Consider the following 57,671-nt stretch of genomic DNA (forward strand, 5'->3'; position numbering starts at 1 on the left):
ATCCGGAACACGGCGAGTGGCGTACCTTGAACGACAACACCTTTCACATCATTGTCGGAAACATCTGACGTTGCGGCGACCGCAGTCCAGCCACCATCCAAATCATTGCTCATTTTCACTGTCCCTCTAAAATTGCCTGACGATCTTATTGTCGATGAATTTTAAGGCGGCAGTCAACAGGTCTGTGAGTATGAACCCGGGCGCGAGGGCATTGACCGTGATGGGTGGGTTGAACACTGGGCGCATGCGTTCCTGATTTTTTGACCATACGGGCTGCGGCTGTCTGCGCTGGGTTTAGCGGTGGCTGCGAACCGCTCGGTGGACTGGATCTCGGTGCTGAAGGGCACCAGTTTAGAGGTGGTACATTAAGGATTGTGAGAATAACCGTTTGGATAATTTAGAGCTTCGATTTAGGTGGGTGGCATGCCGACCGCAAAAAACCCGACAAGACCGAAGTCTGTCGGGTAAAAGTCACCCTTATTTAGAGGTTGAGGAGAAAACGCCCTTTTAAAAGGATGGGGAGATAAAAATTATTTGGATCGCTCTAAACTTATGATTTTTTTATTTCGTACCGAGTGGTATATTTTTTTTTACCGTTGTCGTATTATTTGAACTCTATGGAAAAGATAGCGTCCACTCATCGGCGGGGGCGCCCGATCACCCGCAACCGATCCCACGTCCTGGAAACGGCGACGAACGCCTATTGGCAAGCCGATGGAGCTGCCATCTCTGTCAACGCAATCTGTTTATTAGCCGGAGTTTCGAAGCCCTCGCTGTATCGGGATTTTAGCAGTGAAGACGGCCTTACTGCAGCTGTGTTGGATCGTTACGCCGAGACCGTTACGAGGGGGTTAGAAACGCTGCTAACTAGTAAGATGAACTTTGCGTCCAAGATAGAGAGTTTGATCCAATTCGGCAGTGAAGCCCCAGAGGCTGGTTGCCTGTTCGTCAAGATGCGCGCCAATCGCTCACGATTTGGCGAACAGACTCAGACTGGGATTGCCGTTACAGAGGCTCACTTCCTTGAGTGTTATACCCTATTTTTCAAGGAAAGTGCCGCGAACGGCGAGTGGAGAGGCGGCATTGCAGCGGAATTGGCTGCAGCTTATTTACATGAACAATTGGGGCTGGCAATCAGTCAGCGTGCGGCAGGTAAGAGTAAAGAGTCGGTCCGGGAGCTGCTGGACTTGGCGATGTCGATACTGCGCTAGATTAGGATCCAAGGCATGCCGACGCCTTAATATTCGTGTGGCATGTCTGATTTATCAATTAACCAGTCACCCGCTGTTGCGCAAAAAAATCTGCAGTAACCTTTTTAGCCCTAATTTATCAAGCAACAAACCAATGTGGCTAATGGGCATCAACAAATAAATAATGGAGTGAATCCATCTTCCCCCCAGTTCGCGCTGAAATTGCTCGAATGAAATCAGGGTGTTCAGTGTCACCGCCCCATTGATGTTTTGGTATAAAATAGTCCTCCGAATTAAATTTTCTCTCGAGGCCTCTTAATGAAACGCATCTTTCTTTTTCTTCTTACCAACCTAGCCATTATGTTGGTATTGGGCGTGGTAATCAGCGTCTTTGGCCTTGGCCAGGTGCTGGATGAGCAAGGTGTTGATCTCGATCTCCAGGCATTACTGGTGTTGTCAGCGGTCGTCGGTATGACAGGTTCGTTTATTTCGCTGGCCATGTCTAAATTTATGGCTAAGCGAATGACCAATGCCAATGTCATCGAATCTCCACGTACCGAGCAGGAGCAGTGGCTTGTCCGAACGGTGCAACAGCAGGCTCAGGCCGCTGATATTAGAATGCCTGACGTTGCGATTTATGACGCGCCAGATCTAAATGCCTTTGCAACGGGCATGTTTCGCGACAGCGCGCTGGTAGCTGTCAGCACGGGCCTGCTGCAAGGCATGAATCGCGATGAGGTGGAAGCGGTATTAGCCCACGAAGTAAGTCATGTTGCTAACGGTGACATGATTACCCTGGCGCTCATCCAAGGTGTGGTCAACACCTTTGTCTTCTTCTTGTCACGTGTCATTGGTCATGTGGTCGATCGGGTAGTCTTTAAGACCGCACGCGGTCACGGACCCGCCTACTGGATCACAGCCATCATCGCGCAGGTAATTCTTGGCATTTTGGCCAGTGCAATCGTGATGTGGTTTAGCCGGCAGCGGGAATTCCGAGCCGATTCAGGCGGGGCAAATCTTGCAGGCCGTCAGAAGATGGTGGCCGCTTTAAAGCGTCTACAGCAGTCGGTGAATCAACCTCACCTCCCTGAACGGCTAGAGGCCTTCGGAATCTCTGGCGGTATGGGCGCAGGCATGAAACGACTCTTCATGAGTCACCCCCCCCTAGAAGAGCGCATCGAGGTACTCCAACGATCTGCTTAGCCATGGCCTCAAGTACAAGGCTTAGCCAATCTCTGGTGCCGCAAAACAATATGAATCGCTAAAAACCAGCGCTGTATAAGCTAATTTCTTCGCTCATAGATTAAAAAAACTTATGAAAAAAGTTTACGTTCGAACTTTTGGATGCCAAATGAATGAATATGACTCAGACAAAATGGTTGACGTACTGCGCGCGCATGACGGTTACGAAAAAACCGAAGATGTTAAAGAGGCGGATTTAATTCTGTTTAACACGTGTTCCGTACGAGAAAAAGCCCAAGAAAAAGTGTTCAGTGACTTAGGTCGCATTCGACACCTAAAGGAGGCAAACCCCAATTTGATGATTGGTGTTGGTGGCTGCGTCGCCTCTCAGGAGGGGAAAGTCATCCTGTCCAGGGCGCCTTATGTTGACGTCGTCTTTGGACCTCAAACGATACATCGTCTGCCGTTACTTTTAGAAAAGCGTCAGAAGGTGGGTAAAGCTCAAGTGGATATCTCATTTCCCGAGGTTGAAAAGTTCGACAACCTACCTACGCCTATAACAACCGGTCAATCGGCAATGGTTTCTATTATGGAAGGATGTAGCAAGTACTGCACGTTCTGCGTAGTCCCGTACACTCGGGGTGATGAGATTTCTAGGCCTTTTGAGGACGTTTTAGTAGAAGTGGCGACGCTGGCAGCACAGGGCGTTAAAGAAATCACTTTGCTAGGACAAAATGTCAACGCTTACCGCTATGAGCAAGACGCAGAAGTCATAGAATTTGCAACCCTTCTAGACTATGTATCAGACATACCGGGATTAGAGCGCATCAGATTCTCAACGTCACATCCCAAAGAATTTTCAGATGCGTTGATCGCCAGCTACCGTACGCTGCCAAAATTAGTGGATCATGTGCACCTTCCTGTTCAGTCCGGCTCGAACAAAATCCTAGAGGCAATGAAACGGGGCTATACCCGGGAACAATATTTAAGAATCATCAAAGACCTAAAAGCGGCACGCGGTACGGTCTCTATCACTTCTGATTTTATCGTCGGCTTCCCTGGAGAAACGGACGCCGACTTTGAGGACACCATGAGTCTCGTGGATGAGGTGGACTTTGACGGCAGCTTTAGCTTTATGTACAGCCCAAGACCAGGGACCCCAGCTGCAGGGCTACCTGAGCACGTGCCTTTAGACATCAAAAAAGAACGATTAAGCCTATTGCAAACCAAATTAAGCCAGAACGCGATTCGCCACAGCCAACTCATGGTTGGTGGTGAATTTGACGTGCTCGTTGAGGGCGCCTCTAAAAAAGACTCATCAAAACTTTCCGGTAGGACAAATAACAATAAAGTTGTGAATTTCGAAGGCCAAGAGCACCTTATTGGCCATACCATCAAGATTCAGGTGACCGAAGCGCTCCCTAATTCGCTTCGCGGCATTGTTATCAACAGAGTATAGCGGTCTTCAGATATACTAGGGAGACAGCTTAATATAGGGTTTAGATTGAACACTACCGAAACAGCATTTGTACCGGTTGATAACGTCAGGCTTGCAAACATGTGTGGCGCGCTTGACATCAACCTTAAGGAAATTGGTCAAGAACTCAGCATAAAAATCATCCGACGTGGTGAAACATTTACGCTAAGTGGGGATAGCACCAATATTAAAATTGGTTCGGACACGCTGGCGTTACTGTACAAATCGTCCCGACGTCCCCTTGATACGGAAGACGTGCAACTTGGGATCGTTGAAATAACAAGACACGCTAATTCGGAAACCCAAAATACCATCAGCTTGCGGACAAAGCGTCATGACCTGCGCGGCAGAACGCCACGCCAAACTCAATATTTAAGTCAAATTCAGTCGCATGACATCACCTTTGGAATTGGCCCAGCTGGCACGGGGAAAACCTACCTAGCGGTTGCTGCGGCTGTTGATGCATTTGAACGCGGAAACGTCAAACGGATCGTTCTAGTCAGACCCGCAGTAGAAGCAGGTGAGCGGCTCGGCTTTCTCCCTGGAGATCTGGCACAAAAAGTTGACCCTTACCTTCGCCCGCTGTACGACTCCCTGTATGATTTGATGGGATATGAGAAAGTAGGGAAACTATTCGAATGTAGTTCAATTGAAATTGCCCCCCTTGCTTATATGCGAGGCAGAACTTTAAATGATGCATTCATCATTCTCGATGAAGCCCAAAATACAACCCCAGAGCAAATGAAAATGTTTTTGACGAGAATAGGGTTTGGTAGCCGCGCTGTTGTAACTGGGGATAGCACGCAAATTGATTTACCCAAAGGACAAAAAAGCGGATTAGACGAAGCTGCAAAAATTCTTAATAAAGTTAAGGGCATTACCTTCACACACTTCGAATCAGAAGACGTTGTCAGACATCCTTTAGTACAAAGGATCGTTAACGCATACGCGGCAGCTAGATCTGATGATTAAGATCCCGCATGGGTAAGGCAAATCTAGTGTTAACTGTTCAAAAATCCGAGCCTTGGCAAGGACTTCCAACCAAAAATGACATCCATCGATGGATTAACGCGTCGCTGCTAGAGGACGCTCAGGTGACCGTGCGACTGATCAATGAAGATGAAGGAGTGGAGCTGAATCGTTACTTCCGTAATCGAAATCATGCAACAAACGTGCTCACCTTTCCTTATCCAGATACATCCCCTTTATCGGCAGATATAGCGCTATGCGTCCCCGTTATAGAGGGGGAAGCAAAAAATCAACACAAATCTCTGCGCAACCATTTCGCGCATCTTTGTGTCCATGCAACGCTTCATTTCCAAGATTTTGACCATCAAAACAAAGTTGATAGAGAACTCATGGAAAACTTAGAGATCGACATCCTTGAGCAGATGGGAATTCCAAACCCTTACGAGCAAATAATTACTTAGCATCTAATATGAATACATTGATTAAAAAATCGATTTGGTTAAAAAAACTTGCGCACATATTACGAAGAGAGCCCGAGGATAAGGAGGAACTCATCGATCTATTGCATGAGTCCTTCGAAAAGAATCTTCTTGATTCTGATGCACTTTCAATGCTTGAGGGCGTATTGCAGGTCGCTGAAATGGCCGCTCGAGACATCATGATTCCCCGATCACAATGCTACATGGTAGATATTACAGATCCCATGGAAGAAATCATTTCTATTGCAGTTGACACCAACCATTCACGTTTTCCGGTTTTCAAAAGCAGTAAAGATGAAGTGCTAGGTATTTTGTTGGCGAAAGATCTCCTACAATACTACAAAGGCCCAGATTCGTTTGACCTACAAGACATGTTAAGACCTGCTGTCTTCATACCAGAGTCAAAGCCGCTAAATGTTCTTCTCAAAGACTTTCGAAGTAATAGAAATCATATGGCGATTGTCGTCGACGAATATAGCGGCGTAGCAGGGCTGATCACCATCGAAGATGTTATAGAACAAATTGTGGGTGAAATCGAAGACGAATACGACTTTGACGAATCGGACGCAAATATCCTAGAAGACACATCGGGTCGGTTTAGAATTAAGGCCTTAACTGAAATTTTGGACATCAATGAACATTTTGGAACAAATTTTCCGAATACAGAATTCCACACATTCGGCGGTTTAGTCTTAGCCCACGCGGGAAAATTACCCGAAATTGGAGAAAAATTTAAGATTGGGGAGCTCAATATCACAGTGACTCGATCCGATAGACGAAGAATTCATGCACTCTTAGTAGAAAAAATTGAGATTGAGCGAAGCCCCTAAAAGTTTTCTTCTCCTAGGACAGAAATTACATCACAAATCTGTGCTTTGGGCGTTCATCTTCGGGGCAGCAACGGTTCTGGGCTTTGCTCCATTCTCGCTCTTTTTTGTTCCAATCATCACCTGCGCATTACTGTTCTACATTTTGCAGGCACAAACTGCAAAAAAAGTATTCTTAACCTCATTTGTGTTCTCCTTTGGTCTGCTAATAGCCGGCACAAGTTGGATATACGTCAGCCTGCACGACTTTGGGGAAATGCATCCGGCTCTAGCTGTGCTAGCTACAGTTATTCTTAGCGCAACCTTTGCGCTACCTCCTGCAATCATTCAAGCCGTGCTCGCCAGACTTATTCATTCAAAGAAGCTTCGCCTATTAGTCGCATTCCCAGTTGGACTCGCCTTATCCGACTGGTGTCGCGGATGGTTTTTGACTGGATTTCCTTGGTTATCCATCGGATACTCACAAATACCGCTGAGCCCTTTTTCCAACTACGCATCAGTGCTAGGCATTTACGGGGTTACGCTCGCGTGCACATTTTGTTCAGGTGGCTTGGGTTTTATTTTTGAAAAATTATGTGCAACTCAACCAAAATTATCTCTAAAAACTACGTTAAAACAAGCCACGATGCTACCCGCCGTAGTCATCTTGCTATCAATCGTCCTAGGTATACCCAAATGGACTCAACAAATTAGCCACGAAACCACGTCCGTCTCATTACTTCAAGGGAACATTGCTCAAGATATTAAGTGGAGTCCTGAGTGGATTGAAGAAACAATGATGACATACCTGGATATGATCATTCAGGAAAAAAGTGAACTTATCCTTCTGCCCGAAACTGCCATTCCGTTACTGGAAAAGAACGTTCCGGATTGGTATTGGGAAGCCTTAGAAAATCATGCAAAAACTAATAATCTGCATATCCTATTGGGTATTCCCGAAAATTCAGAGGACGGGCAGTTTTATAACAGCGTCATTCAGGTAGGCGGGGGAAATGTGCAACGCTATCGGAAACACCATCTCGTGCCGTTTGGCGATTATTTTCCAATCCGGTCTATCACCGCAGGCTTACTTAATTACCTGAAAATCCCAATGTCAAACTTCTCTCCTGGGCCAAGCGACCAAGCGCCTTTTATTTTGGAGCGACAAGTTCTCGGCGTCGATATTTGTTACGAAGATGTTTTTGGTGAGGAACTCATTCGTCAGTTACCGGACGCAACGGTTCTGGCCAATTTTACAAATGATGCCTGGTGGGGCGAATCTCTGGGACCAAAACAGCATCTACAAATTGCCCAAGCCAGATCAATTGAGACGGGCAGGGAGCTATTGAGAGTAACCAATACAGGCGTGACTGCCGTCATCGATCACCGAGGTTATATCGTTACTCAAGCCCCCCAATTTTCAAAAACTGTATTACGGGCTGAAATTCATGGCCGGAAAGGCTCAACTCCATACAGTCTCTGGGGGAATCTTCCATTTGTCATTCTGTGCCTCATTATCTTAGCGTTATGCGTTAAATCAACATCAGCTCGGCTAAAAACTTGTAAAAGGTAAAATGTAGGGACATTATTTGTTGTCGCCCACATTCTAAGGTTTATAGATGAACTACTTTCAAGATATGATTTTAGAGCTTCAGAAATATTGGAGTTCGAATGGTTGTGCCCTACTACAACCTTATGATCTAGAAGTGGGGGCTGGGACTTTTCATACAGCCACATTTCTTAGGGCTATTGGTCCAGAACCGTGGAAAGCGGCTTATGTTCAACCGTCTCGCAGACCGAAAGATGGTCGATACGGCGCAAATCCCAATCGTCTGCAACACTACTACCAATTTCAAGTTGTTCTAAAACCTTCTCCTTCCGACATTCTCGACCTATATTTGGGCTCACTTAAGATAATTGGGATCAATCCTTCCGAGCACGATATTAGATTTGTTGAAGACGACTGGGAATCACCAACGCTTGGCGCTTGGGGATTGGGATGGGAGGTCTGGCTCAACGGCATGGAAATTACACAATTCACCTATTTTCAGGAAGTTGGGGGCATCAGTTGTAAACCTGTAATGGGAGAGATCACCTACGGGCTTGAAAGACTGGCTATGTATCTTCAAGCAAAAGATAGCGTCTTCGATCTTGATTGGGCGCCAGGAATCACCTATCGAGATGTGTACCACCAAAATGAAGTAGAGCAATCGACTTATAACTTTGAAAAAGCAAACATCGACTTACTATTTGCCAATTTCTCAGCGTTCGAAAAAGAAGCTACGGCTATGTTCAACGCTAAATTACCGCTACCGGGCTATGAGCTCGTCATGAAGTGTTCGCATGCGTTCAATCTCCTTGATGCTCGAGGTGCAATATCAGTTACCGAACGAGCAAACTATATTGGACGTGTGCGCAAACTAGCGAGAATGGCAGCCCAAGCGTATCGAACGTCACGCAAAGTTCTTGGGTTTGAACGGGCCTCAGATGACATGATCAAAGCATTTGTGCCCCAAGATGAGGTGAGCGAGGTTCTCGATATTCGCAAAAGCAATTCTACCAGGGCCTAACAAGACATATGGCGACCTTACTCGTAGAATTATTGACTGAGGAGTTACCTCCTAAAGCTTTAAAGAAACTAGGAATCTCTTTTGGGGCGACTATCTTTGATGACCTGTCAAAGCAAAATCTGGTCTCAGAAAATGCGTCCTATAAGACATTTGCTACGCCGCGCAGATTAGCGATCCTAGTTAATGATGTGCGCGACATATCGCCGGTAGAGCTTGTACGTTTAAAACTGATGCCAAAACATGTGGGCATCAAAGAAGATGGCACGCCTTCAGCTGCATTATTAAAAAAACTTGAGTCCCTTGGGCTCGATGCTGGCCACGCAAAAAAGATAGACATACAATTAGACGGAAACATGGAATTTATTTACCTTCATCAAAAAAAAGATGGCATAACACTTTCGGCAGGACTTCAAAGGGCTATCGATCTGTCTATTACGAGACTACCGATACCGAAAGTCATGAGCTACCAACCACAAGACACGCTACAAAGTGTGAACTTTGTGCGCCCTGCTCATCGCTTGGTAGCCATGCATGGCGCCGATGTAGTTCCGATTCAAGCATTAGGACTAACTAGCGGAAATAAAACGCTCGGGCATCGATTTCACTCGAATGGGGATGTCACAGTCCCAAATGCAAAATTATACGAATCAACTCTTGAAGAGTTAGGCTTGATCATTCCAGACTACGAAAAACGCAAATCGAATATTCGGGAGCAACTGCATAGTAAAGCGACAGAACTTAAGCTAACACTCCAAGAGGACGAAGAGCTATTGGACGAGGTAACTTCACTTGTGGAATTACCTATAGTTTATCCAGCACAATTTGATAAAGAATTTCTCTCTATTCCGACAGAATGTCTGGTGCTGACGATGAAAACCAATCAAAAATACTTCCCTCTATTCGACCGAAATGGAGGCTTAGCGGAAAAGTTTTTATTAGTTAGTAATATGAAACTCGAAGATCCCAGCAACATTGTCCAAGGCAACGAAAAAGTGGTTCGCCCAAGACTGGCAGATGCCCAATTCTTCTACCAAGGGGACATTAATACCCCACTGGAAAATTTAACCAAAAAATTAAAAAATGTTGTCTATCATAACCAGTTGGGTTCACAGCTCGATCGAGTGAAACGACTGGTCAAATTGTCTCGCACAATTTCAGAAAAAATTAATGCCGATTGCGCTAAGGTAGCTCGAGCAGCGGAACTTTGTAAAGCAGACTTACTTACTGGTATGGTGGGAGAATTCCCAGAGCTTCAAGGCACGATGGGCCGCTACTACGCGCTTGCTCAAGGAGAATCACCTGATGTGGCTGATGCGCTAGAACAATATTATCGACCAAGGTTCTCCAACGACAGCATTCCAAACAGTCCAATCTCTAGCACTCTCGCGCTAGCGGAAAAAATGGACACTCTCGTGGGAATCTTCGGAATTGGTCTCATACCCTCAGGAGAAAAAGATCCCTACGCGCTCAGACGACAAGCCATCGGAATCATTCGAATCTTAACAGAACATCCGATTGAGTTAGATCTTAGCGAACTCATTAGCTGGGCGACAAAAAATTTTAGGCAAGGCCTGAAATTAATAATTGATGAATCAATTATTAAAAACTTCATTATTGATCGATTCAGAGGGCACCTTAAAGACAAAGGTTTCTCTATAGATAAAGTTGAAGCCATACTTGCCACTGACTCAGAGAGGCTTCATCTGGCACTTCCTCGGCTACGCGCAATCGATGCATTTCTCCAAACAGATGATTCAATAGCGTTAGCAACTGCGAATAAACGTATAAAAAATATTCTTAAAAAGAATAAACCGAAGGATGATATTGGGGTGGATACAAATTTATTCACCACCGATGAAGAATTATCCCTTCACAAAAAAATTCAATCCTTATTACCTGTAGTGAAAAAAGCTATTGATAGTGGCGGTTATTCTGATGCACTCCAGGCTTTATCTTCAGCAAGAACTACTTTAGACCAATTTTTTGAAAAAGTGATGGTGATGTCGGATGACCCTAATGAGCGACACAACAGGCTGGCCCTTTTAAATCAACTCTCAGGCCTGCTTAACTGCGTTGGTGATTTATCCGAACTATCAATTTAACCAACAATATTAAATATGAAACTCGTAATAATGGACAGAGATGGGGTCATAAACTATGACAGCGACCAGTATATCAAGACCCCTGCAGAGTGGAAACCAATACCACAGAGTCTAGAAGCTATCGCCCGCTTGAATCATGCTGGCTATCGAGTCGTGGTGGCCACTAATCAATCTGGAGTTGGCAGAGGCATTTTCAATATGTCAACACTCAATGCTATCCATGACAAAATGTATCGCGCGTTAGCTAATGTCGGTGGCCGAATTGATGCCTTGTTTTTTTGTCCTCACACAAATGAGAATAACTGCGACTGTCGCAAACCCAAACCCGGGATGCTTTTAGATATCTCGAAACGTTTCAACGTCGACTTGAAAAACGTGCCCTTCGTAGGAGATTCACTTAAAGACCTTCAGGCAGCACAGGCTGTTGACGCTAAACCTATTTTAGTTCGAACTGGAAAGGGAGAAAAAACAAATGCAGCCAAAGGGCTGCCTAAAGGTACGAAACAGTTTGTCGATCTAAACGACGCTGTCAAACATATCATTACTGAGTGATCGTGATTAATATAGCTCGGTCCATAATTTTCGAATTATTAAGATTCTCCCTCACGGTTATCTTTTCAGCTGTCGCCCTTTTCACATTTCCTCTTTCTCCGATACGAAGATACCAGATCATCACTTTATGGTCGCACTGCATCACTTTTCTTGCTAAATACATTTGCGGTATTAGGTATCATGTCCAAGGGTTGGAAAACATTCCAGACAATCCCTGCGTAATCCTCTCCAAACATCAATCTGCTTGGGAAACTTTTGCATTTCAAACTATTTTCCCTCCTCAGGTTTGGGTTCTTAAGAAAAGTCTATTGTTCGTACCGTTTTTCGGTTGGGGACTGGCGATGATGAATCCCATCGCAATAGACCGATCAAGCGGCCCTAGAGCATTGAAACAAATGCTGACGCAAGGAAAAAACAGAATCAAGAGCGGCTGGTATATCATTGTCTTTCCGGAAGGAACTAGAATAGCTCCAGGAAAACGCGGGAGCTATCAAATTGGGGGGGCATGGCTTTCAGCTCAGCTTCAATCAGATATTGTGCCGGTCGCTCATAATGCAGGTGACTACTGGCCAAAAAATACGTTACTTAAAAAACCAGGGACAATAATTGTAGCCATCGGCAAACCTATAAAAACAGCCAACCAATCACCTGCCGACCTGATACAACAGGTAGAGAATTGGATTGAAACCACAATGTCTAATTTAACGCAATAAATACAATGATCCGATTACAAAAACTAGCTATAACGATATTTTATTTATCCCTTGTCTCAAGTTGCGGACAAACCGGGTCACTTTACCTCCCTGAATCATCTAACTCAAAAGACGCAGATGTCGCACAGAGCGTCGATCAAGATCCACAAATCGAGAAAAATAATGGCAATTAACCGACAATCGGGTCATCTCTTTATCGAAAACAAATCAGCAGCCGAGGTTGTAAAGGAATTCGGGACACCTTGTTATGTTTATTCGAAGCATTCAATCGAAACCAATTTCAATCGTTTCAATGATGCCTTCGCTCAGCGCAAACACCTTATTTGCTACGCGGTCAAATCTAACTCAAATATCGCGATTATTAATATTTTGTCGCGACTCGGAAGTGGATTTGATATTGTGTCTGGAGGAGAACTAAGCCGAGTTCTGGCAGCTGGCGGAGATCCCGGTAAAGTAGTTTTTTCTGGTGTAGGGAAAACTCGGGAAGAAATCCATTACGCATTAAAACAAAAGATCAAATGTTTCAATATTGAATCTGAGTCTGAGTTATATCGCATTGCTGCTGTTGCAAAGGAATTAAATCAAGACACAAATATCAGTTTCAGAGTTAACCCTGATGTGGATGCAAAGACCCATCCCTACATTTCTACTGGATTAAAAGAAAATAAATTTGGGGTTGATGTCAATGATGCCCGTAGGCTCTATAAAATAGCAGCCGAATTACCACATATAAAACCCACTGGGATCGATTGCCATATTGGGTCTCAATTAACTGATATTGCGCCAATGCGAGATGCTGCGGTGATAATGGTCGAGTTAACCGATGCGCTTAGTACTGCAAATATTCCCATCAGACACATCGATTTTGGAGGAGGGCTCGGGATTAAGTACCAAAATGAGACTCCGATTGATCAGGAAAAATTCGTGTCGATGTTGCTCGAAGTCATGGGCGAGCGCGAGCAAGAGATTCTTGTGGAACCAGGTCGGTCTATCGTTGGAGACTCTGGGGTCCTACTCACCACAATTGAATACCTTAAACATGGATCAAATAAGAATTTTATTGTCGTCGACGCAGCGATGAATGATTTAGCACGGCCATCACTATACGGGGCTTATCATCAAATCGACAACATCGCTAATAAGAATCCATCTCCTGGAAAAGTATACGATATCGTTGGGCCTATATGTGAGACAGGAGACTTTCTTGGAAAAGATCGTAACCTTTCAGCGCATGAAGGGGATGTGCTGGCCATTCACTCCGTTGGGGCATACGGAATGACTATGAGCTCTAATTATAACTCTCGACCAAGAGCACCTGAAATACTTATTGATAATGATCGTGCATATGTGATTCGCGAGCGTGAAACGGTGGAGGATCTTTTCTCAAAGGAACAAACTGCTCCTGAGGGGAACTAAACTAGAGTCTCTATCCTTTGATTTCATTTTTTTAGTATTAAGTGAATACGGTAGAATAGAGTTTAATATGAATATATCTCGATTCACTTAGGTTCCAATAATGATTGTTTACGATTTAGCCTGCGACCAAGAACATAAGTTTGAGGGCTGGTTCTCCTCTCAAGAAGATTTTGATAAGCAAGTATCAAACGGGCAGTTATCATGTCCAGTCTGTGGCTCAACAACTATTTCTAAACAGCTCTCAGCGCCTTATCTCAACATATTGCCCGACGAGAACGCTTCTTCGAGAACCAAACAAAAGGAAATGGCCCTTGCAGGGGTAAGCCTCCAGCAGCTTCATGATCAATTTATCGAATACATAGCGAAAAATATTGAAGATGTTGGCACGCAATTTCCAGACGAAGCAAGAAAAATTTTTTATGGAGAATCTGATAATCGCTCAATTCGCGGTGAAGCTACAGTTAAAGTCATGCAAGAATTGAAGGACGAGGGCATTGAAGTGTACGCATTACCACCTAGGCCAATTCCGCCAGGTAAATTGAATTAATTGGCCAGGAAGATTATAAAAGACAGAATCCTTCAGAGCTCCCTTCCACTTGTATTTGCTGTTTTAGTAATCTCCACAGCAGCAATACTTATTCGTGGCGCTCAGACCGAAGGAGCATCTTCAAACACCATTGCATTCCTGCGACTAGCTATCGCATCAATATGTCTTGGTCTACTTTCCTTTAGATCAATCATTGAAGAAATTCGGCGTTGTGATGCTCGAACAATGGTAAGAAGTGCGCTGTCAGGCATTTTTTTAGCTGCACACTTTATGACCTGGATCATATCTCTCGAACATATATCGGTCGCAAGAAGTACGATTCTTGTAACAACGAGCCCGATTTGGGTCGCTTTACTAAGTTTCATTATTCTCAAGGAAACAATCAACAAAAAACAGCTTTTTGGAGTACTCATTGCAACGGGAAGCGCCTTCTTTCTTTTTTATCTGACCGAAGAAATGTTGCTTAATCAAGAACAAAGATCCATTAAAGGCGAGCTGCTAGCGACGTTGGGTGCAATCTCCGTCGCAGCTTACCTCATCATTGGCCGCACGCTTCGGCAGGTCATTGAATTAAAAGTCTACGTTTTTCTGACATATAGCTTTGCCACAATAGCCTTAATTTTATATAACCTGTCCAGCATCAGACAGTTAGCTCCCAACATGTCTGGGGCAGCTTGGATATATATCTTTTGTTTGGCCCTAGGCCCGCAACTCATTGGGCACACAATCCTTAATTGGGGGGTTCGCCGATTCCCTGCAACACTTGTTTCAACAATGGTGCTCGCAGAACCAATCGCGGCATCCGCACTGGCCTGGGTTATCCTTGATGAGGCTATAGGGCTTAGTAGTTTGCTAGGATTTTCAGGAATACTTTTGGGAATTTTTTTAATTGTTCGACACAATAAGCGGTAAAACCTAATTAAGTTCCAGCGCGATTAACGTCTACCGTTAGACAATTGCAGGAACAATCTATATCCCAATAACACAAAGAGTACTGCTGCAAACATTAACGGCTCCCACACATCACGTTTTACCAAAATAAAGAAGTGTGTCACGCCTAAAATTGCAATCAGGTAAATACTCTTATGTAATCGCCTCCAACGTAGAGATCCAAGAACTACTTTGGCACGATTGGTTGATGTCAGCGCTAATATAAAAAGTCCAGCAAAAGCAACGAAGCCAATGTAAATAAAAGGACGTTTGGATAGATCTAATGCAATCTCCGTCCAGTCAAAAAATTGATCTAAAACCAACCAAGTTAAAAAATGGATTGTCGCATAAACAAAGGTAATGAGCCCGAATGTTCTGCGTAAAGGAAATACGACAGGTAAACTAAAAAGATATCTAATAGGCGTCACACACAAGGTCAGTAACAAAGAGAAAAGTGTCCACCAACCTGTAAATTGCGAAATAAATTCAATTGGATTAGCTGTTAACTCACCCATTATGGCCCGCCCACACAGCGTAAGTAGCGGAATTGTACTAATTAACCAAATGAACCGAGTGTCTATACCCACTTTTAAACGTGATGGTCGCAACTCCCGGGCTTGATGCATAGCAGGACCGTAGCGTCAGTAGTGCTTGCTTAGATCTAAATCACGATATAAACCCGCAACCCACTTAGAATATCCGTTAAACATTTCTGTATCTCGTTTGAGAAATTCTCCAATCCTTCGCTCCTTACGTTGGCTCCACCTAGGATGTGAAACATGGGGGTTTACATTGGAATAAAATCCATACTCTCGAGGGTTGGCAAGATTCCAAGAAGTAGCCGGTTTTTTTTCAGTCAATTTTATGGTGACGATGGATTTCGCACTTTTAAACCCATATTTCCACGGCACTACTATTCTCACTGGGGCTCCATTTTGGTTCGGCAAGACTTCTCCGTATAAACCCAGCGTCAAAAGCGTGAGCGGATTCATGGCCTCATCCAACCGCAATCCCTCCTTATATGGCCAATCAAGCGATGCACCCCTTTGCCCTGGCATCTGTTCCGGATCATGTAAAGAGATAAACTCTACATAACGAGCATTTCCGGTAGGACGAACTGCATCCAATAATTTAGACAGTGGAAATCCGATCCAAGGAATCACCATGGACCAGGCCTCAACACACCGCAATCGATAAATTCGTTCTTGAAGCGGCGCAAGGCGTAAGAGTTGATCAATATCGAGCCTTTGTGGTCGATGAACTTCACCGATGATTTGTATGGTCCACCCATCGGTTTTCAATCTATGAGCTTGCTCAAAAGGATCTTCTTTCCCCGTACCAAACTCGTAGAAATTGTTATACCGAGTCACATCCGAGTATGTTGTTAGTTCCTCACCAGTCGAAAATTCACTTTTTTTTGATTCGAATTTAACCGGGAAATTTCTTTCATCACGCGGCTTAGCACTTGCAGGAGAGATAGCCATCGCCGCCAATGAGGCAACGCCACCTTGCATCCATCGTCGCCTAGACTCGAATAGCGTTCTTGATGTGATTTCTGAAGAGGGTATGTTTGATTTAAAGGAATTTTTCATCAACGAATAATAAATTATTTAAGGAATACCGCTAGACTAATAATTTTTATAAAAATTCAAAAAAACACTACATAGGTGTTAACGCCACAAACGGCTTGGCTTGACACTGAACTTTGCCGCCCTTTAATTTAGCCTTGAAAAGCTCTACCGTCCCAGATTGAGTCCAATTAAAGCCGTAGTAAGCCAAACCTGTGGGCGATTGTAAATCTTCAAACTCAATGTAGTCACACGTGGCGCCATCACCTACCAAAGAAATCTCATAGTAAAAAGGAGTCTTACCCGGGAAAGAGGCCTTCCCAGCATCCGTAAATGTCCATTTTTTTCCCTTTCCATCAAGATACTTACCACTCAAAACGATTTTATTAATAATAGGACCTAGCTCTTTCCCGACACGCTCGTATGAGGCCCACTTAGCGGCCATAACAAGAGGCTCCTTAATCTCCAGATTTAGAAATTGGCCATCTGAAGATTTTTTACCTCTAAACCACACGTAGACCACATCTTCCGCAGAAGTCGGCGCATTTTTCTCACCCAAGACCAATCGATACGTATTTGGCTCTTGCCCAGGCTCTACATCAAATACGATCATCAGCCGTGCCTTAACCATATCTGTCGCAAAGTAGGGATAGGCACGCCCTTCTTTTTTTATTGCAATCAACACGGGCTTGGCTTTTTTTTCTGCTTTGTGCGGCTGTTTAGTCTGTCTTAACGCTTTTAGATAGGTTTGCTCTAACCAAATGCCCTGAAGATCATCAATGAAGACTCGATCATTAGCGCTTGAGTTAGACATTGAGGCCATCAAAACACCCGTCAGCAAAATCTTTATCAGCTTCGACTTCCGATGTGTGGAATTAAAAATCACGATTTAAACCTCCAAATTTGGTCTTAAATTTTAGGACGAGCTTTCCAAAATTCACTCAACTGCTCAAAAGCATGCCCGAATTGCAACACACCAAAATCATCTCGAAAACGGCCAACAATCTGAAGCCCAACCGGTAATCCAGATGACGAAAATCCAGCGGGCACTGAGAGCGCAGGATGGCCAGTGGCACTGATACGAAAACAAGATTTCATCCAGTCAAGATAGGTTGACAGGATATTTCCATTAATTTCACTGACGTACGGAAGATCGACATCAAATGGTAAGACCTGTGTCACAGGGCAAATTATAAACTCATATGTATTCATAAATTGCCTAAGTCTCTCATACATTGCGCTTCTTAACCGCTCCGCTCGAGCCACCTCAGGACCTGTAAGTGTCCTTCCCTGCTCAATATTCCACACCAGCGTATCTTTAAACTGGTCTGGGTGTGCCGCTAAAAGTTCACCAAGCACCGACTCCATATGCCACGCTCTTAATACGTGAAAGACCTCATCCGCTTCAGTCAAATCTGGGTCGACCTCATCAACAATACACCCTGTATCTTCAATACGATGAACCGCTGTTTCAATGACTTTAAGTACCTCATCATCCACAGGCAAACCACCCAGCGTTCTGCTCCAAGCGACTCTCACACCACTGAAGTCTCTTTCTAAGCCTTGTTGAAAAATATTCGGGCTCTCTGTGATCGACAAAGGACAACGCGGATCTGGACCCGCGATCGCAGACAGCATCAACGAAACATCAGCAACCGTTCTAGCCATTGGGCCTAGAACGGAGAGTGGAAACCAAGCTGAAGGGTTTGGCCAAATTGGAACAAGCCCCGTCGAAGGCCTAAACCCAACGACATTACAAAAACTAGCCGGATTCCTTAGCGACCCTCCTAAATCCGATCCATCAGCAATGGGTACGAGGCCAGACGCAAGCGCAGCAGCAGCTCCGCCACTAGAGCCACCGCAAGTTTTATTTAAGTCATATGGATTTCGAGTGGCGCCAAAAACTTTATTAAAAGTTTGACTACCGGCGCCAAACTCTGGCGTATTGGTCTTACCTACTGTGATGGCACCCGACTGCCGCAGCCTCTCAACGATCAAGGCGTCGTGGTCGGGAATAAAGTCCTCGTACAAAGGGGATCCGAAAGTCGTCCTGATTCCCTTGGTTAAAGTTAAATCTTTATGCGCAACGGGTAGCCCTTCCAATAACCCTAATGGAACCTGGCTCATGATGCGTTGATCGATATTGCTGGCAGTAACTCTTGCTCGCTCCTCGTCCAACGTGACAATGGCATTAATTTGCGGATTAACTTTTACAATTTGTTCTAAATGACAATCAAGCAACTCTGTAGCAGAAATCTTTCGCTGCCGCACCAAGTCGAGCATAGTGTGGGCCGGAAGAAAACAGACATCTACTTTATTCATACGTTTATCAAAAGACCAATTAAATTTAATTATGGAGCCCTGAGGGATTCATAATTTGACCGGATAAACCAGTTTGCGAATTCTCATCAAATACAGGATTGTTTCCCAGAAATTGTATGCCAATCGCTTTAAATGTAGCCGCATAATTAGGAAATTTTTCATCTATGATTTCTTTATTTTTTCGACGGACAAACAGATCATCATTTAATAGTGAATCAAGGTCAGCTAATAATTGATCGCCAGAGATACTCCGCGTCTCATCATAACAGCAACTATGATATTTCCTCAGCACATCCATTAAAGTAACCCCTCCTTGAGACCTGCTCCTCAACTCCACATCGATACCAAAAAAGTATGCTGCTCCACCCCAGTACACATGAAGGTACGTCCCTCTCTTGGAAAGACGACCCATGGACTCTGCAACCGTAAACCCTTGGCCCGCTTTAGCTCCCAAAACAAAACCTCGGTACAACCTCGACCATGACTCTGCCGAGCTAATAGCGCCACTTTCAACCATCGCAAGATGCTGCAGATAGGTCGGCAATCCCTCGATAATCCAGTAATCACTAGAATTAATATGCGGGAACAAAAAATGTGACATCTCATGAGGAAGACTCCAATCCCATACGAGCTGCTCTAAGTTGGCGTCTCGCTTAACAAACAAATGAATGCCGGCACCTCCACCACGCGTCACATACGCCCAGGGCACAACAGAACTACTTCGGTCACTGGGGCTAACGATCACCTGCACTTGGGGCCTAGGAAAAAAGCCCATGAGCTCGGAGACCCCCTGAGCTGATCGCTTAATCCAACGAACCAAGTCTTCTCTATTGATACGCTCAAAATCACCCAAAATACTGACTTCAAAAATACTTCCACTAACATCAATAACATTGGGTTCTCGGTTTGTCAGCGCCACGATACCCTCCCACGATACAGGCGTATTCAAACCGACAAAACGTGTTTTTCCTATTCGCTGCCATGGGGTTGAAACAAAAATGTCCTCAGGCGCCCGAAAATCGATCTCAAATGTCTCGTATTGGGCATCCGGCTCAGGCCTCATTAACCAATCGCCAATTGAGGTGAGCATATTTCTGTCCTCTACTACCCTCGTTTCGGCGCCACCGCGCTGCTCGCCCTGAAGCCTTGGTTCGAGTAAAACATCGTAGAAAATACATCGGGCGGTGTTATCTCGGGGGACAGCAATTAAGTCAACATTCAACTCAAGCAAGTCGCCTGTATCAAGCCTTACATTTCTCACAAATGATCCAGAGGCGTCATTCGCATATAAAAACGAAGGGATACTGCCACTAAAACAAGCCGACACCTCGAATGATCGGAGATCATTTCCAATAATTACTTGATAACTAAGAGGCGGCTCTTCAGTTTCTGCAAACGAAATTAACGGAAGAAAAAGCGCAAAATAAAATATTTTTTTCATTCTTTAAAAGCGTGACTGCCCATTTCTAACGGATACGAAATCTAAGTTACAACATTGGTACGTTAGCTTTTACCAGAAGATTAAAGAGAAATAAAATACGCAGAAGATTCGCTGCAATTTAACCCCATTAGCCTTTATGGTTTCGAAATAAGCATAATTTGATCTCGAAGAGACCGCTGGTCAACCTCATCCGATAACGTCACATCACCGTCGCTTACAACCAACCCAAGCAATTGGAACGCATCAGCCAAATCAGGGAACTCGTTAGTACCCACATAACGATTCATAAGCGGTACGAAAAGGGGATATCCATATAAGTCGTCAAAAATTGAAAGTACCTCGAACGCAGTCCAAGCTCGCGTTCTATCCATACAACACAGATTAAACTCTCGAATAACTCGGTCAAGTGACCACGCCCCGCTTGATTCCTTTCGCAACTGGACATCCGCGATCAACATCATCGCCGCACCCCCCCAATAAACCTGCATGAAAGGTTCTCCTTGGTACATCTTCTGAGTCGCTTCGAGCAAGGTCAGACCCCTTGCCTCCGCTTCGCGGCTCCCTCTGCGAAAGCCATAGATAAGATTCGACCACGCCTTCTGTGGACTGAGTAGTCCTTTACGCGCCCGGACAACGTATTGATAGTAACTAGCAAACCCTTCATAAAACCAAGCGTCACCTGGCGATACAAAAGGAAGGAATAAATGCGATAACTCATGCGTAACAGTCCAATCATCATAAAACTCTTGCATGTGTCTCCGCTGATTAATCATCAAATGCAGTGTTGGGCTCCCGCCACGCGTCACATAGGCAACCGGTACGGGCTCTCTTGCCCTGGCATTAGGAATTATGAACACTTGAACATTTGGAAACGGAATCTCGCCAAGCGCGGATTGTATATAAGCCGCTTCCTGGTCAATCCATCCTGCTAATTCCTCAGCATCGGGTTTTGGCGAGCCATCTAAAATAGAGATATCGAATCGAGTTCCATTAAGGATCAATTCTTTTTTAAAAAAACGTCCAAGGACAATCCATGACGGCCAATCAAAAGGCGTTGCAGGCACCTCTAACACGCCTTCGCTTCCCGTGAGATTCCAAGGAGTCGAAAGAGAATAACCAAAGGGTAATTTAAACTCTACGAAGACCTGTCGGTCGTTCGCAATAATTTCAGGACGCCAAAACCAAAGTCCATTAGATACAGCAGTTGCGTCTATTGATTTATACAACTTAGGACCCGTCATGTCATGTCGCTGCACACCTCTGGAGATATCCACTTGATAATGAATGCAAGTCCCTTCAGACAGGCCAGCTGTAGGGATAAATCCAGATAAAGTTATCGGCTCACCAGACTCATACCAAGCCCCAATTAAGGCAACAGATGCGTCTAGAGACTCAGCAACCAGCTTTTCTGGAGGCTGACCCTTAAAACAAAGGTCGACAGTCAATTTTTTCAAATCAAGCTCCGCTGAAACCCGATAGTGGTAGTCAGCTTGAGCATCAACGGCACACATTAACCCAAGCCAGATAAAACAAAATTTAACACCTTGGGATTTTTTTAATGTAGCTCTAAGCACAGAAGCTCCGCAATTATGATTGCCGCATGATTAAATACAAACAAACATAGGAGAAATAGTTAATTGAAAAGTTCCTAAACGGACGTGGCATACCCTGCCAAAAAATTATCACTTCGGCTAATTCCTGATGATAAACCTACGGTCTTACCGAGATTTTTTTCAAATACGGCAACACATCTGGCGCAAATGCTTCATGTTGACAAAGCGTACGGAAATGATTCATGGCGAGCGGATAACGCTCATCGATAACAGGGCCAGTAATAGGCTCCAACCCAAGGGTGCGCAGCGTCTCGTCATCACTAGCCCCGCGAAAAAACAAGGCCAGCTCCGAGACTACGCAAATATCAGCAATACTTAGAGAGTCACCCACCAAATATGAACGACTTGGTGATAAGGCACGATCAAGCCCACCCAAATAGGCATGGAGCGCCGTGTCCGCAGATTCATAGATATCCCTATTAAGGTTTCCGTCACGCAACGCTAACAAATATATTTGCGCATCGCGCGCAAATACTAAACTGGCGTCGAGAAAACTATCTATTCGAGAAGCAGAATATGCATCCTCCCCATATAGGGGGCAAGTTGCCGCACCCAGCCTCGCAACTGCGCGCATAATACTGTTGGACTCAAATATACCAACAGAACCATCGGGACTAAAAGCTGTCGGCACAGCCCCAAAAGGATTAGCAACAAGGAAGCTGTCGGTTTTATAAAGCTGCTTACCCCCAAAACCCATACGTGATTGCCGAACAAATGCAGCAATACCCGAGTACTCATCATCAGCAATCTGATGTGCGTCAAAATCCCAGAGCCATTTGGACAGATCATTTGGGTTGGTCCCACGAACATCAATCGTTATCCCACACAATCGTGCTGTAATGGTTGCTTTCCAAATTCTCGGGTTCGGAAGATAAGAAAAAATACGTAGATCCATTTCAGATATTGAGCCTCAGATATCGCCTCGGATTTGAACAGGAAACAGTAAAACGTCTAAGACGAAACACCCTTATTGGGATTAATTAGGTACTTTGCCCCAGTGGATTTTTTACTATAACCCTTGATCGCTTCCAATTGCAGCGCACCAGATAGAGAGATCTCATGAGAGTAGGCACTGGCGAATGTGGTCTTTAATTCCCTCGCAATACGCTGACGTAATCTCTCCTCCTCAATTGAACCAATCTTTGCCAAAAAATTAAAGAGTAACCACCCTCCCATTCCCCAAGAAAATCCGAAATTACGAACTATCTCAGTTCGAGAAGTATCCAAGGAACCGTAGATATAAACCTGCTTATGAGTCGTCGATCCATAACGGCTATATTCTTTAGGCTCTCGATTTAATGCTACCTCCATACAGGTTAAAATTTGACCAGCCAACTTACCACCGCCAATGGGATCAAAGGCGATGGTTGCGTTGGTAGCCGCAATCGCGTCTGCCAGCTCCACCAGAAAATCTAAAGATTCAGTATTACAAACAAACTTCGCGCCTTGCGCTTTCAGCAAATTAACTTGATCCTGTTTTCGCACGATGTTAACTAAAGGGATCCCATCTTTAATGCAGATGCGGTTCAGCATTAATCCTAAGTTAGATGCGGCAGCGGCGTGCACTATTGCCTTGTGGCCCTCACGGTGCATCGTTTCAACCATGCCCAACGCCGTCATGGGATTCACGAAGGAACTCGCACCTTCTGCAGACGTAACATCATCTGGCAGCTGCAAGCAACGCTCAACATTGATACAGCGATATTGTGCATACATAGCACCGCCAAGCATGGCAACTTTTTTACCCAAGAGGTTTTGAGCCGAGGCCGAACTGCCCGCCTTAACAACCACTCCCGCACCCTCATTGCCAACGGGCATCGGTTGACCCAACCTCCCGGCCATGGCCTTTATAGCTTTTTCCGGAACCTGTGCGCGGACAACCTGACTCTCAGCACTGCCTGATGCAACCACAGTAGACATATCAGCAGCGCCAAAGAGTAAGCCCAAGTCAGAGGGGTTAATAGGCGCAGCCTCAATACGCACCAGCACCTCGTCCGCAGCAGGTTCAGGAACCTCGACATGAACTAATGATATTTCGAGTTCACCAATGTCACAAATTAACGATTGTAATTGCAATGCGGTAGATGGAATTAGAGCGGCCATAATATTCCTAACAAATTAATTGAAGAAAATAAAATTTACCTTAAACTAAAAGATAATCAGGTGAAAGTCTATCATCACTGCCAAGCCCGGAATCGCAGGGCTAAAACAACAAACACACCATAAAAGATCATGGCACCAGCAATCAACCATAAAACATCACTTGGTGTCGCAAAGAATCCAAAACCAAACCACAGCAAACCACTCGCTACAATCAGCATCCGTAATAAGGCACCCACTACAGGCCCCACCAGGGTATCCAACCCTTGGCTAGCAAAATACAGGCCCAAACCAGCAGCAAAAAATCCATAAAAAGGCCCTAGAACCTGTAACGTCGCACTGCAATGCGCAACGACTTCCTCGGCACTGCCAAGACCACCACACCACCAATTAGCATTCAATGAGATAGTGAGACCGATCGCGCCAACAATTACAATATTGGCAAGGCTTCCTCGCCATGCTATTTCGATAGCTCTCGTTCTCTGCCCTGCCCCAGCGTGTGCGCCTACAATAGCTATTAAAGCGCTGCCAATACCAAAAATGATGGGCACCATCACCAACTCCAAACGCACAGCCAAACCATAACCAGCAAGCCATTCGACCCCAAACCGCGCGAAAAGTCCGGTTGCGATAAGTGAGTAGACAATAGTTGACGTTGACGCCGTACCTGCGAGCAAGCCGGAGCGCAACAAAGCACCAACGATAGACCAGTCAATTCCATATCCAATGAAACGAATCGGCTGGCCAGGCCAAAGAATTAAAATCAACACCGTCACGATACCAATGCCGTATGCAATTAAGAAGGTATACGCCACCGCACTCATCGTGTCATTTACACCTGCAAATGCCCCCTCACCTGGAATCAGCCAAACGCCCAAAAACGAAAAAACAAAAACAACTGAAGCCGCCGCTAGCGCGGCTCGATTCATCGCTCCAGCACCGCGCAACACCGAGCACAACATGTTGAACAACCAGACTAGCGGCATCCCGAAAAAAACAATTCGCGCATACTCATTAGCCGCCATGAGCACGTCGTCACGAGCTCCTACCCAATAAAAGAATATGGGGCCAAAAGCGGTAACGAGCGCCCCCATCACTGCCCCCCAACTAAGCCAATAAAAATGGCGCTACGTAGAATTGAATGGGCACGCATTAAATCATTTGCGCCTAACGCACGCGCTACCGCACCACTAGTAGCCCCACCAATAGCTCCGGACGAGAGCATCTGCGCCAACATAATCAAAGGGCAAACCGTTGCTGCGGCCGCGAGGGCCACAGTTCCCGCTCGACTAAGAAATATAGCCTCTACAACGATCAATGCCATTTTAAGCATCTGGCCAATAATTCCTGGAACGGCCAAACGCGTCAAAGTCGGCAGTAGAGGCGCACCTACCAATGGAGAACCCACTAATGCCTCATTCTTTCGGTCTTCTTCCATGGTCACAAGTTGCCGTAACGCTTCATATTTACTTTTGCTTAATATTAAGTTTTAATACTGATCGCGAATGATACGATCCAATCAAATACAAATTTAGCATAAAATGATACCGTCCGGTACGAAACGAAAAATCATAGGTTTCGAGCAAACTAATGGTGTTCGCCACAAAACGGGGCAAACCCTAAAAAAACTGCGCTACTTTAGCTGAATAACAATATTTATTTGCGCTCAATAGCTAATAAAAAAAACTAAATGGAAATTATTCATGGCCTCCCTTCTTGACCCTATTCAATTCAAACATGGGCCTAAAATTAAAAATCGTTTTTTTCTTGCGCCGCTCACGAATCAACAAAGTCTTGAAGATGGAACCCTAAGCGACGACGAATATAAGTGGCTCACCATGCGAGCTCAAGGCGGTTTCGGTATGACCATGACCTGCGCATCCCATGTTCAGGAAATTGGAAAAGGATTTCCAGGCCAACTTGGCATATGGTCGGACAGTCACATTGAAGGACTCACTCGTCTTGCTGATGGGATTAAACAAGCAGATAGCATTGCTATCTTACAACTGCATCATGCTGGATTGCGCACATCAAAGGAGATTGTTGGCGACACACCGGTAACCGCCTTCGATCACGCAGAAAGCGGAGCTCGCGGACTCACGACCTCAGAGGTAAAAAAACTTATTGAAGATTTTATAGCAGGTGCCAAGCGAGCTGAAAAAGCTGGTTTTGATGGTGTAGAACTCCACGGTGCACATAGTTATATTTTGTGTAACTTTTTAAGTGCTGCAATTAACCAGCGCGAAGACGAATATGGTGGCTCTTTCGAAAATCGTGGAAGGATTCTATCTGAAATCATTGACGGCATTAAAAGTGCGTGCCACCACGACTTCATACTGGGAGTAAGGCTTAGCGCGGAAAAATTTGGTATGCGAACAGAAGACTCAGTTGGAACCGCTCGAAAATTAATGAATGAGGACGTGATTGATTTCTTAGATATGTCACTTTGGGACATTTTTAAAGAAGCTGAAGACGAGGAGTTTAAAGGACAATCACTGATCAGACTTTTTACGAACCTGGAGCGAAAAAATGTTCAACTCGGAGTTGCGGGCAAAATTCGAACACCACAGGATGCAGAGGCAGCAATGAACGCCGGAGTTGACTGGATCATGTTGGGTCGAGCGGCAATGCTCGAGTACGACTTCCCCAATAAATACGTTACCGACCCCAATTTCAAACCAGTCGAAATGCCCGTGCCAAGTAGTCATTTAACGGCACAAGGCCTATCTAACAAGTTCCAAATTTATGTTCGAGGAAGATGGCCAGAGTTTTTTGCCGACTGAAGAGTCGAGCTAAGAAGCCCTCTATTGCGACCATTTTTAATGCACCAAAAATTGCGTGGTGCCTATTTTTATCCAAAAATAATTAACCACCCGCCTTGTGTAATTCCTCGATACGCTGCTCCAAGGTGCGCAACCTATCTTGTGCTCGCCTTAAAACCTCAACCTGAGCATCAAACTCTTCTCTTGTAACTAAGTTGTGACTTGCGAACCACCCGGAGAGGACGGCGCGTACATTTCTTTGCACATCTTGAATTGGACTATTTTTTACTAAATCATTGATTTTATTTATCAATTCATCTAGTACTTTCTTGTCTATCATCTGGATAACCCTCAATTTAGCTCTAGATCAGTTACTTGATGAAGACAATTGTAAATCCTACGCGGCCATACGTCTTTAAATAACTCCTTGTATTCTCACCTCGGGGAACCCTGCCTAACACCTACTTAAACAACGCACCACAACAGTCAGAATAGCAAAAATATGCACCATATTGGTACTTCTATCCAGACCTTCTCAGCTTCTACCAAAAAAAAATCATATATATCAACATTATATATAATCTGGCACGAAAAATGCTTAAGTTAGTGGGTAAGGGCTGCTTTCCAATGGTTAAAGTGTTGGTTAGCAGTATTTTTAGTCGTCCTTTATGGGCATTTTATTACATGGAGCTACCATGAAATTAATAAGCGCAATCATCAAGCCCTTCAAGCTTGACGACGTCCGCGAAGCACTCTCAGCAATTGGGGTACAAGGGATTACAGTCACGGAAGTTAAGGGTTTCGGCAGGCAAAAAGGGCATACCGAACTTTATCGTGGAGCAGAATATGTCGTTGATTTTCTACCCAAAATTAAGGTCGAAACCGCGATCAGTGATGACATTCTAGACCAAGTCTTAGAAGCCATTGAGAAGTCAGCCAATACCGGAAAAATCGGGGATGGAAAAATCTTCGTATTTGATCTTGAACAAGTAATACGCATACGAACTGGTGAAACCGGTACGGAAGCAATTTAAGCCTAAGAAAGGAAACCACAATGCTTAAGAAACTATTATTTTGGATCGCAGGCTTAGGGCTCACTGCGACTACAGGGCCAAGTTTTGCAGAAGACGCCCTCAGTGCTGGCGACACAAGTTGGATGATTGTGGCAACAGTACTGGTCATCATGATGTCAATACCTGGACTTGCTCTATTTTACGGGGGACTCGTTAGAACTAAAAACATGCTTTCGGTATTGATGCAGGTTTTTGCAATTGTCGCTCTGATGTCAATTTTATGGGCCATCGCAGGCTATAGCCTAGCATTCACAGAAGGTCCGCTTAATAGCATTATTGGCGGTTTCGACAAAGCGTTTTTAGCAGGAATCACGCCTGACACGCTCAGAGGGAGCATTCCAGAATACGTTTTTGTTACCTTCCAACTTACGTTTGCCTGCATCACACCGGCACTGATTGTTGGCGCGTTTGCAGAGCGAATTAAGTTTTCCGCCGTTCTTTGGTTTTCCGCCCTTTGGCTCTTTGTCAGCTACGTCCCCATTTGCCATATAGTATGGGGTGGTGGATACCTCGGATCTAAAGGGGCTCTTGATTTTGCTGGTGGTACCGTCGTTCACATTAACGCTGCCATTGCTGGCTTGGTTATTTGCTTGGTGCTTGGTAAGCGTTTAGGGTACGGGAAAGAGGCTATGCCTCCACATAATCTACCTTTCACCATGATCGGAGCCGCGCTGCTATGGGTTGGTTGGTTTGGATTCAATGTTGGTAGTGAATTAGCTGCAGACGGCACAGCAGGCTTGGTTCTCCTTAACACACAACTATGTGCATCGGCATCAGTACTAGGATGGCTGTTCATTGAATGGATCACCAGAGGTAAGCCGACCATGTTGGGTGGGGCTTCAGGCGCGGTTGCTGGGCTCGTTGCAATTACGCCAGCGTGCGCATTCGTTGGGCCAATGGGGGCAATTGTACTAGGACTCATCACCGGCTTCGTTTGTTTCTTTGCTTGCACTAAGATCAAGTCTGCATTCGGTTATGACGATTCACTAGACGTCTTCGGCGTGCATGGTATTGGCGGCATCATTGGCGCTATTGGCACAGGAATCTTATGCGCACCCGGTTTTGGCGGAGTCGGCTACGGGGAAGGAGTCACCATGGCCTCTCAGGTAGCTGTTCAAGTCGAAGGTGTCGCAATCACAATCCTTTGGAGTGGTATTGCCAGCTTTGTCCTCATTAAGATCGTCGACGTTATCGTCGGCATCCGACCTACCGAGGAAGAAGAGCGCAACGGTTTAGATGCAAGCTCGCACGGGGAAGCCGCTTATCACAATTAAATTCGTATAAAGTTTCACTCCCCTTTATGGGCGCCTTCATGGCGCCCTTTTTTATGTAAACCATAAAGTATATGTCTCGAACGGTCTGTTAGAATCTAATTCGATGAACGTGATAACACTATACAAATAATCATTTCAAATGAAAGCCTTAGACATCCAGTGAATTTACTTTTCGTACTTGATCCATTAGGGACGCTCAAAATTGCGAAAGACACCTCTTACGTAATGATGAGGGAGGCTCAGTATCGTGGACATCAAATATGGGTGACAACGCAACACGGTATTCAGAACGCGGCAGGAAGGATAATAGTCCGAGCGCAGCAGTTACTACTGACTGAAACACGTGATGCTTGGTATGAAGTCGTTACGTCACAAGATCTATTAGCCTCTAATATTGATGCCGTCCTCATGCGAAAGGATCCGCCATTCGACATGGAGTACATTTACTCTACATATTTGCTCGAGAGTCTTGAACAAGAGGGCTGTCTGGTATTTAATCGCCCGCGAAGCATTAGAGACTTCAACGAAAAACTCTCAATTACAAAATATCCGCAATTCATATCACCCACTTTGGTGACTGCGGATGTCGCTGTGATAAACAATTTTATTGCGGAACAAAACGAAGTCGTATTGAAACCCCTTGATGGGATGGGTGGATCGTCTGTGTTTCGCTCGAGACCTCAAGACCCAAATTTAGCGGTAATTATCGAGACACTTACCCAGCTGGGGCAGCGGACAATTATGGTCCAAAAATTTATTCCTGAAATCAGCGATGGGGATAAAAGAGTCTTGCTCATAAACGGAGATCCCGTGCCACATTCTCTAGCACGGATACCGCAAGGGTCAGATCATCGCGGGAATCTCGCAGTAGGTGGCCGCGGTGTGGCAATGCCTCTCACAGACCGAGAAAGGGAAATAGCAACTGTAATGGGTCAGAAATTATCAGCCCAAGGGTTGTTGCTGGTCGGACTAGATATTATTGGCGGCTATCTTACTGAGATCAATGTCACTAGCCCAACCGGTATGCGTGAAATACAAGATCAGACAGGTTGCGACGTCCCGGGAATGTTCATCGACGCATTAGAAAACCATATTGCGGCAAAAGTTCGATAGAAAGATACAAAGCATGGTCGGTATTATATTAATCACACATGGATCTCTTGGGCGTAGTCTTATTGACTGTGCCCAATACGTCATAGGGTACCCCTTAAAAAATATAGCCGCAGTTAGCATTGATGTAGACGATTCGATCGAGAGCATATACAAAAAAGCTATAGAAAAAATCTCAAAAATAGACGATGGCGCGGGGGTTCTCGTACTCACCGACATGTACGGCGGGAGCCCGAGCAATATCACCAAAAAGCTGCTACAAAAAAATAACATTTACGGCATCTCAGGTGTAAACCTTCCAATGCTGATTCGCGTACTGACCTACCGTGAAAAAGATTTGAAAACCCTCGTTAGCAAAGCAATCACTGGCGGCAACGAGGGAGTCATGCAGATACCATTGATATAATAAGGGCACACATGCTAAGCGAAAAAATAGAGATTCTTAATCGGCTGGGACTACATGCTAGAGCTTCAGCAAAGCTGACACAGCTCGCGAGCGAATATCAATCAGAAATTTGGCTCAATCGCGATGGAAAACGCGTCAACGCCAAAAGCATTATGGGCGTGATGATGTTAGCAGCAGCAAAAGGGGTATTCCTTGATTTAGAGGTCCATGGTTCTGACGAGGAAGAAGCCATTGCCGCCATCAAAAATCTAGTCTCAAATTTGTTCGGTGAAGGGCAATAAATTGAAAAAATATAGCATCCACAAGCATTCAGCTAACATAAAAAAGAGAGGCGATTAGTGAGTTTTACGATGCATGGTGCCGGTATCTCAGGCGGCATTGCTATCGGGCGGGCGCAACTTGCGTCCCATGCTCTTTTAGAGGTCGCGCATTACAACATTCCACAAAATAAAATAAAAAGTGAAAAAACACGTTTTGATCATGCCATTAAAAGTGTTAGCAAAGGGCTTAAAGATTTGAGAAAAAAAATGACCTCGGATATCCCTGAGGCAGAGTTTGAAGTTTTTCTCAATTTACATAGAATGATTCTTGATGACTCAACCGTCTCAGAAGCACCGAAAAACATCATCGAATCGATGCGTTGTAACGCAGAATGGGCCCTTAAAGTACAACTCGATAATTTACTTGAACAATTCTCCAAGATTGATGACACTTATCTGCGCCAAAGAGAAGCGGATGTGCGTCAAGTTGCAGAAAGAATACTAAAGGCTTTACTCGGTCTTCCGGGAGACGCGCCGACACATAATGCCGATGAAAATACCATAATTGTTGCCCACGATTTATCACCCACTGATGTAGTACTTTTCAAGCAACATAAATTTTCTGGTTTCATTACTGACTTGGGTGGCGCCACATCTCATACGACAATTGTTGCCAGAAGCCTAAACATACCATCTGTGGTCGCGTTGCATCAAGCTAGGGCTCTAATTAGAGAAAACGAAATAATCATCGTTGATGGGACAGCCGGCCTTATCATCGTTGATCCTGATGAGGTAGTACTTGCAGAATATGAAGTTCTACAAAAACAATGGTTATTCGAGCAACAAAAACTTAAACGACTTCGACGTAACCGAGCAACTACAATCGATGGCGCTGATATTGAGCTCAATGCAAACATAGAACTGCCTGAAGATGTCGCATCCGCAAAGGAAAATGGTGCGACTGGTGTCGGTTTATTTAGAACAGAGTTCTTATTCTTGAACCGCGGCGACCTTCCATCAGAAGACGAACAATTTGAGGCTTATAGACAAGTTGTTCGCAACATGAAAAGTTCTTGCATCACAATTAGAACATTTGACTTAGGGTCTGACAAACAACCTGAAGGATATACACGCGTCGCCCCTAATCCAGCGCTGGGACAACGCGGCATTAGACTCTGCTTAGCAGAACCACAATTATTTCTCTTTCAATTAAGGGCGATACTCAGAGCATCTAAATACGGGAAAATTCGAATATTGATCCCTATGCTATCAAATGTTCATGAGATCAATCAAACGTTACATCTTATTGCACAAGCAAAAGAATCCCTAGATATTGACGGCATCGCATATGACCGAAAAGTAGAGATCGGGGGAATGATTGAAGTACCGGCGGCCGCACTGTCAATCAAGACATTTCTTAAAAAACTCGACTTCATATCGATCGGCACTAACGACTTAATTCAATATACGCTCGCCATAGACCGCACTGATGACGCCGTAGCTCATCTCTATGACCCTATGCATCCAGCAATACTGCAGTTGCTATCACACATCATTTCAACCGCGAATCAAGTGAAAAAATCAGTGTCTGTTTGCGGCGAAATCGCCGGAGACCCTTCGATTACAAGATTACTATTAGGGATGGGCTTGCGTACATTCTCAATGCACCCCGCTCACCTACTGGCTGTCAAACAAAAAATACTTACTTCTGACTTAAGAGAGGCGACAGCAATCACAAAAAAAATCTTGCGAAGTCAACATACTGACCGTATTGGGCATCTAGTTCGCAAACTAAATGCAACAGGTTAATCGGTTTAATGCAAATTGAACTGACTGACTTGCGCAAGCATCTTAAGAGCGGCTTAAGCACGCTATATATTGTGTATGGCGATGAGATACTACTAAATCTAGAAGCGACTGACTTAATTCGAAGAACGGCAAAATCCAAAGGTTTTGAAGATCGCGCCGTCCTTATAGCTGACAATCATTTTGATTGGTCTAAATTAAAAGAGCAGTCTCAATCAGTCTCATTATTTTCATCAAACAAAATTATTGATTTACGCATTCCCTCAGGAAAACCGGGGAAATTGGGAAGCGATACACTTCAATCCTACGTGAAACATCTGCCCGAAAACACGATCACGCTAATCACTTTGCCGGCACTCGATCGAAATGTTCGCTCATCTAAATGGTTCTCTGAAGTAGGGAATTCAGGCGTGTCAGTTGAGGCCAAAAAAGTCTATAGAGAACAACTTCCTCGCTGGATCGGACATCGTCTAATGCTTCAAAACCAAACAACAGAACAGAACGCGCTACAACTGATCGCGGAGCGCGTCGAAGGTAATCTTATCTCCGCTCATCAGGAAATACTAAAATTAGGATTATTATTGCCTGAGGGGCATCTTTCAACAGACGATGTCAGGAATGCCGTTGTAGACGTCGCTCAATTTGATCCTTTCGACCTAGGCCCAGCAATCCTCAATGGAGATAAAGCACTTTTAATCAGAATCCTACGCGGCCTGGAAAAAGAAGGTTTAGCTCCGCCGCTAGTATTATGGGTCATCGCAGAAGAAGCTAAAATTTTACTTCGTGTCAAGACAGCATTAACGCAAGGTCTAGACATGCGCTCAGCGTGCGCTGATGCGGGGGCGTGGGGGCTGAGGCAAAAGCTGATTCCAAACATAGTTCATAAGCTTACGCATGAGACCCTGCGGGACGCGGTTATTCTAGCTTCAGAGATAGATAAACAAATTAAAGGGTTGCAGCCCGGCAGCTCGTGGATCAATTTTTTAGAGCTTGGACTTTCAATCATACCGTCTAGGATTTAATGAGAAGTTTCATTTGCCTGTAAAATGCTGGGGTAAAACTAAATATTTGGTTATGAACGCAAGCCACCACATGATCACCTTAGGCGAAACGGCTCGAAAAGCGAGCAAAATAATCGCCTCAACAGACACGCAGACCAAAGACGCTGCGCTCATTGCTATTGCAGGCGAGCTGATCGCAAAGAAGTCAGAGATTCTTGCAGCAAACCAAATAGATGTTCAGGAAGCGACTCAAAGGGGTCACACCGATGCCTTTATTGATCGCCTAACCCTATCGAACGTAACCATAGAGAATATGGCCGAAGGCCTCATTCAAATCTCAAAGCTACCTGACCCCATTGGTGAGATTAGTAACATCCAACCAAGGCCCTCTGGAATAAAAGTGGGAAAAATGCGGGTACCTATTGGAGTCGTTGGCATTATTTACGAGTCGAGACCTAATGTTACAGCTGATGCAGCAGGACTATGCTTAAAATCTGGGAATGCGGTCATCCTTAGAGGCGGCTCCGAATCCATTCACTCCAATCAAGCGATTGGAAAATGCATATCGGCAGGATTAAATGCAGTCGGCCTTCCCCAAGGCATAGTTCAAGTTGTAGAAACAACAGATCGGGATGCGGTGGGTCAACTCATCACCATGAAGGATCACATAGACGTTATTATCCCCAGAGGAGGGAAAGGGCTCATTGAACGCATTGCCCAAGAAGCCCGGGTACCAGTCATTAAGCATCTTGACGGAGTGTGTCACGTCTATGTCGATAAGGACGCCGACCTGGGAAAAGCCTTAAAAATTGCGGATAACGCTAAAACTCAGCGTTATGGGACTTGCAATACGATGGAGACCTTATTAGTTCACGAAAGCATAGCGAAAAGATTTCTTCCACAAATCGGAGACATACTATCCAAAAAGGGTGTGGAAATTCGTGGTGACGAAATGAGTCAGCACTTGATACCCAATGCGATAGCTGCAACAGATTCAGATTGGTATGAAGAGTACTTAGCTCCTATTTTATCCGTAAGGGTTGTCGCAAACCTTGAACAAGCGATTGAACACATAAGCACCTACGGATCTCAACATACAGATTCCATAGTCACAGAAAATGAATTGAACGCAATGCGCTTTATTCGCGAGGTTGATTCAAGCTCAGTGATGATTAATGCATCGACACGTTTTGCCGATGGTTTTGAATATGGCCTCGGTGCTGAAATTGGCATCTCAACAAACAAATTACACGCTCGCGGACCCGTTGGACTAGAGGGGCTAACCAACTTGAAGTGGGTTGTTTTTGGAAATGGAGAGATACGTACTTAAGAATACGTTTCCATTCGCTTATTCTTAAACTGGAACATAAAAACCAAAAAAAACTATGATAAAAATTAAAGTTAGTGTCCCAGATGTTGGAGACTTCAAAAATATTCCTATTATTGAAGTGCTTGTAAAACCAGGAGATCAAGTCCAAGAAGAAGACCCGCTGATTACTCTTGAGTCGGATAAAGCGACCATGGATGTCCCCTCTCCCATAAGCGGCACTGTCGAAGAGGTACACGTCCAAATTAACGACAAGGTATCGGAAGGGCAACTGATCGTTAGTATTAGCCCTAGAGCAAATGAGCAAGACGCGCCACAATCATCAATAACGAGTAGTCAACCGCCCACTACCGGCAAGACTTTCGCAAATTCGTCAACAATAACCGAGACAGCGGGTGCAAATGCTAAAAGTGATTTACATGCCGAGGTCGTTGTACTCGGATCTGGTCCAGGTGGATATACAGCCGCTTTTAGAGCGGCCGACCTTGGTAAAAAAGTTATCTTAATCGAACAATACAAAACACTAGGTGGAGTATGCCTCAATGTTGGATGCATCCCATCTAAAGCGTTATTACACGCAGCAAAAGTAATTTCAGAATCTAAAGAAATAGGTGAATGCGGCATTTCGTTTAGCAGGCCAGAAATCGATCTGGAGAAGCTTCGAGGCTGGAAAAATGGCGTCATCAGCAAACTGACGAAGGGTCTAACTGGACTTGCCAAACAACGTAACGTTGAAACTATCGAAGGACGTGGTCAATTCACTGGGCCAAACATGATTGAAATCCAAACCGCTAATGGGCTCAAACGAATCAGCTTTGATGCTGCAATCATTGCCGTAGGCTCACAAGTAACGAAAATTCCAGGGATTCCATACGATGATCCTCGAGTCATGGACTCCACAGATGCACTTATGTTAGAGAGTATACCCAAATCCATGCTTGTAATTGGCGGGGGAATTATTGGGCTAGAAATGGCGACGGTATACCAAGCTCTTGGAACAAAGATCACTGTGGTTGAACTCGCCGATAGCTTAATCCCAGGGGCTGATAAGGATATTGTCCGTCCACTTCACAAAAGACTACAAAACCAATACGAAGGAATACACCTAAAAACTAAAGTTACCGCGCTGACTGCCGATAAATTTGGATTGAAGGCTGAATTTGAAGGTGATGATGCGCCTAAAACAAACTCTTATGAAAAAGTATTGGTCGCCGTGGGTAGAAGGCCTAACGGGAAGCTTATCGGGGCAGAGACAGCTGGAATACACATTGATAACTCTGGATTCATTCCAGTCAATAAACAGATGCAAACAAATATCCCGCATATCTATGCTATCGGAGATATTGTGGGTAATCCTATGCTCGCGCACAAAGCGAGCCACGAAGGAAAGCTCGCCGCGGAAATCATTGCTGGGTTAAAGGGGTCTTTTGACGCCAAAACTATTCCATCTGTCGCCTACACTGATCCGGAAATTGCCTGGATGGGGATAACAGAGACCCAAGCAAAGTCTGAAGGCATTGAATTTGAAAAAGCCTCGTTTCCTTGGGCTGCAAGTGGTCGAGCGCTCGCTACTGGGCGCGACGAAGGCATAACCAAATTATTGTTTGATAAAAATACCAAAAGACTTATTGGTGCTGCGATTGTAGGAACAAACGCAGGCGAGCTAATTGGAGAAACGGTATTAGCATTAGAGATGGGTGCAGACGCAAAAGATATTGGTCTAACCATCCATCCACATCCAACGCTTTCTGAAAGTATCTTTTTTGCAGCAGAAATAGCAGAAGGATCTATTACTGACCTTTACATACCTAAGAAAAAATCATAGGTATGCTCAAAATTAACGAGATATTATATTCATGATTTTCAGTACGCCAACAAATTTCACGCCTGGCACTAAAGGTACCAAACCTTCGCACAGCAAAGCGTTTTGGTTTCTTTTTAAAAAAAATGAACTGTTAGTTGTTAGAAAAAATACTGGGGAAGGTGTGGATATACCCTACATGTCAAATCCGAATAATATCGGCATTAGCATTGAAGCCATTCAATTTATTGGACAATATGAGGGTCAACCTTGCTATACGGCTGAAGTCAGGGAAACAACTGAAACATCAGACACATTATTTTGGTCAGGACTCCGGGCTCTATTTAGTCAAATAAATGACGAATTATTCTCCATATCGGGAAGAGCTTTTCAAATAACCAACTGGTACCAAAGCCATAAACATTGTGGTCGCTGCGGAACGAAAAATGACCTTAAAGACGGTGAGCGATGCTTGGTCTGCCCCTCTTGCGAGCAGCTTCATTATCCTCGAGTTGCACCTGCTATGATGGTGATGATTGAAAAAGATAAAGAATTTTTATTAGCCCGGTCTCCCAATTTCCTACCTGGTATGTACTCCGCACTAGCCGGATTTGCAGAGCCAGGGGAGACATTAGAGGAAACTCTACATCGAGAAGTATATGAAGAAGTCGGTATTCGAGTTAGCAATTTGCGATATTTTGCGAGCCAACCTTGGCCTTTCCCACACTCACTGATGATTGCGTTCCACGCTGATTTTGAGTCGGGGGAAATTAATATTGACCCCAACGAAATAGAAGATGCCCAGTGGTTTAATATCAACAAGTTGCCAGAACGACTTCCCAGCCCTATTAGTATCTCTCGGAAACTTATTGATGCGACATTGGATAAGTTAAGAAATATGTAATTTAAAGAACTCTCCAGAGACTACTCATAAAGTTGCGTAAGTGAAAAATACTGTAGTCTGATGAAAACTCAACAAAAATAAATATAAAAGGCCATTCAATGTTTAAGAAGCTACTGTTACTTTTTATCTTGCTACTGAGCATGTTGTTTGCTGGGAATATGGCTCATGCGCTATCAATAAAGATTGGCTATAACGATACATCCTACGACGAAGCTACTGCAGCGTTATTTAAAATTGTTTTTGAACGGTCCGGATATAACGTGTCCGAGATCAAAGGCGACTCTGATGTACTACTTTCCATGCTGGATCGTGGTGAGATTGATTTCTATCTATCCGCTTGGCTACCGGGGCGAGACGCCAAAAGTTTTGCCGCTTACCAGGAGAGCCTAACGTTAGTCACGCCGCTCTACGAAAATGCCTCATATTTCTTTGCAGTTCCAGCTTATATTCCGCAATCTATGCTGAATACCATAGAGGATCTATCCAAACCCGAGATTATTGGAAAGATGAATAAATCAATAGTCATAGACAAAAGAGATAGGGCTCTAGCAAAAGTAATGGAGAAAGCCTTTGCGGCTTACGGGCTCAGCAGCTCTGGTTATGAACTCATCAATATGAACTCCCAGAATTGGGATGCCGATTTAAAAAATCGTCTTGAGGAGAAAACTTGGTTTACCGTTCCAATGACGAAACCTCATCTTCTGAATTTAACTAAAAAATTCAGATTGATTAAAGATACTCAAAACGCAATCGGGGGTGAAGATACAGCTTGGTTAGTAGTCAACAAGAAAACCGAAAAGAAAATTGCCACTCATATCTTCGAAATTATCAGCAGAATGAAGCTCTCTACGAAGTGGGTTGCTGAAATAAATCAAATGGCACAGGACAATAATTGGCCGCATTATGTAGCAGCTAGAGCGTGGATGGCCTCTCATACTTATACAGTCGAATATTGGATTTCCAGCGAATAACGCCGCCTACTTGTTAGGGTGAGCGTGTCCCTAGTAATTGAATGACTTTAGACGCCTCTATACATCAGTTCCTGTGTAGTACTTCGGATGATTTTTCCTAACTACGATGCTGTCAGAAGCGTAAGCATGACAAGAACCAATCAGCGCGGATCGCTCCTCGACTCCAGATTGCTTAACTCGATGCATACGATCATGATATGTGGTTTGAAAGGCGGTTGTTGCTATAGGTCCAAGTAGCTCCACCATGTGTGTACACCCTTGTATGCCGCCCAGCAACTCGATAACCTTTTTGCGCCAACCTCTCGCAATGGAGCATCCCACCAATCTTTTAAAGTTAGGGACAATATCACCGCAAATATTATAAGGTCCCCAAATATTGCGCGCCTCCACATCAAGAACGCGGAGATCAACATCTACTGTCAATCGAATCCACATCTCATGAATTGGCTCACCTGGTTTTACTAGGCCACGATCCATATTTTCAAATGCTATGCTCTTCTTATCGATCAGCGTACCCTCAATGTCGTAGTTACCATCATGCCGTCGATAACCGAGAACTTCGACTTGTCTTGTATGCAGTTGATCACGCGGAGCCGCTTCAGGGATTGATGAACTCAAAACTATTCCTATTCGCTTAAAATGACACGTGAGGACTCGACAACACTACAATTTACTACAAAGCCCTATCTTGGACTTTCTCTACAAAAAACATCAGGCCAGTAATTTATTCATAACTTTAAACAAAATGGCGACAACAAAACCTAAGCACACATGCGAAATCATAATTACTTTTGGTGATTGTGATCCTGCAGGGATCGTATTTTATCCGAACTTCTACCGATTCATTGATAGAACTTTTCATGACTGGCTTAGGCAGTGGGGCAGCCACAATGCGCTTGCGAGTCGCGTTAATGGATTGGCGTTGGGTTTAATTGAGTCCGGCGCGCAGTTCCATCATGTCGTTTTAGATGGAGATGTACTCAGGGTGGACTTGCGAATTTGCGACTGGAGGCCTAAAACATTCAGAGTTGAATACGTAGCCTATGTTTCGGACACATTGTGTTTAACAGCTTTTGAAGTGCGTGGTTTATTTCAACACATCGATAATAAAATAAGAGCCATCCAAGTTTTACCACTCAAAACAATCATTGATCCTTAATCATCTTCAGACAACATCAATAACTGTCTTCCCTTCGCTAAGTGTAATACCTTGCGCTTATCATCGTCCGACATTTCAATCCATATACTGATTTCTTCTATTGTTCGAAAGCAGCCCAGACAAACCCCACTACTGGCATTTAGCTGACAGACATCGACACATGGTGATTCAATAGAACTCATATCACAACCGCTTCGACAGGATTGCTCGGCCAGCTCTGGAAAAGGTGGATCGTCCCAAGTGCTCGCATATATACTCCGACGCGATAAGCAGCTTATTCATATCAATTCCTGTTTCAATACCCATACCATCCAACATATAGAGCACATCCTCCGTCGAAACATTCCCTGTTGCGCCTGGAGAATAAGGACAACCGCCGAGACCTGCTATCGAACTATCGAAAATAGATACACCCACCTCTAGCGACGAGAAAATATTCCCAATGGCCTGGCCATATGTATCGTGAAAATGTCCGCCGAGATTTTCTATTGGCACAACTTTCGTAACATGCTCAAAAAGATCCCTAGTTCTTTGCGGAGTTCCAACTCCAACAGTATCGCCTAAAGAAATCTCGTAACAACCCATCTCGTATAGTTGTTGGGCCACATTCACGACAATTGCGGGATCGACCGCTCCCTCGTAGGGACAGCCAAGCACGACAGATATATATCCACGAACACGCAACCCACAACGAATAGCCTCATCGCATACTATTTTCTGTCTCTTTAGGGATTCCTTAATCGTGCAATTAGTATTCTTTTGAGAGAACATTTCGCTAGCTGCAGCAAAACCAGCAATCTCTTGCACTCCGGCTTCAATAGCAGCCTCCAAACCTTGCAAATTAGGCACTAACACGGGATAACAAACGTCGGATCGTATTGCCGATTGTATAAATACCTCTCTCGTATCTGCCATTTGAGGCACCCACTTCGAAGAAACAAAACTACCTACCTCAATCACCGACAAACCAGCATCCGCAAGCTTGTTAATTAGCTCCACTTTAATGTCAGTCGGCACATGTACTTTTTCGTTTTGTAATCCGTCTCGAGGTCCTACCTCCACAATTTTGACGCGGTTCGGTATACTCATGCTCAGCCCCCCCTCAGCGCGAGAAGCTCTACACCCTCTAGCACTTGATCTCCCTCAGAATAAAATATCTCCACAACTATTCCAGACATAGATGAAAGAATCGTATGTTCCATTTTCATAGCCTCCAATATAACTAAGGCCTGGTCTTTATTCACTGAGTCCCCAACCTTCACTAAAATCTGTCTGACGCGCCCAGGCAGCGGAGCGATCAATAGGCTCCCAGATTCCTCCTCCAAGTCCAAATCAAATTGGGGTCTTGATATGGCTGTTGTCTGGCCATCACAAAAAATTGTCACTCCAGAAACACCCTCAAAGACAACACCTTCATACAAGCTTCCAGAAACATTTAATTGTATTTGATCCGAATCGTAGTGCACATCATTAAGCTCATACTCAACTCCATTGAATATAAATTGCATTTGATTTAACCCCAAACTCAATACAACTTCGTGCGTTTGATCGCCACAGATGAATCTAAAAATACGACTCGCATCTCGGTTAAGCCTCCAGCCATCAACATACCGCCAAGGCGAGTACGGATCTGAAGACAGGCCTGAGCCCAGCTGACCACCCAACATCCCCCTTAATTCATAAGCCAAAAACAGAGCTACAGTACTCACTAAAGTTAACTCTTGTTGTTGATGTAAGCTTTCCATGTACCGATCAATCAAACCAGTATTGAGATTTTCTGGATGTTGTTCTGCTTCGCTAAAGTTGGAGAAAGAGAGCAATGCTCTTAAAAAATTAGTATTGGTTTGAATGCCAGCTAATTGATAATCCGAAAGCGCAACCTGCAATTTATTCAAAGCAGCTTTCCTCGTTTCGGCCCAACAAATTATTTTCGCGATCATCGGGTCGTAATAAATACCCACGTCATCACCCACCTGGACACCCGAATCAATACGCACGTCAGAATCAGCACCTCTTCGTTCTTTTAGATACTGTATACGTCCCGAAACCGGAAGAAAATTGCGCGCTGGATTTTCCGCATACACTCTAGCCTCAATAGCATGGCCTTTTAATTTAATATCCTTTTGCTTTTTAGGTAACATCTCCCCGGAAGCAACTCTTAATTGCCACTCCACAAGATCTTGTCCCGTAATCATTTCAGTAACTGGGTGCTCTACCTGTAACCGAGTATTCATCTCTATGAAATAAAAATGTTGGTTTTCATCCATAATGAACTCGACGGTCCCCGCTCCCTCATAGCCCACCGCCTTCGCAACGGCGATTGCGGTCTCTCCCAAACTTCTCCGGATCTCCGCCTCAATAGCTGGAGCGGGCGCTTCCTCAATAACCTTTTGATATCTTCTTTGCAGAGAACAATCTCGCTCGAATAAGTGTACGTAATTGCCCTGCTGGTCAGCAAAAATCTGCACCTCGATATGGCGCGGCGCTTTGATATAGCGTTCTAATAAAACATGGTCGTTATTGAAACTATTTTCTGCTTCTCTTCTTGCGGCAGCTAGAGCCGTCATGAAATCGTCTAATCGATCAACAATGCGCATACCCTTCCCACCACCACCAGCGCTCGCTTTAATCAACAAAGGGAATCCTATTCGGCTCGCTTCGGTCGCAAGGACTTCGTCACTTTGATCCTCGCCATGGAAACCTGACAACAGTTTGACTCCAGCTTTTTCCGCGATCGTCTTAGCTGAACTTTTTAACCCCATAGCACGTATCACGCTTGAGGAAGGACCAATAAACTTAATTCCCTTAGCTTCACAGAGCTCCGCAAATTCGGCGTTTTCAGACAAGAATCCATATCCTGGGTGAATAGCCTGAGCACCCGTTGTTAGCGCAGCCTCGACGATTCGTTGGCCATTTAAATAGGATTCTGTAGGTGATGCGCCACCAATCATCACGCTTTGATCGCAAACATGCGTGTGTAAAGCCTTCACATCAACCTCAGAGCAAACAGCTACGGTCTGCACACCCATTGCTTTCGCTGTTCGAGCAATCCGAACAGCAATTTCACCTCTATTTGCGATAAGGATCTTTGAAAACATCAGTACTTAACACTCACAATCATTTTAAGCGGTAATAAACCGCATTTATTTATAAATCGTATCTAAGAATAAATCACGAACGACTTCGGGCATCGATCTAAGCCGTAGCAGCTGCTAACTAATTAGGAATTACCTCAAAGTGAGTTTACCAACTTATCGGGCTAAACTTTATTAAACATACCTCAACCTAGAATGTGTCGACGTCAATTCTCACTCTCGCCCACCCAATTCGGTTTTCTTTTTTCTAGAAAAGACCTAATACCTTCTTGTCCCTCACTAGAAGCTCGAACGCGAGCAATACGAATTGCTGTCTCATCAAGTAACCGCTGATCAAGAGCAGACTGATCAATTGTTTCAATCAGCGCTTTCGTTTCTCGATGTGCGTCAGAGCCCCCCTGTTTAAAATATTTGACAAAATTTTTGACCATGTCGTCTAAAGCGTTAGTGCCGACAACTTCATGCACTAACCCTAGACGATGAGCTTCTACGGCAGTAAACCGCTCCGCACTCATCATATATCTGCGCGCCGCACGAATACCAATAGCAGATATGACATAGGGACCAATGGTTGAAGGTATTAGTCCAATTCTGACTTCAGACAAACAAAATTGTGCTTCTTCTGAAGCGATCGCAATATCGCATGCAGACACCAATCCCATGCCGCCAGCAAACGCATGTCCGTTAACTCGGGCAATCGTGGGTTTTGGTAGGCGATACAGCACATCTAACATCCTCGTCAAATTACCGGCGTCAGATCGATTTTCCTCGAACGTATACTGCGACGTTCGTTTCATCCAGTTGAGATCCGCACCAGCACAAAACGATGGCCCACGCCCTGCGAGAATCACGACCTTGACCGACGAATCTTGTCCTAAAGCAACAAATGTTTCCGTTAACTCTCGAATCATCACGTCGTTAAATGCATTCCTAACATCAGGGCGATTCAACCAAACCCAAGCAACATTAGCCTGTCTTTCAATTTCGATCGTGGTTAGCATGTGCATCACTATCGCCTAAAAGTACAAACGCTTTGCAACTTCTTCTAACATCACTTCAGTCGCACCACCACCAATTGCTAAAATTCGAGCATCGCGCACAAGACGCTCAATCGGGCTTTCCTTCATACACCCCATTCCGCCAAAAAATTGTTGGCACGAGTACAGCACCTCATTTACAAGTTCTCCTGTCAATGCCTTCAACATCGAAACCTCTTTGACGCACTCTTTATTCTCATTTACCAACCAGGCACAGTGGTAGAGCAGCGCTCGAGCCGCCTCTGTTTTTGAAGCGAGCATTGCCAATCGTTGGCGTATAACTTGTTTATCATAAAGAACGCCACCAAAAGCTTTTCGCTGCTTAGTCCACTCCGTAGTTAACCTTAAGCCAGTTAGTGCATGTCCAATAGCCATTGCCCCCAAAGCAATGCGCTCGATTTGAAAATTATTCATAACCGCGTAGAATCCGTGATTCTCTTCTCCTAAAAGACTCGCTGCAGGCAGGCGGCATTCATTAAAAACTAATTCTGCAGTATCAGATGAGCGCCAACCTTGTTTATCTAATTGGCGGCCCACAGAAAATCCTGAAGTGCCTTTTTCAACAAGGAACATCGAAATGCCGCGGGATCCTTTTGCCTCAGGGTCAGTCTTAGCCGCAATAAAATAAAGATCGGCGTGAACACCGTTTGTAATGAACATTTTGGAGCCATTCAACACCCAATCACTACCATCCCGTCGAGCTTTTGTTCTTATTCCCGCAACATCAGAACCCGCATCAGGTTCAGAAATCCCCACCGCTGTGATTAATTCACCTGAAATAACCCTAGGTAAATAGGTTTGTATTTGCTCAGGGGTCCCAGCATGGATTAAGTGGGGTGAGGCCATATCGGTATGCACCAATACAGTAACAATAAATCCAGCGAACGTAGACATGGATAGCGCTTCTTGAAAGACAACAGACGTAAGAAAATCCGTTTCAGCTCCACCATGCTCAATCGGATAAGTCATCCCCAACCAACCGAGCTTCCCCATTTTTCGAAGCACATCCCTTGGCGTAAAGCCCTGCTCCTCCCATTGAAGCCCATAAGGCTCAACCTCGCGCTCTAAAAATCTAGCGACTTGCTCGCGTAATGCATCATGCTCTGGCGTTGTATAAATCATAATTACCTTACATTACATTCGAAATACGCCAAATCGCGTTTCAGAAATAGGCGCATTGAGCGCTGCGGAAATTGCTAGGCTCAAAACGCGCCGGGTCTGCGCCGGATCGATAATCCCGTCATCCCATAGCCGAGCGGTTGCATAATAGGGGTGGCCTTGATGCTCATATTGCTCCATTAACGGCTTTCTAAAAGACTCCTCTTCAGCAGCCGACCAAGTCTGCCCCGTATGCTCCATAGCTTCGCGCTTCACCGTTGAGAGCACACTTGCAGCCTGCTCACCACCCATTATTGATATTCTGGCGTTAGGCCACATCCAAAGAAATCGTGGTGAATAAGCTCGTCCACACATCCCGTAGTTGCCTGCTCCAAAACTACCTCCGATGATCACAGTGAATTTAGGTACTTTAGCGGTAGCTACCGCAGTAACTAACTTCGCGCCATCCTTCGCGATACCACCAGATTCATATTTTTGGCCCACCATAAATCCAGTAATGTTTTGCAAAAAGACCAACGGAATTTTTCGCTGACAACAGAGCTCAATAAAATGAGCGCCCTTCAGAGAAGACTCGGAAAATAAAATACCGTTGTTAGCTATAATCCCTACAGGATAACCGTTAATGCGTGCAAAACCGGTCACAAGCGTTGTGCCATATAACGCCTTAAACTCATCAAATTCACTGCCGTCAACAACACGAGCAATAATTTCTCTTACGTCGTATGGCTTGCGCAGGTCTTGTGGAACAACTCCGTATATTTCCTCGGCCGTATAGATTGGCTCAACTGGATTAATAATATTCAAATCAACTGATTTTGTTCGATTCAAATTACGTACAATCGTCCGCACAGTCTCAAGTGCATGGTGATCATTTTGTGCGTAGTGATCTACAACTCCTGATACCCTCGCATGAACGTCTGCTCCACCGAGGTCCTCTGCGCTAACGACCTCCCCAGTAGCCGCCTTCACCAAAGGTGGCCCCCCCAGGAAGATAGTACCTTGTTGCTTGACGATCACTGACTCATCTGACATCGCAGGCACATAAGCGCCACCCGCCGTACAAGAACCCATTACACATGCAATCTGTGGAATGCCCTGCGACGACATATTTGCTTGGTTAAAAAATATACGACCAAAATGCTCCCTATCCGCAAAGATTTCATCCTGATTAGGAAGGTTCCCTCCGCCAGAATCAACGAGATAAATACAAGTCAAATTATTTTGCTGTGCAACTTCTTGAGCTCTGAGATGCTTTTTAACCGTCATCGGAAAATAAGTACCGCCCTTAACCGTGGCATCATTAGCCACTATCATGCATTCCACTCCGGATACCCGACCTATTCCGGTCACAATGCCTGCTGAGGGAACTACGTTGTCATACATGCCGTAAGCAGCAAGCTGGGACAGCTCTAGAAACGGCGCCCCATCGTCTAGTAACGCATCAATCCTCTGGCGCGGTAGCAGCTTACCTCTAGCTACGTGTTTTGCTCGCGCCGCTTCAGAGCCACCAACGCAGACTTGCTCATATTTTTGCTTCAAGTCTCCTACCAATGCTTCCATAGCTGTCCGACTACTAAGGAACTCCTCAGACCGAACATTTAATTTGGTTTTAATTTTATTCATTTCGCTACAACTTTAAACCTTTCGGAGACTGGCCCGCCAACTTGTTTCCAATTATTAAATCCGCCCTCGATATGTGCAACATCCTCCAATCCCATATCTTGGGCCGTCTTCGTCGCTAAGGCAGATCGCCACCCAGAAGCACAATAAAAATAAAAAAACTTTCTACTGCCAAAGACCTTTTTGTAATACGGGCTATCTGGATCAATCCAGAACTCTAACATTCCTCTCGGAGCGTGAAATGCACCAGGAATCATTCCTTCTCGCTCTAACTCCCGCACATCCCTAATATCCACAAACAGCGGGTCAGGATCATCGATTTTCGCAACAGCCTCATCAATCAGTATGGTTCGAACCGCTTGATTTGCCTCTGAAACTAAATCCTTAATCCCCTTCTTCAAGATCATTTTATCCCCTTTTAAAACCCACCAGTTCGTAACCATTCTCTAACCTGGTCGAGGCGGTCAGAGCCCCAAAATGGCTCGCCATCGACAATGATATATGAAGATCCAAAAACACCTTTTTGAATAGCTATGTCGCATTCGTCTTTCAAACGCACTTTCATTTGTGGATCCTAGGTCGCGGCAATCAACTCCTCCTGAGACCCCTTAATTGAAGAAACAACCTGAGCGGCAACTTCAGGCGAGGATATATCTAACCCTTTTACGAAATACGCCTCATACAACTTCAAAATTGCTTCTTCTTGCCTTTCTGGTGCTGCAGCTTACAGCCAATAGATTAAGCGACAAGGCACTTGAGTAGAAATCGGAAATTTATCAGGTTGTTCATAAGGGATACCCCATAGCCTTGAGGTGCGCTCCATATCTCTTTTGGAGTACTCCCCCTTCAAAGGCCACATCGGAAGAGGCATACCACCCGTCACTTTGAATGCTACACCAAGCATAAACGGTTTCCAAGAAATTTCCCGGCCAAACTCATCACCAATCGCCCTAATTTTGGTAGCTGCAAAATATCCAAATGGCGACGAAAAATCAAAATAAAACTCTATCTCTTTAATAGCAACTCCCATCTCCAATTTCCTTATCGACCCAAATCATCAAATCTTCAATTACTAGAAACTCTCAACCTCAAGAGCCATTGCAGTAGCCTCTCCACCACCAATACAAAGAGATGCCACACCTCTTCGCCCTCCCATCTTGCGCAGCGCTCCGATTAACGTCACTAAAATTCTGGCCCCCGATGCCCCAATAGGATGACCAAGCGCACAGGCTCCACCATGTACGTTAACTCTTCGGTGATCAAGTTTATACTCCTCCATAGCAGCCATCGGAACAACGGCAAAAGCCTCGTTTATTTCAAATAAGTCGATATCTTTAGCGGACCAACCAGTTTTGACAAAAATCTTTCCTAAAGCACCAATTGGCGCTGTAGTAAATAACCCAGGTTCCTGGGCATGCGTTGAGTGCGCAACAATCCGAGCGAGAGGAGTTATACCGAGCTCATTTGCAGCCTTTCGGGACATCAAAACCAGAGCCGCCGCACCGTCAGATATCGAACTCGAATTCGCTGCTGTTACAGTTCCATCTTTTTTAAATACAGGTTTAAGATTTGGAATCTTTTCGAAATCTGCCTTAAACGGCTGCTCATCTCGGCGGATGCACTCTTCTTTTTCTTTGGTGGGAACATCAACCGGCACAATCTCCCAATCAAAAGAACCATCCTCGTTGGCCCTCTTAGCACGCTCAAGTGACGTTATCGAAAAAGCGTCCTGTTCTTCTCTCGAAAATTGGTATGCCGCAGCACAATCCTCTGCAAAAGCACCCATTAAACGTCCCTTGTCATACGCATCCTCGAGCCCATCAAGAAACATATGATCCTTAACCTCTTGATGTCCGAGTCGGTAACCTGAACGCACGCGCGGCAAAAGATAGGGTGCATTCGTCATGCTCTCCATACCTCCCGCCACGGCGATTTGAGCGCTGCCGGCTTTGATCAAATCATGTGTGAACATCACCGCCTTCATTCCCGAACCACACATTTTATTAATCGTTGTACAACCGACTGAGAGCGGCAGTCCAGCACCAATCGATGCCTGCCTACATGGCGCTTGCCCCTGTCCGGCAGGCAGCACACAGCCCATAACCACCTCTTCGATCAACTCGACGGATACTTGAGCCCGCTCAACTGCAGCTTTAATTGATACAGCTCCTAACTCGGATGCCGTTAGACTCTTGAAGACTCCCTGAAAGCCCCCCATAGGAGTTCGCGCGAGCGAGACAATCACCACATCATGTGTATTCATTTTTATTTGACCTCTAAAGTCTTTTCGTCCAAGTTAAATCTAGATAAACAAACCCGGTCCCAACTGCGACCTCAAAATGACTTCGCACCTCGACAATTATTTTTATTTTGATGATTATAATACGTCACCGAGCTAAATCCTTTTACGAAGGGTTTTCAGCCTCATTAGAATTGCAACCTATATAATTACCATTATCCAAGCACGTTTCAAAAAGCGAGGGCTTAAAGCCCTAAGAGTTCTACATGTCTATAAAACAATCATCTCACTTGTCATCTTCTCTCAGCTTTCCATTTGCAGTAATCCCTGAAACAGGCACGTATCAACAAGTAGCCAATGGGATTCACTGGTGTCGACACCAGTTACCCTTCGCTCTAGACCATATCAACACTTGGCTAATTCAAGACCAGGACAAGTGGGTTATTGTAGACACGGGGATCTCCGATGACCGAAGCCAAGACGGTTGGAAGCAAATCCTAGATGATGAACTCAGTGGTTCTGAAATCTCAAAAATTATCGTGACTCACTGCCATCCAGACCACATTGGGAACGCCGACTGGTTGAGCAAACGAACGCACGCATCGGTATGGATGACTCCTTCAGAGTTCTTAACAGCTCATGCAATCTTCGAAAGTGCTGCCACACACACCGCACACGCACTCGGAGAATTATTTCGGGCACATGGACTACCCAACGATGAAGTTAGCACCGTCGCGACAAAGAGCGATCATTACAAACCATTGGTTCGCTCGCTACCAACCTCTTTCCTGAGAATCACAAATGGAGATAAATTAGACATCTGTGAAGGATCTTGGCAAGCCATAGTCGGAAGCGGGCACTCCCCAGAGCACCTCTCTCTTTTCTGCGAAAAGGAACAAGTGCTTATCTCTGGCGACATGTTACTTCCAAAGATATCGACCAATATTGCGGTTTGGCCTCATAGCCAAGAAAGCAATCCATTAAAGGAGTTTTTAACATCTATTGATCGCTTTGAAAATCTTCCGATTGACACGCTCGTACTCCCCTCGCATGGCCTACCATTTGTGGGAATGCACGCTAGAATCCAACAACTTAAAATACATCACGAAGAGCGCCTCAATAAACTCCTCTCTATTTGTAATGAACCAAAGAATGCATTCCAGATATTACCTACATTGTTCGAAAGAACACTTGATGCTTATCAGACATTTTTTGCAATGGGCGAAGCAATTGCACACCTTAATTTTCTCTGGTGGGAGGGAGAACTCATTCGCGAGGCAAGTGCAACAAAGGATGGTGTTATACAATTCATAAAAAATTAATAGCTAACTAATGACCACAGCACTCAATATCCGTCGCCAAATTATCAAAACCTCGATCGCAATGAACGCGTTAGGCATTAATCGAGGTACCTCAGGAAATGTTAGCGCTCGTCATAATCAAGGATGTCTAATAACTCCTTCTGGATTGCGCTATGAAATGACCAAACCTAACGATATCGTCTACATTGATAAGTTGGCCAAACCACATGGGAAATTCGCGCCCTCTTCTGAATGGCGTTTCCATCACGATATCTACCATAACCGTTCTGACGTAGGGGCGATCGTGCATACTCACTCGAGCTTCGCAACATCCCTTTCTTGCCTTCGGATGAACATCCCAGCATTCCATTACATGGTCGCAATCTGTGGCGGTGACAATATCCGATGTGCAACATACGCAACGTTTGGAACACAAAAACTTTCTGATTCGGCACTTTCAGCACTTAAAGATCGTAAAGCTTGCCTACTAGCAAATCATGGCATGATCTGTATTGAAGAAACGCTCGAGAGAGCGCTTAAGCTAGCTGTTGAAGTCGAGGCGCTATGTGAGCAATACTGGAGGGCATTACAAATTGGAAAACCAAAAGTTTTATCCAAAATAGAAATGCAAACTGTATTGAAAAAATTCCAATCATATGGGCAGATAAAAAAACCAACAACAACCGATGAAACGAAAGACATACAGCATCCAATGTAACGGGCCTATTAATTACTTTAATTGATTAATAATTATTTTTTAATTTGTTGTATACAGCATCGGCAAACTGGCGCAATTTACTTCTACTTAAGTCGATTATTCTTATTAAACTTTCCCTCAGCGATTTCAGAAAGAATTTCCTCATAAATCTGATCGACTAATGTAGGGTGTAGCTTCAATCTATTCATAAACAGCAAAGTTTATTAATTAACGACGACAAGAGCCTAATCTAATCAATATGAATTTCGAATTCAGTTTTATCGACACACTATTTTTGCGCGTCGGAGTAGCAGTCTTAAGCTGCTCGAAAAGCCGCCAAATAGTCATAGCCCTTTATTGCCCGCGAGCCGTACCAAGATGTCATCTCAGCATCAATCAAAGAAACCTTAGGCTTACCGAAAAGACATACTGCAGCTTGGAGCTCTTGAACATCCTTTTTTCGAAAAGCAAAAGGTTCTGTCGAGAGCAAAATATGATCAACCTTGCTAGCAAGGCGCTCAATGTTTACTTCAGGATATCGAATCGAAGTATCTAATTCAATGTGATCATACCCCACAGATGCCAAAACGCGAGCAATATAAGTATCTAGGCCAATCGTCATCCAAGGTTTTTTCCAAATAAGATATAACACGCGCTCACGATTAAGCTTACTCGTCTGATCTATAGCGGAGTGATAAGACGCCGAAAAGAGCTCCGTCAATCGTTCAGCGTGTTCTGTGGCGCGGAACAGATGCCCCATCAATTGGTATAAAGACACATTGTCTTTGGGGCCAAGCGGGTGCGTTACAACGATGTTAGGAATGAAGCTGCGGGCGGAGTCAACCAACTCCTTTGGATTCTCATCGACATTCACAATCAGGTGCGTAGGGCGGAGAGATCGCAGCTTGTCTAAATCAAAATCTTTCGTGCCACCAACTTTAGGAACACGTTTAACCACATCTTTCGGATAAAAACAGAATCCCGTTCGACCGACAACCATATCTCCCAAACCTAACTCAAAAAGTAGCTCGGTAATACTCGGTACAACACACACAATTCTGGTTACTCCAGAAGTTACTTCGTGCTCGGTACCTGCCGCATCTAACAAAGTGGTCGTCCCTTCAGACACAATCCTTGACTACAACGCATCATACGTTCATTCCATTAGAGGGCTCAATAGGTGGCGAGATTGACCTATCTTTTAGGGTGCACAATACATAAAGTTGACTTAGCATGGCAAATCCCTGAATTTTTGATAAAAACCTGCGCGCAAAAACCTCTCAAGGCAGCTGGTGGCGGATTACATCACAATGGTTGAGAAAAATCTCGCCAAGTCAGAGGTATTTAATAAAAATGTACCAAAAGAGATCATTGAGCTACCATCGGAAACAAGAGGCTACGGTCATGTAAAATCAGAGGAGATGGCTAAATTTAATGCAGGCTGCCGTCAAATCTCTGAAGAAGCGCGTGAAGGAATTTTGCAAGAAATAACATAAAAGCAATTTAGCAATCGTCCTTTTGATGGGACAAATGATTTATTCAATGAGCCGAAGGACCTTTAAAAATTTTCACGATAGCTCTCTACACCTTCTATTTTGAGTACTGATAATTAATGACAAACTTAAAAGACAATCCGCTTACCGATCCCGCCGGCATTGGGGCAAAAATAAGATTTGTGACTGCGGCCAGCCTTTTCGATGGCCATGATGCCTCCATCAATATCATAAGACGAATGCTGCAAGGCAGTGGCACGGAAGTTATTCACCTTGGACACAATCGGTCTGTCGACGAAATCGTTACAGCTGCGGTTCAAGAGGATGCGAAAGGTATCGCCGTTAGCTCTTATCAAGGCGGCCACATTGAATATTTCAAATATATGATCGATCTGCTCCGCGAAAGAGGCGTCGGACATATTCGGGTGTTTGGTGGCGGTGGTGGCGTCATCGTCCCAACTGAAATTAAAGAACTACACGAATATGGCATAGCGAAAATTTACTCACCCGAAGATGGCGCTACCATGGGTCTTCAGGGAATGATCGACGACATGATCCAACGGGCACGAAAGGCGAAATCACCCGCTTTAGTTGGCTCCCTTGACTCAATCTCCAAATCTGCTCACGGCGAGCTGGCAAGAGTAATCTCGGCTATCGAAGACAAATCGATAGATAGCGATTTCTATCAAAGCATCTTGGCCCACGCAGGAAGCCTGGTAAACAAGATTCCCGTCCTGGGTATAACAGGCACTGGAGGGGCGGGGAAATCTTCATTAACCGATGAGTTAATTCGACGGTTTAGACTTGATGAAGGAGACAACCTCAATATCGCAGTCATTGCCGTTGATCCATCTCGACGCAAAACAGGTGGCGCGTTATTGGGCGATCGCATTCGAATGAATGCGCTTGACGGCGTAAAGATATATATGCGCTCACTTGCAACCCGAAGCGGGGGGAGAGAGGTGGCTGATTGCCTGCCTGGAGCCATCGCGGCATGTAAGTGTAGCGGGTTTGATCTAATCATTATCGAAACCTCAGGCATTGGCCAAGGTGACGCCGCAATAGTGCCTTTTGTAGATGTATCCCTATACGTCATGACCCCAGAATACGGCGCAGCTAGCCAGCTTGAGAAGATAGACATGCTCGACTTTGCTGATCTCGTTGCGATAAACAAATTTGATCGCCGCGGCGCTGAGGATGCGCTTCGCGATGTATCAAAACAATATCAACGCAATCACCAGAAGTTCAACGAAAGCCCGAGTGCTATGCCCGTTTTCGGGACGATCGCATCACGATTCAATGATAGTGGAGTGACTGCACTCTATCACACCGTCGCTGATGCTCTAGTCGAACATGGTCTGGTGAGGGTAGGCCGAAAACTGCCTAACGTCAAAGGCAAATCCTCTACAAAGGTCACCAGTATTATTCCTCCTGATCGGACGCGCTACCTTGCGGAAATTTCAAACACCATACGTTCATACAAAAAACGTGTGCTCACCGAATCACGTTTAGCGCGCGAACGCCAACAACTTAAATCTGCAGCTGCCATAGTTAAGGAAGAAACAAACGGAGATGTATCGCACATTCAACGTTTAGTTTCTGACCGAGACCATAGACTCCATCCGAATAGTAAAAACCTCCTCTCTAATTGGCCTAAACTCAAAAATACGTATTCGGGAGAGCACCACATTGTAACAATACGAGAAGAAGAAATTCGCACAGAACTTAAATATCAGTCATTGTCAGGCAGCCTGATACCTCGAGTCTCATTACCTAAATTTGAAGATGAAGGTGAAATCCTGAAGTGGCTACTGCTCGAGAACCTGCCTGGATATTTCCCGTTCACAGGCGGCGCATTTCCTTTCAAAAGAGAAAATGAAGACCCAACAAGAATGTTTGCTGGCGAAGGAGATGCATTTAGAACAAATAAACGCTTTCACCTTCTGTCCAAGGATATGCTCGCGAAACGGCTATCAACAGCTTTTGATTCGGTCACGTTATATGGCTTTGACCCAGACCTGAGACCTGATATATACGGAAAAATTGGCAATTCAGGAGTATCAATTGCCACACTTGAGGACATGAAAGTTCTTTACTCAGGATTTGATCTTTGCGCGCCAACGAACAGCGTCTCCATGACAATCAACGGTCCTGCACCAACGATTCTCGCTATGTTCATGAATACAGCCATTGATCAACAATTCGACAAGTTCAAGGAGCAAGAAGGACGAGAACCCTCTGAAGCCGAAAAAGATAGCATCAAAAAACAAACCCTGAGCACCGTAAGGGGAACAGTACAAGCGGATATTCTCAAAGAAGATCAGGGGCAGAATACCTGTATTTTTTCTACTGAGTTTAGTTTGAAAGTCATGGGCGATGTGCAGCAATACTTCATTGACCAAAATGTTAGGAATTTCTACTCGGTTTCCATCTCCGGCTACCATATCGCCGAAGCTGGCGCCAACCCGATTTCGCAGCTTGCATTTACGCTCAGTAACGGATTTTCTTTCGTTGAAGCTTATCTAGCACGCGGCATGAAAATCGACGATTTCGCGCCAAACTTAAGTTTCTTTTTTAGTAATGGCTTGGATCCTGAATACACTGTTATAGGCAGGGTAGCTCGAAGAATATGGGCAGTCGCTATGCGAGATCGTTACGGAGCAAACGAGAGATCACAAAAACTAAAATATCACTGCCAAACATCTGGTCGATCGCTGCACGCTCAAGAAATTCACTTCAATGACATTAGAACCACGCTTCAGGCCCTAATCGCGACCTATGACAATGCGAACTCTCTGCACACAAATGCCTATGATGAGGCCATCACCACACCTACAGAGGAGAGTGTACGTCGCGCTATGGCAATACAGTTAATTATTAATCGCGAGTGGGGGCTAGCAAAAAACGAAAACTCCAACCAAGGCAGCTTTATTATTGAAGAACTTACTGATTTAGTAGAAGAGTCTGTGCTCAAAGAGTTCGATTCAATTTCCGAACGAGGGGGTGTGTTAGGTGCCATGGAGCTGGGATACCAAAGAGGAAAGATCCAAGAAGAGTCATTATATTATGAGCATAAAAAACATGATGGTAGCCATCCGCTAATCGGCGTCAATACATTCCGAAACCCGAACGGGGATACCAAGCTGGAACCAGTCGATTTAATTCGCTCATCCGAGGAAGAGAAGCAATCTCAGCTTAATCGGCTCAAAGCATTTCAAGAAAAACACAGCGACGAATCTGCAGCGATGCTAGAACGGCTACAAACTGTTGTCATTCAAAATCAAAACGTATTCGAAGTTCTCATGGATGCCGTTCGCGTGTGTTCGTTGGGCCAAATCAGCCATGCGTTATTTGAGGTTGGCGGAAAATACCGAAGGTCTATGTAACATTTCAGTGTTGAGCTCGTTGACGTTGGCGCGACCATTTATGATATCGTTGAAAAACTCAGAGCGCTCTGTTGTACATACCAGGAAAATCCAGCGTTTTAGGTCTTTGATTCGCTGCGTAACTGCAATTGCTGTAAATCACGAAAGAGTAGGTTGCCCCACATGAAAATTATCCCTTATCTGGATTTTCACCCTAAGGTCTCTGAGCACTGTTCAAGCCAGCGTTGGGTCTCCATCATAGGCCGAACTACCATAGGTGAACGCTGCCACTTCGAAGATCTTGTAACTTTACGAGCCGATGGAGAAGCAATTAACGTGGGCTCAGAATGTTGGTTTGGCGAGTATGCAACAGTTCATATTGCTGATAGTACTCATGGGGCGATATTGGGCAATCACGTAACGGTGGGTAGATTTGGTCTCGTACACGGATGTACGATTGCTGAAGACTGTTTACTAGGCGAACATGCCGTAGTCATGGATAACGCAAACGTTGGCAAAGGATCTGTAATCTGCAGCGATAGCGTTGTTCCTACGGGCAAGCAGCTTGAGCCTGGCTGGCTTTACCAAGGAGTGCCTGCCAAACCAATACGAAAAATTGAACCCGACGAGCTTGAACAACTTCGAGACATCGTCAAATCTAGAAAAAGTGGATCCGGGGCAGAGTGGGTTCTTTCAAAAAATCCAGTAGCCGGCATTAAACATGAGCCAGGACAAGGTATCCCGGAACATGCTGGCGATGACTTTTACATAGCCCCCACTGCAGCTGTCGTAGGCCATTTAGAAATAGCGGCAGAGTCGAGCATCTGGTTTGGAGTTGAAATAGCGGCTAAAAATGCTTCAGTCTCATTAGGAACAGCGAGTAACATTCAAGATAACTCACGAATTACTCTAGACCCTGGTGAGCACCTCAAAATTGGAAAGCGCGTCACCATAGGCCATAACGTACGATTAAATGCTTGTGACATTGGCGACAATTGCATCATTGGTATGGGCTCGTCAATAGGAAAAGGTACCATCGTTCAAAACAGAGGCGTCGTAGCTGCAGGCGCAGTCACCACTCCGAATACCGTAGTCATCGAAGGAATGATTTGGTCAGGAAATCCAGCAAGACAATCTCGACCTCTCTCGGATGAAAACACAAAGCTTTTCTCGTTCGGCGTTGATGTCTACAAGCAATACGCCAAAAACTATAAAAAAAACCCGTAGGCGCTTATGGCGACCCGAGCCACGGCTCGCGAGTAAAAAAATGACGCTCGACGAGAGACTTAGGTCTATCCGCCATACAGACCTATTTAAAATCGCGATTCCGATCATGATTGCTAACGTATCAACTCCCCTCATTGGAGTCTTAGATACGATAATTATTGGTTAAGTCCCCGATCCAGCACTGATTGGTTCCTTCTCCTAACAAAGAGCATGCTTATTTCAACGCTGCTATTTTTCATTACTTGGAAGGGTCTGGAGGACTTTAAAATTCTGGCCTAAGGATCGCGCTACTCAGTCCTTGTTTCTATCGAACACTCACGCTCTGCTTACAGTTACCAAAGGCAGTTGGAGCGTTCGCCGAATACAAAGCTAGCGGAGACTAGGTTGAGCAGATTTTTATTTCAAGTCTACTTGTGTTTTTTCACCCTCGAGTCGAGCAATGATAGTGGCACATACGGCATCCGCCCAGATGTTCACACTAGTGCGACACATATCCAACACGCGATCAAAAACCATGAGAACACCTATAGCCTCTACTGGCAGTCCAATCACACCTAAAATAATCGCAATGGCGACTAAAGAAGCAGAAGGGACTCCGGCAACACCAATTGAGGTTAAGAGTGCCATAACCACTACCGTAAATTGAA

Annotated in this window: 57 protein-coding genes (1 of these 57 running past the window's edge); 33 read left to right on the forward strand and 24 right to left on the reverse strand. The window is 44.8% G+C overall.

The features are described from left to right. Window positions 1–875: 875 nt before the first annotated feature. The 15 genes from O3A65_02820 (at window position 876) to O3A65_02890 (ending at window position 14,915) form a co-directional block, all read left to right on the forward strand. Window positions 876–1,211: a hypothetical protein gene (locus O3A65_02820; GenBank protein MDA1331397.1), complete on the forward strand. Its 336-nt coding sequence runs from the start codon at window positions 876–878 to the stop codon at window positions 1,209–1,211. Between the two features lie 297 nt (window positions 1,212–1,508). Next, window positions 1,509–2,393, forward strand: coding sequence for a protease HtpX (htpX, locus tag O3A65_02825; protein ID MDA1331398.1), 885 nt, complete (start codon window positions 1,509–1,511; stop codon window positions 2,391–2,393). 112 nt (window positions 2,394–2,505) lie between these two features. After that, window positions 2,506–3,831, forward strand: coding sequence for a tRNA (N6-isopentenyl adenosine(37)-C2)-methylthiotransferase MiaB (gene miaB / locus O3A65_02830; GenBank protein MDA1331399.1), 1,326 nt, complete (start codon window positions 2,506–2,508; stop codon window positions 3,829–3,831). A gap of 99 nt (window positions 3,832–3,930) precedes the next feature. Beyond that, window positions 3,931–4,821, forward strand: a complete 891-nt coding sequence (locus O3A65_02835) for a PhoH family protein (protein ID MDA1331400.1) — start codon at window positions 3,931–3,933, stop codon at window positions 4,819–4,821. Window positions 4,822–4,829: 8 nt separating this feature from the next. Continuing rightward, the gene (gene ybeY / locus O3A65_02840; GenBank protein MDA1331401.1) at window positions 4,830–5,279 is read left to right on the forward strand and encodes an rRNA maturation RNase YbeY; all 450 of its coding nucleotides are present in this window, start codon (window positions 4,830–4,832) and stop codon (window positions 5,277–5,279) included. An 8-nt stretch (window positions 5,280–5,287) separates the two neighbouring features. Beyond that, complete coding sequence (locus tag O3A65_02845; GenBank protein MDA1331402.1) at window positions 5,288–6,127, forward strand: CBS domain-containing protein; 840 nt, start codon at window positions 5,288–5,290, stop codon at window positions 6,125–6,127. Then, window positions 6,111–7,676 (forward strand): apolipoprotein N-acyltransferase, encoded by a 1,566-nt coding sequence (gene lnt / locus O3A65_02850; GenBank protein MDA1331403.1) that lies wholly within the window; start codon window positions 6,111–6,113, stop codon window positions 7,674–7,676. Before O3A65_02845 ends, lnt begins: the two co-directional genes overlap by 17 nt. Window positions 7,677–7,722: 46 nt before the next feature. Continuing rightward, window positions 7,723–8,673, forward strand: a complete 951-nt coding sequence (gene glyQ / locus O3A65_02855; protein ID MDA1331404.1) for a glycine--tRNA ligase subunit alpha — start codon at window positions 7,723–7,725, stop codon at window positions 8,671–8,673. An 8-nt stretch (window positions 8,674–8,681) separates the two neighbouring features. After that, window positions 8,682–10,775 carry a glycine--tRNA ligase subunit beta gene (gene glyS, locus O3A65_02860; GenBank protein ID MDA1331405.1) on the forward strand — a complete coding sequence of 698 codons (2,094 nt, stop codon included), beginning with the start codon at window positions 8,682–8,684 and terminating at the stop codon, window positions 10,773–10,775. 15 nt (window positions 10,776–10,790) lie between these two features. Then, a complete protein-coding gene (gmhB, locus tag O3A65_02865) occupies window positions 10,791–11,327 on the forward strand; it encodes a D-glycero-beta-D-manno-heptose 1,7-bisphosphate 7-phosphatase (GenBank protein MDA1331406.1) in 537 nt (178 codons plus the stop codon). 2 nt (window positions 11,328–11,329) lie between these two features. After that, complete coding sequence (locus O3A65_02870; GenBank protein MDA1331407.1) at window positions 11,330–12,040, forward strand: lysophospholipid acyltransferase family protein; 711 nt, start codon at window positions 11,330–11,332, stop codon at window positions 12,038–12,040. A 5-nt stretch (window positions 12,041–12,045) separates the two neighbouring features. Continuing rightward, window positions 12,046–12,213 carry a lipoprotein gene (locus tag O3A65_02875; protein ID MDA1331408.1) on the forward strand — a complete coding sequence of 56 codons (168 nt, stop codon included), beginning with the start codon at window positions 12,046–12,048 and terminating at the stop codon, window positions 12,211–12,213. Continuing rightward, window positions 12,203–13,456, forward strand: coding sequence for a diaminopimelate decarboxylase (gene lysA, locus O3A65_02880; GenBank protein MDA1331409.1), 1,254 nt, complete (start codon window positions 12,203–12,205; stop codon window positions 13,454–13,456). The genes O3A65_02875 and lysA overlap by 11 nt, the downstream gene beginning before the upstream one ends. 100 nt (window positions 13,457–13,556) lie before the next feature. After that, the gene (locus O3A65_02885; protein ID MDA1331410.1) at window positions 13,557–14,003 is read left to right on the forward strand and encodes a DUF1178 family protein; all 447 of its coding nucleotides are present in this window, start codon (window positions 13,557–13,559) and stop codon (window positions 14,001–14,003) included. Further along, complete coding sequence (locus O3A65_02890) at window positions 14,004–14,915, forward strand: DMT family transporter (GenBank protein MDA1331411.1); 912 nt, start codon at window positions 14,004–14,006, stop codon at window positions 14,913–14,915. It abuts the gene before it with no gap. Between the two features lie 23 nt (window positions 14,916–14,938). Here O3A65_02890 and O3A65_02895 read toward each other — a convergent pair whose 3' ends face one another. The 10 genes from O3A65_02895 to O3A65_02940 form a co-directional block, all read right to left on the reverse strand. Next, entirely contained in the window at window positions 14,939–15,448 is a 510-nt protein-coding gene (locus O3A65_02895; GenBank protein MDA1331412.1) for a sulfoxide reductase heme-binding subunit YedZ, read from the reverse strand. A gap of 126 nt (window positions 15,449–15,574) precedes the next feature. Next, the gene (gene msrP, locus O3A65_02900) at window positions 15,575–16,525 is read right to left on the reverse strand and encodes a protein-methionine-sulfoxide reductase catalytic subunit MsrP (protein MDA1331413.1); all 951 of its coding nucleotides are present in this window, start codon (window positions 16,523–16,525) and stop codon (window positions 15,575–15,577) included. Window positions 16,526–16,592: 67 nt separating this feature from the next. Further along, window positions 16,593–17,387 carry a hypothetical protein gene (locus tag O3A65_02905; GenBank protein ID MDA1331414.1) on the reverse strand — a complete coding sequence of 265 codons (795 nt, stop codon included), beginning with the start codon at window positions 17,385–17,387 and terminating at the stop codon, window positions 16,593–16,595. A 23-nt stretch (window positions 17,388–17,410) separates the two neighbouring features. Next, window positions 17,411–18,823, reverse strand: a complete 1,413-nt coding sequence (locus O3A65_02910) for an amidase (GenBank protein ID MDA1331415.1) — start codon at window positions 18,821–18,823, stop codon at window positions 17,411–17,413. 25 nt (window positions 18,824–18,848) lie between these two features. Beyond that, window positions 18,849–20,264, reverse strand: a complete 1,416-nt coding sequence (locus O3A65_02915; protein ID MDA1331416.1) for a hypothetical protein — start codon at window positions 20,262–20,264, stop codon at window positions 18,849–18,851. A 134-nt stretch (window positions 20,265–20,398) separates the two neighbouring features. Next, the gene (locus tag O3A65_02920; protein ID MDA1331417.1) at window positions 20,399–21,838 is read right to left on the reverse strand and encodes a hypothetical protein; all 1,440 of its coding nucleotides are present in this window, start codon (window positions 21,836–21,838) and stop codon (window positions 20,399–20,401) included. A gap of 136 nt (window positions 21,839–21,974) precedes the next feature. Continuing rightward, a complete protein-coding gene (locus tag O3A65_02925) occupies window positions 21,975–22,772 on the reverse strand; it encodes a glutathione binding-like protein (GenBank protein MDA1331418.1) in 798 nt (265 codons plus the stop codon). A 56-nt stretch (window positions 22,773–22,828) separates the two neighbouring features. Continuing rightward, window positions 22,829–23,980: a zinc-binding dehydrogenase gene (locus O3A65_02930; GenBank protein ID MDA1331419.1), complete on the reverse strand. Its 1,152-nt coding sequence runs from the start codon at window positions 23,978–23,980 to the stop codon at window positions 22,829–22,831. A gap of 74 nt (window positions 23,981–24,054) precedes the next feature. After that, entirely contained in the window at window positions 24,055–25,071 is a 1,017-nt protein-coding gene (locus O3A65_02935; GenBank protein ID MDA1331420.1) for an MATE family efflux transporter, read from the reverse strand. Beyond that, window positions 25,071–25,415, reverse strand: coding sequence for a hypothetical protein (locus O3A65_02940; protein MDA1331421.1), 345 nt, complete (start codon window positions 25,413–25,415; stop codon window positions 25,071–25,073). Before O3A65_02940 ends, O3A65_02935 begins: the two co-directional genes overlap by 1 nt. Before the next feature lie 265 nt (window positions 25,416–25,680). On the opposite strand from O3A65_02940, the gene O3A65_02945 reads away from it, so the two are divergent. Next, window positions 25,681–26,760, forward strand: a complete 1,080-nt coding sequence (locus tag O3A65_02945; GenBank protein MDA1331422.1) for an NADH:flavin oxidoreductase — start codon at window positions 25,681–25,683, stop codon at window positions 26,758–26,760. A gap of 82 nt (window positions 26,761–26,842) precedes the next feature. On the opposite strand, the gene O3A65_02950 is transcribed toward O3A65_02945, so the two are convergent. Continuing rightward, complete coding sequence (locus tag O3A65_02950) at window positions 26,843–27,079, reverse strand: accessory factor UbiK family protein (GenBank protein ID MDA1331423.1); 237 nt, start codon at window positions 27,077–27,079, stop codon at window positions 26,843–26,845. Window positions 27,080–27,434: 355 nt separating this feature from the next. Between O3A65_02950 and glnK the strand changes: the two genes are divergently transcribed. The 11 genes from glnK to O3A65_03005 all read left to right on the forward strand — a co-directional run bounded on the left by glnK (window position 27,435) and on the right by O3A65_03005 (window position 38,672). After that, a complete protein-coding gene (gene glnK, locus O3A65_02955; GenBank protein ID MDA1331424.1) occupies window positions 27,435–27,773 on the forward strand; it encodes a P-II family nitrogen regulator in 339 nt (112 codons plus the stop codon). Between the two features lie 20 nt (window positions 27,774–27,793). Then, the gene (locus O3A65_02960; GenBank protein ID MDA1331425.1) at window positions 27,794–29,086 is read left to right on the forward strand and encodes an ammonium transporter; all 1,293 of its coding nucleotides are present in this window, start codon (window positions 27,794–27,796) and stop codon (window positions 29,084–29,086) included. 159 nt (window positions 29,087–29,245) lie between these two features. Next, window positions 29,246–30,199, forward strand: a complete 954-nt coding sequence (gshB, locus tag O3A65_02965) for a glutathione synthase (GenBank protein ID MDA1331426.1) — start codon at window positions 29,246–29,248, stop codon at window positions 30,197–30,199. 13 nt (window positions 30,200–30,212) lie between these two features. Beyond that, complete coding sequence (locus tag O3A65_02970; protein MDA1331427.1) at window positions 30,213–30,602, forward strand: PTS fructose transporter subunit IIA; 390 nt, start codon at window positions 30,213–30,215, stop codon at window positions 30,600–30,602. Window positions 30,603–30,613: 11 nt separating this feature from the next. Further along, on the forward strand, window positions 30,614–30,883 hold the full coding sequence (locus O3A65_02975; GenBank protein ID MDA1331428.1) for an HPr family phosphocarrier protein: 270 nt from the start codon (window positions 30,614–30,616) through the stop codon (window positions 30,881–30,883). Between the two features lie 57 nt (window positions 30,884–30,940). Further along, entirely contained in the window at window positions 30,941–32,671 is a 1,731-nt protein-coding gene (ptsP, locus tag O3A65_02980) for a phosphoenolpyruvate--protein phosphotransferase (protein MDA1331429.1), read from the forward strand. Between the two features lie 8 nt (window positions 32,672–32,679). Next, on the forward strand, window positions 32,680–33,690 hold the full coding sequence (gene holA, locus O3A65_02985) for a DNA polymerase III subunit delta (protein ID MDA1331430.1): 1,011 nt from the start codon (window positions 32,680–32,682) through the stop codon (window positions 33,688–33,690). Between the two features lie 52 nt (window positions 33,691–33,742). Next, window positions 33,743–34,999, forward strand: coding sequence for a glutamate-5-semialdehyde dehydrogenase (locus O3A65_02990; protein ID MDA1331431.1), 1,257 nt, complete (start codon window positions 33,743–33,745; stop codon window positions 34,997–34,999). Between the two features lie 55 nt (window positions 35,000–35,054). After that, window positions 35,055–36,821 (forward strand): dihydrolipoyl dehydrogenase, encoded by a 1,767-nt coding sequence (gene lpdA, locus O3A65_02995; GenBank protein MDA1331432.1) that lies wholly within the window; start codon window positions 35,055–35,057, stop codon window positions 36,819–36,821. A gap of 31 nt (window positions 36,822–36,852) precedes the next feature. Further along, a complete protein-coding gene (gene nudC / locus O3A65_03000) occupies window positions 36,853–37,701 on the forward strand; it encodes an NAD(+) diphosphatase (protein MDA1331433.1) in 849 nt (282 codons plus the stop codon). A gap of 98 nt (window positions 37,702–37,799) precedes the next feature. Then, entirely contained in the window at window positions 37,800–38,672 is an 873-nt protein-coding gene (locus tag O3A65_03005) for a hypothetical protein (protein ID MDA1331434.1), read from the forward strand. A 57-nt stretch (window positions 38,673–38,729) separates the two neighbouring features. Here O3A65_03005 and O3A65_03010 read toward each other — a convergent pair whose 3' ends face one another. Further along, window positions 38,730–39,290, reverse strand: a complete 561-nt coding sequence (locus tag O3A65_03010; GenBank protein ID MDA1331435.1) for a DUF2889 domain-containing protein — start codon at window positions 39,288–39,290, stop codon at window positions 38,730–38,732. Between the two features lie 127 nt (window positions 39,291–39,417). Between O3A65_03010 and O3A65_03015 the strand changes: the two genes are divergently transcribed. Beyond that, the gene (locus tag O3A65_03015) at window positions 39,418–39,831 is read left to right on the forward strand and encodes an acyl-CoA thioesterase (protein ID MDA1331436.1); all 414 of its coding nucleotides are present in this window, start codon (window positions 39,418–39,420) and stop codon (window positions 39,829–39,831) included. On the opposite strand, the gene O3A65_03020 is transcribed toward O3A65_03015, so the two are convergent. The 10 genes from O3A65_03020 to O3A65_03065 form a co-directional block, all read right to left on the reverse strand. Further along, window positions 39,828–40,013 (reverse strand): DUF1289 domain-containing protein, encoded by a 186-nt coding sequence (locus O3A65_03020; GenBank protein ID MDA1331437.1) that lies wholly within the window; start codon window positions 40,011–40,013, stop codon window positions 39,828–39,830. The genes O3A65_03015 and O3A65_03020 overlap by 4 nt on opposite strands. 1 nt (window position 40,014) lies before the next feature. Continuing rightward, a complete protein-coding gene (locus tag O3A65_03025; GenBank protein ID MDA1331438.1) occupies window positions 40,015–40,920 on the reverse strand; it encodes a hydroxymethylglutaryl-CoA lyase in 906 nt (301 codons plus the stop codon). 2 nt (window positions 40,921–40,922) lie between these two features. Beyond that, the gene (locus O3A65_03030) at window positions 40,923–42,929 is read right to left on the reverse strand and encodes a biotin/lipoyl-binding protein (GenBank protein ID MDA1331439.1); all 2,007 of its coding nucleotides are present in this window, start codon (window positions 42,927–42,929) and stop codon (window positions 40,923–40,925) included. Window positions 42,930–43,132: 203 nt separating this feature from the next. After that, window positions 43,133–43,933 (reverse strand): enoyl-CoA hydratase/isomerase family protein, encoded by an 801-nt coding sequence (locus O3A65_03035; protein MDA1331440.1) that lies wholly within the window; start codon window positions 43,931–43,933, stop codon window positions 43,133–43,135. A gap of 9 nt (window positions 43,934–43,942) precedes the next feature. Continuing rightward, on the reverse strand, window positions 43,943–45,085 hold the full coding sequence (locus O3A65_03040) for an acyl-CoA dehydrogenase family protein (GenBank protein ID MDA1331441.1): 1,143 nt from the start codon (window positions 45,083–45,085) through the stop codon (window positions 43,943–43,945). 12 nt (window positions 45,086–45,097) lie between these two features. Next, window positions 45,098–46,705 carry a methylcrotonoyl-CoA carboxylase gene (locus tag O3A65_03045; protein MDA1331442.1) on the reverse strand — a complete coding sequence of 536 codons (1,608 nt, stop codon included), beginning with the start codon at window positions 46,703–46,705 and terminating at the stop codon, window positions 45,098–45,100. Continuing rightward, window positions 46,702–47,109, reverse strand: coding sequence for a rhodanese-like domain-containing protein (locus tag O3A65_03050; protein MDA1331443.1), 408 nt, complete (start codon window positions 47,107–47,109; stop codon window positions 46,702–46,704). Before O3A65_03050 ends, O3A65_03045 begins: the two co-directional genes overlap by 4 nt. Window positions 47,110–47,120: 11 nt before the next feature. After that, complete coding sequence (locus O3A65_03055) at window positions 47,121–47,267, reverse strand: hypothetical protein (protein ID MDA1331444.1); 147 nt, start codon at window positions 47,265–47,267, stop codon at window positions 47,121–47,123. A gap of 159 nt (window positions 47,268–47,426) precedes the next feature. Next, complete coding sequence (locus tag O3A65_03060; protein MDA1331445.1) at window positions 47,427–47,732, reverse strand: DsbA family protein; 306 nt, start codon at window positions 47,730–47,732, stop codon at window positions 47,427–47,429. A 42-nt stretch (window positions 47,733–47,774) separates the two neighbouring features. Further along, complete coding sequence (locus O3A65_03065) at window positions 47,775–48,965, reverse strand: acetyl-CoA C-acetyltransferase (protein ID MDA1331446.1); 1,191 nt, start codon at window positions 48,963–48,965, stop codon at window positions 47,775–47,777. A 242-nt stretch (window positions 48,966–49,207) separates the two neighbouring features. Between O3A65_03065 and O3A65_03070 the strand changes: the two genes are divergently transcribed. Both O3A65_03070 and O3A65_03075 read left to right on the forward strand, forming a co-directional pair. Next, window positions 49,208–50,263 carry an MBL fold metallo-hydrolase gene (locus O3A65_03070; protein MDA1331447.1) on the forward strand — a complete coding sequence of 352 codons (1,056 nt, stop codon included), beginning with the start codon at window positions 49,208–49,210 and terminating at the stop codon, window positions 50,261–50,263. Between the two features lie 10 nt (window positions 50,264–50,273). Continuing rightward, the gene (locus O3A65_03075) at window positions 50,274–50,960 is read left to right on the forward strand and encodes a class II aldolase/adducin family protein (protein MDA1331448.1); all 687 of its coding nucleotides are present in this window, start codon (window positions 50,274–50,276) and stop codon (window positions 50,958–50,960) included. Between the two features lie 295 nt (window positions 50,961–51,255). Here O3A65_03075 and O3A65_03080 read toward each other — a convergent pair whose 3' ends face one another. After that, window positions 51,256–52,068 carry a helical backbone metal receptor gene (locus O3A65_03080; GenBank protein MDA1331449.1) on the reverse strand — a complete coding sequence of 271 codons (813 nt, stop codon included), beginning with the start codon at window positions 52,066–52,068 and terminating at the stop codon, window positions 51,256–51,258. 181 nt (window positions 52,069–52,249) lie between these two features. Between O3A65_03080 and O3A65_03085 the strand changes: the two genes are divergently transcribed. From O3A65_03085 to O3A65_03095, 3 genes are all read left to right on the forward strand, one after another. Beyond that, entirely contained in the window at window positions 52,250–52,435 is a 186-nt protein-coding gene (locus O3A65_03085) for a hypothetical protein (GenBank protein MDA1331450.1), read from the forward strand. A gap of 116 nt (window positions 52,436–52,551) precedes the next feature. Further along, window positions 52,552–55,818 (forward strand): methylmalonyl-CoA mutase family protein, encoded by a 3,267-nt coding sequence (locus O3A65_03090; protein ID MDA1331451.1) that lies wholly within the window; start codon window positions 52,552–52,554, stop codon window positions 55,816–55,818. Between the two features lie 162 nt (window positions 55,819–55,980). Continuing rightward, window positions 55,981–57,024 carry a gamma carbonic anhydrase family protein gene (locus O3A65_03095; GenBank protein MDA1331452.1) on the forward strand — a complete coding sequence of 348 codons (1,044 nt, stop codon included), beginning with the start codon at window positions 55,981–55,983 and terminating at the stop codon, window positions 57,022–57,024. A 396-nt stretch (window positions 57,025–57,420) separates the two neighbouring features. Here the strand turns inward: O3A65_03095 and O3A65_03100 are convergent, their stop codons facing one another. After that, a protein-coding gene (locus O3A65_03100; protein ID MDA1331453.1) for a dicarboxylate/amino acid:cation symporter crosses the window boundary here: on the reverse strand, window positions 57,421–57,671 show its 3' portion. The gene runs 1,045 nt beyond the window's last position; only the last 251 of its 1,296 coding nucleotides appear in the window; its start codon lies off the right edge, out of view — the gene reads right to left on this strand; its stop codon occupies window positions 57,421–57,423.

It is taken from the genome of Pseudomonadota bacterium, from assembly GCA_027624715.1.
Lineage (GTDB): Bacteria > Pseudomonadota > Gammaproteobacteria > Burkholderiales > Eutrophovitaceae > Eutrophovita.

Excerpts from the sequence above, each read along its gene's own strand:
- O3A65_02820 (MDA1331397.1), top strand. The coding sequence starts at position 876 with ATGAACTTTGCGTCCAAGATAGAGAGTTTGATCCAATTCGGCAGTGAA.
- htpX (MDA1331398.1), top strand. The coding sequence starts at position 1,509 with ATGAAACGCATCTTTCTTTTTCTTCTTACCAACCTAGCCATTATGTTG.
- miaB (MDA1331399.1), top strand. The coding sequence starts at position 2,506 with ATGAAAAAAGTTTACGTTCGAACTTTTGGATGCCAAATGAATGAATAT.
- O3A65_02835 (MDA1331400.1), top strand. The coding sequence starts at position 3,931 with ATGTGTGGCGCGCTTGACATCAACCTTAAGGAAATTGGTCAAGAACTC.
- ybeY (MDA1331401.1), top strand. The coding sequence starts at position 4,830 with ATGGGTAAGGCAAATCTAGTGTTAACTGTTCAAAAATCCGAGCCTTGG.
- O3A65_02845 (MDA1331402.1), top strand. The coding sequence starts at position 5,288 with ATGAATACATTGATTAAAAAATCGATTTGGTTAAAAAAACTTGCGCAC.
- glyQ (MDA1331404.1), top strand. The coding sequence starts at position 7,723 with ATGAACTACTTTCAAGATATGATTTTAGAGCTTCAGAAATATTGGAGT.
- glyS (MDA1331405.1), top strand. The coding sequence starts at position 8,682 with ATGGCGACCTTACTCGTAGAATTATTGACTGAGGAGTTACCTCCTAAA.
- gmhB (MDA1331406.1), top strand. The coding sequence starts at position 10,791 with ATGAAACTCGTAATAATGGACAGAGATGGGGTCATAAACTATGACAGC.
- O3A65_02875 (MDA1331408.1), top strand. The coding sequence starts at position 12,046 with ATGATCCGATTACAAAAACTAGCTATAACGATATTTTATTTATCCCTT.
- lysA (MDA1331409.1), top strand. The coding sequence starts at position 12,203 with ATGGCAATTAACCGACAATCGGGTCATCTCTTTATCGAAAACAAATCA.
- O3A65_02885 (MDA1331410.1), top strand. The coding sequence starts at position 13,557 with ATGATTGTTTACGATTTAGCCTGCGACCAAGAACATAAGTTTGAGGGC.
- O3A65_02895 (MDA1331412.1), bottom strand. The coding sequence starts at position 15,448 with ATGGGTGAGTTAACAGCTAATCCAATTGAATTTATTTCGCAATTTACA.
- msrP (MDA1331413.1), bottom strand. The coding sequence starts at position 16,525 with ATGAAAAATTCCTTTAAATCAAACATACCCTCTTCAGAAATCACATCA.
- O3A65_02910 (MDA1331415.1), bottom strand. The coding sequence starts at position 18,823 with ATGAATAAAGTAGATGTCTGTTTTCTTCCGGCCCACACTATGCTCGAC.
- O3A65_02915 (MDA1331416.1), bottom strand. The coding sequence starts at position 20,264 with ATGAAAAAAATATTTTATTTTGCGCTTTTTCTTCCGTTAATTTCGTTT.
- O3A65_02925 (MDA1331418.1), bottom strand. The coding sequence starts at position 22,772 with ATGGATCTACGTATTTTTTCTTATCTTCCGAACCCGAGAATTTGGAAA.
- O3A65_02930 (MDA1331419.1), bottom strand. The coding sequence starts at position 23,980 with ATGGCCGCTCTAATTCCATCTACCGCATTGCAATTACAATCGTTAATT.
- O3A65_02935 (MDA1331420.1), bottom strand. The coding sequence starts at position 25,071 with ATGGGGGCGCTCGTTACCGCTTTTGGCCCCATATTCTTTTATTGGGTA.
- O3A65_02940 (MDA1331421.1), bottom strand. The coding sequence starts at position 25,415 with ATGGAAGAAGACCGAAAGAATGAGGCATTAGTGGGTTCTCCATTGGTA.
- O3A65_02945 (MDA1331422.1), top strand. The coding sequence starts at position 25,681 with ATGGCCTCCCTTCTTGACCCTATTCAATTCAAACATGGGCCTAAAATT.
- O3A65_02950 (MDA1331423.1), bottom strand. The coding sequence starts at position 27,079 with ATGATAGACAAGAAAGTACTAGATGAATTGATAAATAAAATCAATGAT.
- glnK (MDA1331424.1), top strand. The coding sequence starts at position 27,435 with ATGAAATTAATAAGCGCAATCATCAAGCCCTTCAAGCTTGACGACGTC.
- O3A65_02960 (MDA1331425.1), top strand. The coding sequence starts at position 27,794 with ATGCTTAAGAAACTATTATTTTGGATCGCAGGCTTAGGGCTCACTGCG.
- O3A65_02970 (MDA1331427.1), top strand. The coding sequence starts at position 30,213 with ATGGTCGGTATTATATTAATCACACATGGATCTCTTGGGCGTAGTCTT.
- O3A65_02975 (MDA1331428.1), top strand. The coding sequence starts at position 30,614 with ATGCTAAGCGAAAAAATAGAGATTCTTAATCGGCTGGGACTACATGCT.
- holA (MDA1331430.1), top strand. The coding sequence starts at position 32,680 with ATGCAAATTGAACTGACTGACTTGCGCAAGCATCTTAAGAGCGGCTTA.
- O3A65_02990 (MDA1331431.1), top strand. The coding sequence starts at position 33,743 with ATGAACGCAAGCCACCACATGATCACCTTAGGCGAAACGGCTCGAAAA.
- lpdA (MDA1331432.1), top strand. The coding sequence starts at position 35,055 with ATGATAAAAATTAAAGTTAGTGTCCCAGATGTTGGAGACTTCAAAAAT.
- nudC (MDA1331433.1), top strand. The coding sequence starts at position 36,853 with ATGATTTTCAGTACGCCAACAAATTTCACGCCTGGCACTAAAGGTACC.
- O3A65_03005 (MDA1331434.1), top strand. The coding sequence starts at position 37,800 with ATGTTTAAGAAGCTACTGTTACTTTTTATCTTGCTACTGAGCATGTTG.
- O3A65_03015 (MDA1331436.1), top strand. The coding sequence starts at position 39,418 with ATGGCGACAACAAAACCTAAGCACACATGCGAAATCATAATTACTTTT.
- O3A65_03020 (MDA1331437.1), bottom strand. The coding sequence starts at position 40,013 with ATGAGTTCTATTGAATCACCATGTGTCGATGTCTGTCAGCTAAATGCC.
- O3A65_03025 (MDA1331438.1), bottom strand. The coding sequence starts at position 40,920 with ATGAGTATACCGAACCGCGTCAAAATTGTGGAGGTAGGACCTCGAGAC.
- O3A65_03030 (MDA1331439.1), bottom strand. The coding sequence starts at position 42,929 with ATGTTTTCAAAGATCCTTATCGCAAATAGAGGTGAAATTGCTGTTCGG.
- O3A65_03035 (MDA1331440.1), bottom strand. The coding sequence starts at position 43,933 with ATGCACATGCTAACCACGATCGAAATTGAAAGACAGGCTAATGTTGCT.
- O3A65_03040 (MDA1331441.1), bottom strand. The coding sequence starts at position 45,085 with ATGATTTATACAACGCCAGAGCATGATGCATTACGCGAGCAAGTCGCT.
- O3A65_03045 (MDA1331442.1), bottom strand. The coding sequence starts at position 46,705 with ATGAATAAAATTAAAACCAAATTAAATGTTCGGTCTGAGGAGTTCCTT.
- O3A65_03050 (MDA1331443.1), bottom strand. The coding sequence starts at position 47,109 with ATGATCTTGAAGAAGGGGATTAAGGATTTAGTTTCAGAGGCAAATCAA.
- O3A65_03055 (MDA1331444.1), bottom strand. The coding sequence starts at position 47,267 with ATGAAAGTGCGTTTGAAAGACGAATGCGACATAGCTATTCAAAAAGGT.
- O3A65_03060 (MDA1331445.1), bottom strand. The coding sequence starts at position 47,732 with ATGGGAGTTGCTATTAAAGAGATAGAGTTTTATTTTGATTTTTCGTCG.
- O3A65_03065 (MDA1331446.1), bottom strand. The coding sequence starts at position 48,965 with ATGAATACACATGATGTGGTGATTGTCTCGCTCGCGCGAACTCCTATG.
- O3A65_03070 (MDA1331447.1), top strand. The coding sequence starts at position 49,208 with ATGTCTATAAAACAATCATCTCACTTGTCATCTTCTCTCAGCTTTCCA.
- O3A65_03075 (MDA1331448.1), top strand. The coding sequence starts at position 50,274 with ATGACCACAGCACTCAATATCCGTCGCCAAATTATCAAAACCTCGATC.
- O3A65_03085 (MDA1331450.1), top strand. The coding sequence starts at position 52,250 with ATGGTTGAGAAAAATCTCGCCAAGTCAGAGGTATTTAATAAAAATGTA.
- O3A65_03090 (MDA1331451.1), top strand. The coding sequence starts at position 52,552 with ATGACAAACTTAAAAGACAATCCGCTTACCGATCCCGCCGGCATTGGG.
- O3A65_03095 (MDA1331452.1), top strand. The coding sequence starts at position 55,981 with ATGAAAATTATCCCTTATCTGGATTTTCACCCTAAGGTCTCTGAGCAC.